At 36.2% G+C, this 57,671-nt stretch carries 61 protein-coding genes and 1 tRNA gene (2 of these 62 running past the window's edge); 43 read left to right on the top strand and 19 right to left on the bottom strand.

Translation table 11 applies throughout. From position 1 onward, the window contains the following. The 3 genes from M900_RS07640 to M900_RS17110 form a co-directional block, all read right to left on the bottom strand. On the bottom strand, window positions 1–970 hold the 5' portion of the coding sequence (locus tag M900_RS07640; protein WP_021274158.1) for an NAD(P)/FAD-dependent oxidoreductase. The gene continues 410 nt to the left of window position 1, outside the view; the window shows 970 of its 1,380 coding nt (coding positions 1–970); it begins with the start codon at window positions 968–970; the stop codon falls past the left edge of the window. 65 nt (window positions 971–1,035) lie between these two features. Beyond that, window positions 1,036–1,950 (bottom strand): aminotransferase class IV, encoded by a 915-nt coding sequence (locus tag M900_RS07635; protein ID WP_021274250.1) that lies wholly within the window; start codon window positions 1,948–1,950, stop codon window positions 1,036–1,038. Further along, window positions 1,908–2,420, bottom strand: a complete 513-nt coding sequence (locus tag M900_RS17110; RefSeq protein WP_021274178.1) for a rhodanese-like domain-containing protein — start codon at window positions 2,418–2,420, stop codon at window positions 1,908–1,910. Before M900_RS17110 ends, M900_RS07635 begins: the two co-directional genes overlap by 43 nt. Window positions 2,421–2,614: 194 nt before the next feature. Here M900_RS17110 and M900_RS07625 point away from each other — a divergent pair, with 194 nt between their 5' ends. From M900_RS07625 to M900_RS07615, 3 genes are read left to right on the top strand one after another with little or no spacing between them, the layout of a single operon-like run. After that, a complete protein-coding gene (locus M900_RS07625) occupies window positions 2,615–3,880 on the top strand; it encodes a CFI-box-CTERM domain-containing protein (protein WP_021274192.1) in 1,266 nt (421 codons plus the stop codon). Then, complete coding sequence (locus tag M900_RS07620) at window positions 3,870–4,238, top strand: response regulator (protein ID WP_198295972.1); 369 nt, start codon at window positions 3,870–3,872, stop codon at window positions 4,236–4,238. Before M900_RS07625 ends, M900_RS07620 begins: the two co-directional genes overlap by 11 nt. Window positions 4,239–4,243: 5 nt before the next feature. Continuing rightward, a complete protein-coding gene (locus M900_RS07615) occupies window positions 4,244–5,083 on the top strand; it encodes an alpha-ketoglutarate-dependent dioxygenase AlkB (RefSeq protein ID WP_052600792.1) in 840 nt (279 codons plus the stop codon). Here the strand turns inward: M900_RS07615 and grxD are convergent, their stop codons facing one another. From grxD to M900_RS07600, 3 genes are read right to left on the bottom strand one after another with little or no spacing between them, the layout of a single operon-like run. Beyond that, entirely contained in the window at window positions 5,084–5,470 is a 387-nt protein-coding gene (gene grxD, locus M900_RS07610; RefSeq protein ID WP_021274162.1) for a Grx4 family monothiol glutaredoxin, read from the bottom strand. Window positions 5,471–5,492: 22 nt separating this feature from the next. Beyond that, entirely contained in the window at window positions 5,493–5,756 is a 264-nt protein-coding gene (locus M900_RS07605) for a BolA/IbaG family iron-sulfur metabolism protein (protein ID WP_021274199.1), read from the bottom strand. A 13-nt stretch (window positions 5,757–5,769) separates the two neighbouring features. Then, the gene (locus tag M900_RS07600; protein WP_198295970.1) at window positions 5,770–6,063 is read right to left on the bottom strand and encodes a hypothetical protein; all 294 of its coding nucleotides are present in this window, start codon (window positions 6,061–6,063) and stop codon (window positions 5,770–5,772) included. 213 nt (window positions 6,064–6,276) lie between these two features. Between M900_RS07600 and M900_RS07595 the strand changes: the two genes are divergently transcribed. After that, window positions 6,277–9,177 (top strand): helicase C-terminal domain-containing protein, encoded by a 2,901-nt coding sequence (locus M900_RS07595; RefSeq protein ID WP_021274126.1) that lies wholly within the window; start codon window positions 6,277–6,279, stop codon window positions 9,175–9,177. Between the two features lie 3 nt (window positions 9,178–9,180). Here M900_RS07595 and M900_RS07590 read toward each other — a convergent pair whose 3' ends face one another. Then, window positions 9,181–9,954 carry a hypothetical protein gene (locus tag M900_RS07590; RefSeq protein ID WP_021274075.1) on the bottom strand — a complete coding sequence of 258 codons (774 nt, stop codon included), beginning with the start codon at window positions 9,952–9,954 and terminating at the stop codon, window positions 9,181–9,183. A gap of 46 nt (window positions 9,955–10,000) precedes the next feature. On the opposite strand from M900_RS07590, the gene M900_RS07585 reads away from it, so the two are divergent. The 10 genes from M900_RS07585 to M900_RS07540 all read left to right on the top strand — a co-directional run bounded on the left by M900_RS07585 (window position 10,001) and on the right by M900_RS07540 (window position 18,408). Then, window positions 10,001–10,450: a potassium channel family protein gene (locus tag M900_RS07585; RefSeq protein WP_021274302.1), complete on the top strand. Its 450-nt coding sequence runs from the start codon at window positions 10,001–10,003 to the stop codon at window positions 10,448–10,450. A gap of 23 nt (window positions 10,451–10,473) precedes the next feature. After that, window positions 10,474–10,827 (top strand): SirB2 family protein, encoded by a 354-nt coding sequence (locus tag M900_RS07580; protein WP_021274168.1) that lies wholly within the window; start codon window positions 10,474–10,476, stop codon window positions 10,825–10,827. A gap of 10 nt (window positions 10,828–10,837) precedes the next feature. After that, a complete protein-coding gene (locus M900_RS07575) occupies window positions 10,838–12,139 on the top strand; it encodes an MATE family efflux transporter (RefSeq protein WP_021274109.1) in 1,302 nt (433 codons plus the stop codon). Next, window positions 12,136–12,804, top strand: a complete 669-nt coding sequence (locus M900_RS07570; protein ID WP_021274128.1) for a class I SAM-dependent methyltransferase — start codon at window positions 12,136–12,138, stop codon at window positions 12,802–12,804. Before M900_RS07575 ends, M900_RS07570 begins: the two co-directional genes overlap by 4 nt. 29 nt (window positions 12,805–12,833) lie before the next feature. Next, the gene (locus M900_RS07565) at window positions 12,834–13,322 is read left to right on the top strand and encodes a YchJ family protein (RefSeq protein WP_369751652.1); all 489 of its coding nucleotides are present in this window, start codon (window positions 12,834–12,836) and stop codon (window positions 13,320–13,322) included. A gap of 257 nt (window positions 13,323–13,579) precedes the next feature. Continuing rightward, complete coding sequence (locus M900_RS07560) at window positions 13,580–14,032, top strand: hypothetical protein (protein WP_021274181.1); 453 nt, start codon at window positions 13,580–13,582, stop codon at window positions 14,030–14,032. Window positions 14,033–14,084: 52 nt separating this feature from the next. Further along, entirely contained in the window at window positions 14,085–14,372 is a 288-nt protein-coding gene (locus M900_RS17695; protein ID WP_021274119.1) for a hypothetical protein, read from the top strand. A 61-nt stretch (window positions 14,373–14,433) separates the two neighbouring features. Next, window positions 14,434–15,129, top strand: a complete 696-nt coding sequence (locus tag M900_RS07550; RefSeq protein ID WP_021274275.1) for a fimbria/pilus periplasmic chaperone — start codon at window positions 14,434–14,436, stop codon at window positions 15,127–15,129. After that, window positions 15,122–17,488, top strand: coding sequence for a fimbria/pilus outer membrane usher protein (locus M900_RS07545; RefSeq protein ID WP_021274257.1), 2,367 nt, complete (start codon window positions 15,122–15,124; stop codon window positions 17,486–17,488). The genes M900_RS07550 and M900_RS07545 overlap by 8 nt, the downstream gene beginning before the upstream one ends. 86 nt (window positions 17,489–17,574) lie before the next feature. After that, window positions 17,575–18,408 (top strand): spore coat protein U domain-containing protein, encoded by an 834-nt coding sequence (locus tag M900_RS07540; protein ID WP_198295966.1) that lies wholly within the window; start codon window positions 17,575–17,577, stop codon window positions 18,406–18,408. Here M900_RS07540 and M900_RS07535 read toward each other — a convergent pair. Further along, entirely contained in the window at window positions 18,405–19,016 is a 612-nt protein-coding gene (locus M900_RS07535) for a hypothetical protein (protein WP_021274145.1), read from the bottom strand. The two genes, M900_RS07540 and M900_RS07535, sit on opposite strands and share 4 nt — an antisense overlap. A 234-nt stretch (window positions 19,017–19,250) precedes the next feature. Between M900_RS07535 and M900_RS07530 the strand changes: the two genes are divergently transcribed. From M900_RS07530 to nqrF, 6 genes are read left to right on the top strand one after another with little or no spacing between them, the layout of a single operon-like run. Continuing rightward, a complete protein-coding gene (locus tag M900_RS07530) occupies window positions 19,251–20,594 on the top strand; it encodes a Na(+)-translocating NADH-quinone reductase subunit A (RefSeq protein WP_021274279.1) in 1,344 nt (447 codons plus the stop codon). 3 nt (window positions 20,595–20,597) lie between these two features. Continuing rightward, window positions 20,598–21,800, top strand: a complete 1,203-nt coding sequence (locus tag M900_RS07525; protein ID WP_021274182.1) for an NADH:ubiquinone reductase (Na(+)-transporting) subunit B — start codon at window positions 20,598–20,600, stop codon at window positions 21,798–21,800. Between the two features lie 10 nt (window positions 21,801–21,810). Continuing rightward, window positions 21,811–22,584, top strand: coding sequence for a Na(+)-translocating NADH-quinone reductase subunit C (locus M900_RS07520; RefSeq protein WP_021274249.1), 774 nt, complete (start codon window positions 21,811–21,813; stop codon window positions 22,582–22,584). After that, window positions 22,584–23,201 carry an NADH:ubiquinone reductase (Na(+)-transporting) subunit D gene (locus tag M900_RS07515; protein WP_021274166.1) on the top strand — a complete coding sequence of 206 codons (618 nt, stop codon included), beginning with the start codon at window positions 22,584–22,586 and terminating at the stop codon, window positions 23,199–23,201. The genes M900_RS07520 and M900_RS07515 overlap by 1 nt, the downstream gene beginning before the upstream one ends. Window positions 23,202–23,209: 8 nt before the next feature. Continuing rightward, window positions 23,210–23,821 carry an NADH:ubiquinone reductase (Na(+)-transporting) subunit E gene (gene nqrE, locus M900_RS07510; RefSeq protein ID WP_021274300.1) on the top strand — a complete coding sequence of 204 codons (612 nt, stop codon included), beginning with the start codon at window positions 23,210–23,212 and terminating at the stop codon, window positions 23,819–23,821. 31 nt (window positions 23,822–23,852) lie between these two features. Next, window positions 23,853–25,076 carry an NADH:ubiquinone reductase (Na(+)-transporting) subunit F gene (gene nqrF, locus M900_RS07505; RefSeq protein WP_021274059.1) on the top strand — a complete coding sequence of 408 codons (1,224 nt, stop codon included), beginning with the start codon at window positions 23,853–23,855 and terminating at the stop codon, window positions 25,074–25,076. A 451-nt stretch (window positions 25,077–25,527) separates the two neighbouring features. Here nqrF and M900_RS07495 read toward each other — a convergent pair whose 3' ends face one another. Then, the gene (locus M900_RS07495) at window positions 25,528–25,965 is read right to left on the bottom strand and encodes a hypothetical protein (RefSeq protein ID WP_021274259.1); all 438 of its coding nucleotides are present in this window, start codon (window positions 25,963–25,965) and stop codon (window positions 25,528–25,530) included. 167 nt (window positions 25,966–26,132) lie between these two features. On the opposite strand from M900_RS07495, the gene M900_RS07490 reads away from it, so the two are divergent. The 3 genes from M900_RS07490 to M900_RS07480 are packed head-to-tail and all read left to right on the top strand — an operon-like array spanning window position 26,133 to window position 29,095. Then, a complete protein-coding gene (locus M900_RS07490; protein WP_021274087.1) occupies window positions 26,133–27,218 on the top strand; it encodes an imelysin family protein in 1,086 nt (361 codons plus the stop codon). A gap of 9 nt (window positions 27,219–27,227) precedes the next feature. Beyond that, window positions 27,228–28,583, top strand: a complete 1,356-nt coding sequence (locus tag M900_RS07485) for a di-heme oxidoredictase family protein (RefSeq protein WP_021274107.1) — start codon at window positions 27,228–27,230, stop codon at window positions 28,581–28,583. An 8-nt stretch (window positions 28,584–28,591) separates the two neighbouring features. Beyond that, the gene (locus M900_RS07480) at window positions 28,592–29,095 is read left to right on the top strand and encodes a hypothetical protein (RefSeq protein WP_021274112.1); all 504 of its coding nucleotides are present in this window, start codon (window positions 28,592–28,594) and stop codon (window positions 29,093–29,095) included. Here M900_RS07480 and M900_RS07475 read toward each other — a convergent pair. Next, a complete protein-coding gene (locus M900_RS07475) occupies window positions 29,092–29,541 on the bottom strand; it encodes a fibronectin type III domain-containing protein (protein ID WP_021274015.1) in 450 nt (149 codons plus the stop codon). The genes M900_RS07480 and M900_RS07475 overlap by 4 nt on opposite strands. 59 nt (window positions 29,542–29,600) lie before the next feature. On the opposite strand from M900_RS07475, the gene M900_RS07470 reads away from it, so the two are divergent. Beyond that, entirely contained in the window at window positions 29,601–30,347 is a 747-nt protein-coding gene (locus M900_RS07470; RefSeq protein ID WP_034731831.1) for a hypothetical protein, read from the top strand. Between the two features lie 29 nt (window positions 30,348–30,376). Here M900_RS07470 and M900_RS17105 read toward each other — a convergent pair whose 3' ends face one another. Then, window positions 30,377–31,147: an endonuclease I family protein gene (locus tag M900_RS17105; protein ID WP_157680586.1), complete on the bottom strand. Its 771-nt coding sequence runs from the start codon at window positions 31,145–31,147 to the stop codon at window positions 30,377–30,379. 185 nt (window positions 31,148–31,332) lie between these two features. Here M900_RS17105 and M900_RS07460 point away from each other — a divergent pair, with 185 nt between their 5' ends. From M900_RS07460 to M900_RS07420, 9 genes are all read left to right on the top strand, one after another. Then, window positions 31,333–31,725 carry a nucleoside triphosphate pyrophosphohydrolase family protein gene (locus tag M900_RS07460; RefSeq protein WP_021274212.1) on the top strand — a complete coding sequence of 131 codons (393 nt, stop codon included), beginning with the start codon at window positions 31,333–31,335 and terminating at the stop codon, window positions 31,723–31,725. Then, window positions 31,682–32,743 carry an FAD:protein FMN transferase gene (locus M900_RS07455; RefSeq protein ID WP_034731828.1) on the top strand — a complete coding sequence of 354 codons (1,062 nt, stop codon included), beginning with the start codon at window positions 31,682–31,684 and terminating at the stop codon, window positions 32,741–32,743. Before M900_RS07460 ends, M900_RS07455 begins: the two co-directional genes overlap by 44 nt. A 10-nt stretch (window positions 32,744–32,753) precedes the next feature. Beyond that, the gene (locus tag M900_RS07450) at window positions 32,754–32,978 is read left to right on the top strand and encodes a (Na+)-NQR maturation NqrM (RefSeq protein ID WP_021274026.1); all 225 of its coding nucleotides are present in this window, start codon (window positions 32,754–32,756) and stop codon (window positions 32,976–32,978) included. A 165-nt stretch (window positions 32,979–33,143) separates the two neighbouring features. Then, the gene (locus tag M900_RS07445) at window positions 33,144–35,885 is read left to right on the top strand and encodes a 2-oxoglutarate dehydrogenase E1 component (RefSeq protein ID WP_021274096.1); all 2,742 of its coding nucleotides are present in this window, start codon (window positions 33,144–33,146) and stop codon (window positions 35,883–35,885) included. A 3-nt stretch (window positions 35,886–35,888) separates the two neighbouring features. Further along, window positions 35,889–37,115, top strand: coding sequence for a 2-oxoglutarate dehydrogenase complex dihydrolipoyllysine-residue succinyltransferase (gene odhB, locus M900_RS07440; protein ID WP_021274170.1), 1,227 nt, complete (start codon window positions 35,889–35,891; stop codon window positions 37,113–37,115). Between the two features lie 23 nt (window positions 37,116–37,138). After that, complete coding sequence (gene lpdA, locus M900_RS07435) at window positions 37,139–38,545, top strand: dihydrolipoyl dehydrogenase (RefSeq protein ID WP_021274256.1); 1,407 nt, start codon at window positions 37,139–37,141, stop codon at window positions 38,543–38,545. 109 nt (window positions 38,546–38,654) lie between these two features. Further along, window positions 38,655–39,443 carry a DUF1295 domain-containing protein gene (locus M900_RS07430; protein WP_021274125.1) on the top strand — a complete coding sequence of 263 codons (789 nt, stop codon included), beginning with the start codon at window positions 38,655–38,657 and terminating at the stop codon, window positions 39,441–39,443. Then, window positions 39,440–40,486, top strand: a complete 1,047-nt coding sequence (locus tag M900_RS07425) for a cyclopropane-fatty-acyl-phospholipid synthase family protein (protein WP_021274008.1) — start codon at window positions 39,440–39,442, stop codon at window positions 40,484–40,486. Before M900_RS07430 ends, M900_RS07425 begins: the two co-directional genes overlap by 4 nt. After that, entirely contained in the window at window positions 40,453–40,947 is a 495-nt protein-coding gene (locus M900_RS07420) for a chalcone isomerase family protein (protein WP_021274232.1), read from the top strand. The genes M900_RS07425 and M900_RS07420 overlap by 34 nt, the downstream gene beginning before the upstream one ends. Here M900_RS07420 and M900_RS07415 read toward each other — a convergent pair. Further along, the gene (locus M900_RS07415; protein ID WP_021274078.1) at window positions 40,924–41,964 is read right to left on the bottom strand and encodes a hypothetical protein; all 1,041 of its coding nucleotides are present in this window, start codon (window positions 41,962–41,964) and stop codon (window positions 40,924–40,926) included. The two genes, M900_RS07420 and M900_RS07415, sit on opposite strands and share 24 nt — an antisense overlap. Before the next feature lie 69 nt (window positions 41,965–42,033). Here M900_RS07415 and M900_RS07410 point away from each other — a divergent pair, with 69 nt between their 5' ends. After that, a complete protein-coding gene (locus M900_RS07410; RefSeq protein WP_034731823.1) occupies window positions 42,034–43,278 on the top strand; it encodes a PilZ domain-containing protein in 1,245 nt (414 codons plus the stop codon). A 24-nt stretch (window positions 43,279–43,302) separates the two neighbouring features. On the opposite strand, the gene M900_RS07405 is transcribed toward M900_RS07410, so the two are convergent. Next, on the bottom strand, window positions 43,303–43,764 hold the full coding sequence (locus M900_RS07405; RefSeq protein WP_021274268.1) for a hypothetical protein: 462 nt from the start codon (window positions 43,762–43,764) through the stop codon (window positions 43,303–43,305). 294 nt (window positions 43,765–44,058) lie between these two features. Beyond that, window positions 44,059–44,147, bottom strand: a tRNA-Leu gene (locus tag M900_RS07400). An 85-nt stretch (window positions 44,148–44,232) separates the two neighbouring features. Between M900_RS07400 and M900_RS07395 the strand changes: the two genes are divergently transcribed. The 4 genes from M900_RS07395 to M900_RS07380 are packed head-to-tail and all read left to right on the top strand — an operon-like array spanning window position 44,233 to window position 47,932. Beyond that, window positions 44,233–45,678 carry a hypothetical protein gene (locus M900_RS07395; RefSeq protein WP_021274206.1) on the top strand — a complete coding sequence of 482 codons (1,446 nt, stop codon included), beginning with the start codon at window positions 44,233–44,235 and terminating at the stop codon, window positions 45,676–45,678. 9 nt (window positions 45,679–45,687) lie between these two features. Then, window positions 45,688–46,101 carry an NADH ubiquinone oxidoreductase 20 Kd subunit gene (locus M900_RS07390; RefSeq protein ID WP_021274129.1) on the top strand — a complete coding sequence of 138 codons (414 nt, stop codon included), beginning with the start codon at window positions 45,688–45,690 and terminating at the stop codon, window positions 46,099–46,101. Beyond that, window positions 46,098–47,621, top strand: a complete 1,524-nt coding sequence (locus tag M900_RS07385) for an NADH-quinone oxidoreductase subunit C (RefSeq protein ID WP_021274088.1) — start codon at window positions 46,098–46,100, stop codon at window positions 47,619–47,621. The genes M900_RS07390 and M900_RS07385 overlap by 4 nt, the downstream gene beginning before the upstream one ends. Next, a complete protein-coding gene (locus M900_RS07380) occupies window positions 47,618–47,932 on the top strand; it encodes a hypothetical protein (protein WP_021274147.1) in 315 nt (104 codons plus the stop codon). The genes M900_RS07385 and M900_RS07380 overlap by 4 nt, the downstream gene beginning before the upstream one ends. Here the strand turns inward: M900_RS07380 and aat are convergent. Genes aat through M900_RS17100 form a run of 4 tightly spaced genes read right to left on the bottom strand, consistent with a single transcriptional unit; the run spans window position 47,922 to window position 52,470 of the window. Further along, window positions 47,922–48,626: a leucyl/phenylalanyl-tRNA--protein transferase gene (aat, locus tag M900_RS07375; protein WP_021274051.1), complete on the bottom strand. Its 705-nt coding sequence runs from the start codon at window positions 48,624–48,626 to the stop codon at window positions 47,922–47,924. The genes M900_RS07380 and aat overlap by 11 nt on opposite strands. Continuing rightward, window positions 48,613–49,707, bottom strand: a complete 1,095-nt coding sequence (locus tag M900_RS07370) for an arginase family protein (protein ID WP_021274198.1) — start codon at window positions 49,705–49,707, stop codon at window positions 48,613–48,615. The genes aat and M900_RS07370 overlap by 14 nt, the downstream gene beginning before the upstream one ends. Window positions 49,708–49,716: 9 nt before the next feature. Beyond that, window positions 49,717–50,715 (bottom strand): NAD(P)-dependent oxidoreductase, encoded by a 999-nt coding sequence (locus M900_RS07365; protein ID WP_021274252.1) that lies wholly within the window; start codon window positions 50,713–50,715, stop codon window positions 49,717–49,719. A 27-nt stretch (window positions 50,716–50,742) separates the two neighbouring features. Next, the gene (locus M900_RS17100) at window positions 50,743–52,470 is read right to left on the bottom strand and encodes a YiiX/YebB-like N1pC/P60 family cysteine hydrolase (RefSeq protein ID WP_021274297.1); all 1,728 of its coding nucleotides are present in this window, start codon (window positions 52,468–52,470) and stop codon (window positions 50,743–50,745) included. A gap of 174 nt (window positions 52,471–52,644) precedes the next feature. Between M900_RS17100 and map the strand changes: the two genes are divergently transcribed. Together map and M900_RS07350 are read left to right on the top strand one after the other, a co-directional pair. Further along, on the top strand, window positions 52,645–53,406 hold the full coding sequence (gene map / locus M900_RS07355; protein ID WP_021274245.1) for a type I methionyl aminopeptidase: 762 nt from the start codon (window positions 52,645–52,647) through the stop codon (window positions 53,404–53,406). Then, entirely contained in the window at window positions 53,406–54,140 is a 735-nt protein-coding gene (locus tag M900_RS07350) for a (2Fe-2S)-binding protein (protein WP_021274120.1), read from the top strand. The genes map and M900_RS07350 overlap by 1 nt, the downstream gene beginning before the upstream one ends. Here the strand turns inward: M900_RS07350 and M900_RS07345 are convergent. After that, window positions 54,137–54,691, bottom strand: a complete 555-nt coding sequence (locus M900_RS07345) for a hypothetical protein (RefSeq protein WP_034731816.1) — start codon at window positions 54,689–54,691, stop codon at window positions 54,137–54,139. The two genes, M900_RS07350 and M900_RS07345, sit on opposite strands and share 4 nt — an antisense overlap. A 103-nt stretch (window positions 54,692–54,794) precedes the next feature. Here M900_RS07345 and tatC point away from each other — a divergent pair, with 103 nt between their 5' ends. The 3 genes from tatC to M900_RS07330 form a co-directional block, all read left to right on the top strand. Beyond that, the gene (gene tatC, locus M900_RS07340; RefSeq protein WP_232422286.1) at window positions 54,795–55,517 is read left to right on the top strand and encodes a twin-arginine translocase subunit TatC; all 723 of its coding nucleotides are present in this window, start codon (window positions 54,795–54,797) and stop codon (window positions 55,515–55,517) included. 77 nt (window positions 55,518–55,594) lie between these two features. Further along, the gene (locus M900_RS07335; RefSeq protein WP_021274079.1) at window positions 55,595–56,401 is read left to right on the top strand and encodes an Hpt domain-containing protein; all 807 of its coding nucleotides are present in this window, start codon (window positions 55,595–55,597) and stop codon (window positions 56,399–56,401) included. Further along, on the top strand, window positions 56,401–57,671 hold the 5' portion of the coding sequence (locus M900_RS07330) for an HD domain-containing protein (protein WP_021274029.1). The gene runs 13 nt beyond the window's last position; only the first 1,271 of its 1,284 coding nucleotides appear in the window; it begins with the start codon at window positions 56,401–56,403; its stop codon lies off the right edge, out of view. The genes M900_RS07335 and M900_RS07330 overlap by 1 nt, the downstream gene beginning before the upstream one ends.

The following is a 57,671-nucleotide window of genomic DNA, read 5'->3' as shown; positions in this document are numbered from 1 at the left end:
TACTACTTTGATATTGGTCAAGGTGAATTTGATAGTGACTGTTAGTCAGTTTCTCTTGCGTGAAATAAAGATAAGAAGTGAGAGCTGTCCACTTTTGTTCTTTTTGAAGTTTTTTTGAAATTAAACCAGGCATAGTCGCAGAAATTAAAATATCTGTTTCAAAGTCATTCTTATCAGTTGTAATGCGATGACCCTGTTTTTTTTGCTGGGTCGAAATGACTTTGTGACGAAAATTGATGACCCCATTATTTTTAGCGATGAAGTTCTCTAATTCGAGGCAAAGAGTACGCATTCCTCCTTTTAAATGATATGTATCGCGAGGATAAAGGAAGCCCAGAATTCCAATGAAGGCCGGGCACTCTTTTGACTTTTGCTGAGTTGAGATCAGAAGTATTTGATCAATGAGTGCAATGAGACTTTGATTGTTTTTCCAATCGTTTGGAAGAATTTCAAAAAAACTCTTTGTGAATATTTTCGGTGTTAATATTAGCTTACAGTTTTTTGAAAATAAAAAATTAAAAATTTGAATTGGATTTATTTTTGGAAATGTATTGAAAATATTTAGGCACTCCCAAAGCATTTCCTCTTTTTTTATAAGTGATTTTAGAAAGGGAAGACTATGAATTTTAAAATTCTTGTCAAGCTCATTGGCAAGTTTATTTATATCAGCAAAGAAATTAAATTTAAATTCTGGATGTAGGATAACTATTGCATTATCTAGTTTTTCTACGTCGAGCTTTATTTTTAGCTCACGAAGAAGGATGTCCAGCGGGCGATTTTTCTTAAGTCCACTAAGTGTTGTTGCTCCTACATCGTAGTATCCTTCTTTTCTTTTAAAGTATCCTGCGCAACCACCACTGGCATAGTGTGATTCATAGATTTGAACTTGATGGCCGTGCTTGGCCCACAGGGCTCCACTAAATAGCCCTCCCATTCCAGCGCCAATAATAGTCACATCTTTTCTATCCATGTCTAACTATAGCATTTTCGATTGAATATGGCGTGGATGTCTAAGAAGTGTAGAGGATACTTTTTTTAGCGAGGTAGTTGAAACTTCGTTAAGTATTTGTTCAGGAGTTCAAGGCTTTTAATTCCTGGCCTTCCTGATCCGATAATATTTGTGTCTATTTTTACGACTGGAATAATTCTCTTTGTTGAGGAGGTGAGAAAAACTTCGTCAGCCTCGAGTAGTTGCTTGATACTGATATTTTCTTCTCTTACTTGAATATTATTTTCATGACATAGTTCAATTAGCTTTGCTCTTGTGATTCCACTGAGTAGTCCGGCCTTTAGCGCTGGTGTGTAGAATATCCCATTTTTGACAAGCCATACGTTACTAGTTGTTCCCTCTGTTACGTTACCATCATGATTGAGCATAATAGCATCGAATGCGCCCTTTGAAACCGCTTCATTGAAGGCCAGAATATTATTGAGGTAATTTCCCGATTTTATACTTGGGTCCATTGATTCAATCGCAGTTCTCTTCGTTTGGGCAACAACTACCTCCACACCATTTTGGTACCACCAGTTAGGGTTTTTTTGTAACGGACGACAGATAATAATTAAATTGTTTTTGCCTGCATTACTTGGGTCGAGTGTGATTTCACCTTCTCCACGAGTAATGATGATTCTGATATAAGATCTTGGCGCAGAAAGTTTTTTTAGGCACTTTGAAATCTCATGAACAATCTCTTCACGTGTGTAGTTGATTGGCATAAATAGTTTGGACGCTGAAATCCATAAGCGATCGAGGTGCTCATCAAGAAAGCACGGGTTCATCTCATAGGCATCGGTAACTTCGTAAATTGAGTCACCAAAAAGAAATCCTCTATCAAAGACAGAGACTTTAGCTTTTGAAGGATCAGTTATAATCTCTCCATTTATATTAATAACTTTGTTTCGTGTATTTATGGGAAAACCCCTTGATAGTCCTTTGGAAGGATATTCCATGCTTCATTTTCAATTCCAAGCTTGCGAGTTTGTTCTCCTTGGTTATCAAAGTAATAACCTGCCTGTGCCCAAGCTAGTGTTCCACCATTTAAGTTGAACGCCTTAAAGCCTTGGTTCATTAGTTTACTTGCATATTCGCTAGCATCTCCACCAATCGTTGAATATATATAAATATTTTTTCCAAGAAGACCTTTCTTTATTTTTTCAAATTGCTGACGAGTGATTGCCCCTGGAATCATGCTGATCTTCTGTTCTCTTATGTCTCTTGAATCGACAAGAATATTGAGGTCTGATTTTTCAGAGAGAATCGTCATTAGTTTTTCAGCTGTAACTGTGGTGACATTTGGAAATTTAATTCTAATTGACTTGGTCATTGCATCAATGATTTGAGGCTGATTCTCATAGCTTCTTGGGTTAATGCAACTTGTAAAAAATAATAAAATAAATACTACAGTTAAAAAGTTTTTCATGGCCCATTATTGGGCGATCTCAATCTCTTTGACAAGTAGAAACTGGTTCAGATGCTTGTCTGTTTAGAAAAAAAAATTGGGCGCTGTGCTATGTTTAGAATTAGATGGTAAGTATATGTAACTTTGGGGCCTGTTCATTTTAAGCTTAACTTAAAAGGTTTGACTAAAGGTGCTAGAAATCCGATAATTTTTCTATGTATAAAATCATTTTATTAGCACTTCTTACACTTATTCCGACTTTTAGCTACGGCTATAAAGTTGAAATGGGTGATGATGATGAGCCCATCGCTTATGGACGAAATACAGTCTCAAATAATTTTGAGCTTCTCGTAAAATCACAGGGTGATGGGGCAACTAAAGAGTCTGCTTATAAATTGTATATGCCATGGGCCCTGCCGGCTGGCGCATCCCATTACGCAACCAGTAGTTTGGGTGATTCTAGTAGTAGTACAGCTGGAATTATTTTTGATCTTGAGTTAACAGATGATAATCGAACAGATCTTGAGCTTTTTGTTGCCGTAAGAAATTCTTCTGACACCGAATATGTTATAAAAAAACAGCTTTCAACTTCATCACCATTTGTTTCTCTACAAGAGTTATGTACAGGAGATTCAACAGACTTAATTTGTACTGATTTAGATGCTAGTGGAAGTTACAATCTCAATAAAACAGTTGATTTTTATATGTACGTTTTCTACGCAGATGATGATAGTAATTTTGCTAGAAATTCTGAAATCAACCCATCTGATTCATCAGCAAGTAATGGTCTTTTTTTTAGAGCGTATTTTTCAAATGACGTTTCTGACTTGGCTAATGGGGGAGAGACGAGAGTTCAAACTCAAGAAATTGGTCGAGGAGATAAAAGTCTTCGAATTTCGTACACTGGTCTTATTGACGGTAATGATATTAACGTAGATCGTATTGCCGCATTTGGCTCTCTTGAGTCAGCTGGTCCAACAGCTACGTTCTACAAAATATTTGATGGAGCAAGTACATCTGATCGTGTGGAGATTAATAAACTTGAAAATGGTAATTCGTATTGTTTTCTATTAAAGTATATCAATCGTTGGGGACTTGTCTCAAGTAACGATGAGGTCCTTTCATCGAATTGTGGAACACCAACTGAGATCGAAAACCTAATCAAAGAAAAGTCTTGTTACTTTGTAACTGCTGGGTTTCAAGGAGATCATTACGTTCTCGAATACTTTAGACATTTTAGAGATACTGTTCTTGTAAATTATTTTTTAGGAAGAGCTTTTATTAATATCTATTATTCAACAGCTCCTCAATATGCACATTATATCTATGAGAGTCCATTTCTTTCGTTAGTTGTTAGAAGTATTTCTTATGTAATTTATTTTGTAATGAATTATATTGGATTTGTTTTATCTGGACTCACCAGCATCTTTGTTGGCTTGAATATTTGGAAAAGAACTAAAAATGACAGAAATGAAAAATAAAATTTTAATCATCGATGATGAGCCAGATATTTTAGAGTTGTTAGCTGAAGAACTTGAATATGAAGGCTTTGCAACAGCTTGTGCCGGTTCAGGTAATGATGCAGTAAGAATTCTTGAAAATGAGAACTTCGATCTGGTTATATCGGACTATAAAATGCCAAATGGTAATGGCAAAGTTGTTCTCGATTATGTTAAATCAATCCCTGAATCGCGAAGACCGGTATTCTTTTTCGTTTCCGGTCAAGCAGATATGTCATTTGAAGAAGCTCTGAATGAAGGGGTAAGAAAATTCTTTTATAAGCCATTCGATCTCGAAGAACTAATTGTGGCGATTAAAGAAGAAATCGTTAAGTCCTAGAAGGAATTATTATTAAAAATAATAAGAAGAAACGACAGCGTAGGGATATTACTCCAGGCCTTTATTATAATGCCGGTTTTCTAAATGGACCAAGTAAGACATCTTTGGTCCATGAAATAGAGTCTTTCTTTCCTATTTGGGAAGAGCGTTTTTCTAAATCAAATCCACCTCCTGAGGGAGACACATGGCGCTCACTTTTAAGACCTGTATATTGGCTTGGAAATTGGCAATTTGCTTGTCTTGATTATTTTCATCCTCCGCTAGGCCTCGAGTATCGTTGTGTTGACGCTGAACCTTTCCCTCCTTTTATGCAAAAGCTTGTTGATCAGATTGAAGCAATGACAAGGAAGATGGGTGGAAGTGAAGTTCCAAAGGATTGGAAGCTAAACACATGTCTAATTAACTATTACGGTTCAAAAATTGATAATGGAAGTGAAGTCGATATGGCCCGCGTTGGTGATCACAAAGATAGTGAGCCAGGACCTGTTGCATCTATTTCTCTTGGTGAGCGCGCCTTTTTTCAATTTGTAAAAGGACGTCCAACAGACCCTCGAAATGTTGTGATGGAGCAGTGGCTAGGAGATGGTTCTCTTTTAATTTTCTGGTCGAAGAAATTTAAGGAAGAACTATTTCATCGTGTTCAACGTGTTGAGAATAAGACTAAAGTTCTTTTTAATGATCATCTCGATGATTATAAAACTCGTCGAATTAATCTAACTTTTAGGTACGTACCTGATCAGTATATTTTTCCGTTATCAAAAATGCCTAATGAAAAAAGAGAAGATATTAATATCTATGTGGATAAGCTCGCCGAGAAATCAGAGTTCTGGCGAGCTCAGAAATAATTATTTTAAAATGTTTTGTAGATCACCTGAGTGAAACATCTCTGTGATGATGTCATTTCCACCAACTAATTCACCTTTAACATAAAGTTGAGGGAATGTTGGCCAGTTTGCATACTCTTTAACACCTTCTCTAATATCCATATCTTCAAGAATATTGAATGTCTTGTATGGAACGTTTAGTGAGTTTAAAATCGCAACTGTATTTGCAGAGAATCCACACATTGGCATATCAGATGTTCCTTTCATGAATAGGAAAACATCACTTGATTTGATTAGTGATTCAATTTGTTCAGTAAGTCCTAGTGACTTATCTACTGCGGATACTGCTTGTCCACCAGATTGTGGAACTTGATCATTGATAATGTTGAATGGATTATTATCTGACATATATTACTCCTGTGATAATAAATTATTGTACTTCAATTCCTTGCTCGCGAGCTTGGTCATGAGTTAGCGTTTTTAGTTGAACAGCGTGAAGGTCATCTTTAAATTTTTCTTTAAGAATATCCATTACCATTCTATGTTGTGCAAGAAGCATCTTTCCTTTGAATTCATCTGAGATAATAAGAAGGCCAAGGTGATCTCCTCCTCCTGTAAGGTCAGATACTGCTACTTTAGCGTCTGTTAGTTTTGTTGTAATTAATGCTTTAACTTCATCAAATAATGGAAACATTTTTAATCCTTAATTATTGTACTTTTTGAGCTACGGCCCAAAAGCTCGTAACAAATGTTAAAACTCTAAAGACCAGTGTCGTCCAACCAAGGGTCTTATGTTTTGAACGAATATCATCGTCGCCAGCAAGTAGGCGACGTCCTGTAATTATCATCAAGATATATAATATCACAGATCCAAGGGCAAAGAATAAGTGGATTTTTAACATCATTGTATTTGTTAAAACCTGAACGGCCTTGCCAATTGCACTTCTTGAAAGTTCAATTTGAAGAATAAGGATAATATCCCAAATTATTGCTGTGGCCATTACCTTTACGTGTAACTTGCGGTTAGTGCGTTGGTAAATACCAAAAATCATCAGAGACATAATCAAAAATGATTGAATCTGAAAAATGACTGCAGAGCTCATCTTTTTACCTTTTTCTATTTATTTGTAAGATCTAAAAGATAATTTAATTTATATATATTATCAATACGTATCACTATTGTTATGATGAATTGTCGAGGATAAGGGAGCGATATGTCAAAGAATAATGGAAATGGACTTGGACGCTGGGCGGTATTGGATATTGAAACCACTGGTGCAGATGCAGGAGTGGATGAAATAATCGATGTTGGTTTTCTTCAATATGAAGGAACAAAATTAATCAGTCGCTACGAATCTCTTGTGAGACCCTCTTTTGAAATTTCTCACTTCATTCAAAAGTTAACAGGTATAACCAACAAAATGTTAACAGGTGCACCTCTTTGGGATGATGTGATGGGGGATGTTCTCGAGCTGGACGGGCATTCTTTGCTAGCTCATAACGCTGACTTTGAAAGTTCATTTCTCGATCATCATTTTGATAATCTTATTGATCAAGAGGGACACCGTTGGGAAGATAGTATGTATTTTCTCTCAATTCTCTTTCCTCATTTAAGTTCTTTGAAGCTTGAGCACTTTATTCTTGGAATGGGATTAGCTGAAAAAGAGCTTCACCGTGGACTTCAAGACTCGATAGATCTTCTTAAAGTAATTCTTGTGACAACTTTAGTTGTGAAGGAAGATAAAGAGAAGCATGCTTTTATGAGTGTGCTTTTTAATAAGTATCAGCTTCAAGATTATTTCTATTACAAGTTTTTCAATCTCTATACTGACGAGATTCAAGAAATTTCTGATTCGATCAATTTTGATCCTTGGGCCCATATAGATACAGCACGTGAATGGCTCTATCCAAGCATCAAAGAGGAAGCAACTGAATATCACCAAAATTTTGATTTAAAATTTAGTGGAGAAAATGTTCGAAATATCTTTAGAGATGAACCAAAAGTTCAAGGTTTATTCCCTGGTTATCGCTTCAGAGAGTCACAAGAAGCATTGGCCTTGAAAGTAGGTCAGTCTTTTAAAAACCATGTTCATTCGATGGTTCAAGCTCCAACAGGAACTGGTAAGACGCTCGGTTACCTTGTTCCAAGTGCGCTCTTTGCACTTACTGAGCAGAAACAAGTTCTGGTGGCGACGGGAACAAAGACTCTTCAAAATCAGGCAATGCAAAAAGATGTTCCAGGCCTTCATAAACTCTTAGGTATTGGACCAAAAGATTTAAAGATCAGACAACTTGTTGGTTCAAGTAACCATCTTTGTGAACTACTTTTTAGACAGATTCAAAGTGAGAATTCACTTTTTAAAGGTGTAGGCGAAATTCGTGAGGCCTTTATAGATATGTATTTTGAAAGTCTTTTTTTTCATAACTCGCGAAGTGGTCTTACATCGATGATAAATCGTGATGATATTCCATTTGTTTTTAAGATGAAGATGCCCGAATTCAAAGATCGAGAAAAAGAACTCGCGGTAGACTTTAGAGCTTGTTCAGGCAGTCAGTGTCCTTTTAAAAATGAATGTACTTATATCAGAGGTCTACGTGAAGCTAAGGAAGCAGATGTTATTATCGGTAACCATGCACTGATGTTTTCGTGGCCTAAATCTTTTCCACGCCCAGCTTACGTCGTGGTAGACGAAGCACATAAAATTGAAAGTGAGTCGACGAGGGCCTTTACTCATGAGGTGAGTAATGGAGACCTTGAAAGTATGCAGAAGCAATTGATGAACCTTCAAGGTTTAGGTTCTCTTTTCTATCTACTATCGAATAAAGATAGCGAAGAAGGCGCCGAGGAAATTATCAATGATCTTCGTGTTCTCTCTGTCGATTGTGCCAAGATGGTCGCCGAACATATTTATGCTCTTCCAGATAAGATGGAGATGGTATTTAAGAAGATGCCTCGTTATACAGATAAGTATTGGAATGAACTTCCAATGATTTTAAATTCTGAAACAGAGCCTCTTCGTTTAAGTATTTTTCATCATCTCGAAAGTATTTATTTTATTTTGAAATCTGCATATGATGCCGTTTACCCATATACAGTGAAATGGCAGGCGCAAGATATGAATGGAGAAAGTGAAGTCACCGCATGGACTCGCTTTGAGGCATTCACTGGGCATCTCGAAGATCTTCTTCATGCTCTTAGTTATTTATTAAAAATTGAGAAGGCGACTTTTCCATTTTCTTTATCGATGAAGTTCCATCAAGACCAGGGATACCTCTTCACGGCTTCTCCTATTAATACGGGAAAAATTCTTCACGATCAGCTTCTACAAATTTCTTCAAGCGTTGTTTATACTTCTGCAACTCTCGCCAATGCCCATGGGGACATTGGTACAAAGGGAATGGAGTGGGCCACAGGATATCTTTATAGTGAGCCAGAAAGAAGATTTAAAACAGGGATGTATCTTCCGTCTGTTTATGATTACGAAAATAAAACACGTGTTTTTCTTTGTGACGATACACCTTCAATTTATGATGAAAGCTTCGTGCCAGATCTCTTTAATAAGCTTATTCCATTCATGGAAAGTATCAATGGCCGTAGTTTATTATTATTTTCGGCACGAGCTCGTTTTGAAAAGGCTGTGGAAATTTTATTAGAAAAGGTTGAAGGTAAACTTCCGGTCTTCATTCAGGGGATGGGCTCAAATATTATTGAAGAATTTAAGGCAGCTGGAAATGGTGTTCTTGTTGGGATGGAGAGTTTTGGAGAGGGGATTGACGTTCCAGGAGATGCGCTTCGTTTTGTTTTTATCGACAAAATCCCAGATCTTTCAATGGAGCAAGTAATTCGTTTTCGTCGTGAATTCTATGACTCAAATATAGGTAATGAATTTGATGATTACTATCTTGCACATCGAACACGAAGCCTGCATCAAAAGCTTGGAAGGCTTCTTAGAACCGAATCCGATTCAGGAAGTGTAGTGATTGTAGATAATCGCGTACGCAAATGGAAGAACTCGACAATGTCGAAGCTTGTTAAGCAGATGGAACCATATAGACTCTTTAGGACCAACTTTGATCAGGCCTTAAAAGAGTCTGGTGATTTCATTTTAAAATAGATTTTACTGATCTTGGGATAAATTATTGAGGTATTTTACCTGAATTTTTGTCCCATCATTTGCCTTAATAAGATAAGGAATAGTCATATGCTGGCTTGTCCAAACTCGAACCTCATCAGATGGAGTTGGTTTAAGCTGACCTTTTGCAAGTTCTGGGGGCTTCTTATCGTCACTATTTTCAGCCGTTTGTTCTTGTAGCTTATATTGAATTGATTGTAGGTTATTACCATCAACTTTTAAATTTTCAGAAGTAGCCGAGACTCTTTGAACCATAATATTTTTAACACTAGGTTCTTCTTTGTATTCCCACATATTCTTACTTGTATAAATGGAATAGTAATTTTTACTCGTTGGATCGAATTTTTTGGAACGTAGATAGAGCATACTGCAGCATGTTGCAGGTGTTGTAATATAGAACTTTGGTGTCGTTGGAAATTCAATTTCTGTCTTATTTTCCCCATCAAAGAATTTGTAATCAATTCTTGTTGTTCTTTGATTGAAAATATAGGACTCCATCACATTCATGGCGCCAAGACTTCTTTTAATATCGACTTCGAGAGGGATGTAGTCCTTATTAATCTTGTAATTAATGTTAATAGTGAGTAACTCACCAGTTGAGACGCGTGATATCATTTCTGTTTCAAAGATGTAGGTCATCTCTTTTTTGTCTCTAAATACTTCAAATGTCTCTTCAGAGTAGACGTTACTATTTCTAGCGTAAGTATACGCTCCGCGAAATATCTTTTCTCCCTGCTTTCCGTTTCCAAAATAGCTCATAGAGTTTATTATATAACTGTAAGATTTTTTAGAGAAGAGGAACAAGATGTACCTATCAAGTGGAAGAATTTTGTTTGAAAGACTCTGGTCATTCATAACATCAGCGCCCTTTTGGTTGATGACGGCCCTTTGTAATAGTGTTGTGATGTTGTCGGCCTTTGTTTTTTACCGCGTTGAATATGAAATCAATGGAAGTGTCGTCGAATTTATTGATGCGGTTTGGTGGTCTTTTTCGACTGTGACAACTGTTGGATACGGAGATATCACACCGGTTACTTTCACTGGGAAGATCATTGGAATTGCTCTAATGATTGTTGGTACTGCATTTTTTGCGGCGTTCACAGCTCTATTTGCAAATGCAATTTTGGGAAGGGATTATAAAGCAATTAGCACAAAACTTTCTTCATTAGAGAGAGAAGATGTGGAATTAGAAGTACAAGTTTTAGAATTAACAAAATCACTATCGCGAATTGAAGAAAAAATCAATAAGTTATAGTCACTACAGAATGGAGATGAGAAATGCTTAGTTATGAATTTTATAAAGTGTTACATGTTTTTTGTATCGTTTTATTTGTTGGATCGATGGGAGCACAATTTTTCAGTGACTCATCAAAGAAGTCGTTAAAAATTATTTCAGGAGTAACAAGCTTCCTAATTTTTGTTGGAGGTATGGGATTACTTGCAAGACTTGGTATCAAGCATGGTGCTGGTTGGCCAATGTGGGTTTGGGTAAAAGTTGTAATGTGGATTTTAGTTTCTGCTCTTGGACCAATCCTTGCAAAAAGACTTAAAGGAAATAGAGCTCTTGGTTACTATGGAATATTAGTTCTAATCTTCGTTGCAATTTACTCAGCTGTTACAAAACTTGCTTAAGTAAAATTTCATGGAAAAAAATTGGAATACTTATAAGGGCCTATGGGCCCTTTCTTTTCCTTCTATTCTAGCGAGTATGCTTGAGCCATTAAGCTCTGTTGTCGATACGGCTTTAGTTGGAAGGTTTGATACAAACTTCCTTGCAGCCTTGGCCATTGGAGTGAGTGTTATAAGCTCGCTGACATGGATGTTTAACTTTCTAGTTCATGCTCCAATTCAAAGAATCTCACAATTACTAGGTAAGGGAGACCTTGACTCTCTCAGGTCAACTGCAAAGTTTTCAATGTTACTCGCTTTCGCTTTGGGGATTTTACTAATAATTATCTTTTATCCACTTCGTGGATATATTTACGCTTTCATGAGTGTCGATCCAACGATTGTTGCTCAAACCGATGTCTATTTTTCATATCGATTATTTGGACAAGTCTTTATTTTATTATTTACGGTGAACCTCGCCATCCTTCGTGGACTTGCAAAAGTTAATTCCGCCTTCTTATATATTTTTATTGCTACCACTATTAATATTATTTTTTCATACCTCTCTCTTTATCATCTTGATCTTGGACTTAAAGGTGTGGCAATTGGAACTGTTCTCGGTAACTTCGTTGGTTTTATCTGCTCTTTTATTGAGATTCTGAGAGACAAAAATATTGGTATTGGATTTCTTTCGGCGCACGTTGATAAGGAAAGTAAGCTGTCAGTAGTAAGAGCTAGTGCAAATATCTTTGGACGCTCCTTCTTTTTAACAACTTGCTTTTTTCTTTCAACAAAAGTTGCTTCGCATATTGGTGTTGTTGAACTTGCTGCTCATCAGATCCTTTTGCAAATTTGGTTGTTCGCTTCTTTTTTTACTGATGGTGTTGCTACTACAGGGAATATTGTTTGTGCAAGACTTAGTGGAGAAAAAAGAAAAGGTGAGTTAAGAAATATTCTAAAAAAGATAAACTTACTTGGAATGATTATTGGATTTATTTTTGCTCTCACATATGCAGTATTTCCTTACTTTGTTTTAGGGCGTTTTACCGAAGATGTATCTGTGCTCTCTAAAATTAATGAGGTTTGGATTTATATCGTTATCTCGCAAATGCCTCTTGCTGTAGCATATGTACTGGATGGTCATATGTTTGGAATGAATAAATTTGGTGACCTGAAGAATTATATGATGATGGCATTTTTCTTATTGTTCTTACCAATAATTTATTTTGCCTATACATTAAAAAGTTTACAGTATGTATGGATTGCAATTATTGCTGTCGGATTATTTCGTTTAATAACAAATCAATTAACAATTTATCGAGAGTTAAATAAGTGAAGAAATTTAAAGAGAGTGGTGCAGAGGGGTTTGCAAAAGAATATTGGGATGTAAACTATTCTTCGCCAGATGAAATGGATGGAATTGGTAATGCAGTAACTCATATTGCTTATTTAAAAAATCTTTTTGCTATTGAATATATTGATATCAATTCGATCATCGATTTTGGCTTTGGTTTAGGCCATTTATTTGAAGGTTTATTGAAAGAATATATTCCTTATAAGGCCTATGGTATTGAGCCAAGTGATTATGCTTTTAATGAAGTGGTGAAGAGAAATATTTCACCCGCTGAAAGTACAAAATTTAAACTTGAAAAAACAGATATTGTTTCTTGGTGTCAGGCAAATAAGAAAATGAAAAACTTTGACTTGGGTATTTGTACATCTGTCTTTCAATACCTAAGCGATGAAGAAATTAAGATTTGCTTACCAATTATGGCCGAGCGTTGTAAGTATCTTTATTTTTCTGTTCCTACTGATATCGAACTAAAGAGACAAGTCGAAGAATTAGAGTTTGAAGATCAGTACGCAATTAAAAGAAGTGCAAAAAAGTATTATAATTTACTTTCTCCGCATTTCACTTTTGTGTCTAGCCGAGTTTTAGAAAGCAAGGTACACTTCAATGAAGAAAATACCTTCTTTACTGATTTATTATTTAGATTTTAAATATAGTATATTTTTTTGATATGGAGAAAATTATGAGTTTATGTGCATGTGGAACAAAGAATCAATTTGCAGAATGTTGTTCACCAATCATCAAAGGTGATGAAAAAGCAGCAACAGCTGGTGCTCTAATGAGAGCGAGATATACAGCTTACACAACAGGCGATATCGATTTTATCGTTAACACTACTCACCCTGATCATAGGGGAGATATGGATGTTGAAGAGATTACAAATTGGTCGAAGAAATCTGTATGGAAAGGCCTTGAGTTAATTGAAGAAGTTGATGGTGATCCTGAAGATGAGACAGGTGTGGTTGAGTTTAAGGCTCACTTCGAGCTTGGTGGACAAAGTCTTACTCACCATGAGCGATCTGAATTCGAAAAAATAGATGATCAGTGGTATTTCGTAGATGGAACTCCAGTGACAGCTCCTGTAACAAGACAAGGTCCAAAGATTGGTAGAAATGATCCTTGTTCTTGTGGATCTGGAAAGAAATTTAAAAAATGCTGTGGTAAATAAATTTTACTAAGGGGTTTCGGCCCCTTTTTTATAGGTATAAAGTTGACACTAGTCCTTGAAAAATTTGTCTAAAAAATAATCATTGTCTACAAATTTGACACCACTAAATTTCGAGTAAAAATTTAGATTCTCTTAAGATCTAAGGCTTATAGCAGTTAAAAAATGGTTACTGGAAATAAATTCTGTCTAACGAATTTGGCCTAAGTGTTGCATAATTATCCTATGAGAACATTAATCAACCTAAAGAGGAGAATATTATGAAAAAACTTTTAACACTAGCACTACTTAGCTCAATGACTTTTGCAGCAACTGATTCTGCAACATTAAACCTTCAAGGGACGGTTGGAGCAGTCGTTGATATTTCAGTTGCGGCCCTTTCAGACGCTACAAACTTAGATCTAACACAAAGCCAATCTAATAAGAAGGTTGCAACTGTAACAGAACAATCTAATACAACTACTCATTTTACAGTATCTGTTTCATCTGCGAACGGTGGAAAACTTAAGAATGGTACAAATGATTTTAGTTACAGTCTTTCGTATGGTGGACAAGGTGTAGATTTAGCAGCGGGAACAACATTTACAAGAAACCCAGATCCTCTAAATGCTAATAATTATGATGTAAATATATCTTATACAGGTCAATCTGCTGCTTCTATGGTTGCTGGTGATTATACAGATATTGTAACTTTTGAAATTGCAGCTAACTAATACATGATTTAATTACTCAAGTTTTCTGAGCAACCTGACGATAATCTAGGTTATGAAGGTTGCTCAATATTCACTTTATTTTTCATTTTTTATTTTTCTTGTCACAATGGTCTTTAGTGAGGTTTATGCCAAAGAAGCTGCAACTTTGAATCTTCGTGGTTTCGTTGATCCATCATTTAACATCGAAATTGAGAAACATCAAAATAGTTACAGTGTCAGCTCGCGTAGTAATTTCGAGTTTTTCGGATATATTTATAGTGACGACGTGAAAGTAAGGCTTGGCGAACTTGTTGAATATAAGGGCAGGAAAACTAAAAAGATCACAGTCTCAATCAACTAGTTTTACTTTTGATTTTTTCTTGCTAGAATTTTTTAGGATCTATAAAGCAAGGAAGCTGAAGTTGAAATTTCTTATACTATCTCTTTTATCATTAAATCTTTTTGCCTTCAATTTAACTCCTTTGAGTCAGTCAATAACTCTAGGTAAGAATTCAAATACAGTCATCTACCAAGTTCTGAATAAAAACAAAGAGCCTATCGCTATTGAGGCCAGTCTTAAGATAAGAAAAATGGGCAGGGATGGTAAGGAAGAGCTTCCTGACGTGGAAGAGGGGTTGTTTTTAATCTATCCGACTCAGATTATTTTAAAGCCTGGTGAAAAGCGAGGAATAAAAATTCAATATCTGGGAAACAATAATTTAAAGAATGAATTATCCTACAGACTATTGGTTGAACAACTTCCTGTTGATTTTAAAAAGAAGACAAAAACAGGAGTAAAATTACTTCTTCGCTATCTTGGTGCTCTTTACGTTACTAAAGATGAATTTAAACCTGTTTTACAGGTAAAATCAATGAAGATGGTGGGAACTGATCTCGTTATCGAGATTGCAAATACTGGTTCTCTCCATCAAGTTCTAAAAAATCTTGAACTGACTTTCTTTGACACCTCAGTAAAAAAAATAGTTCTAACAAAAGATCGCTTACCAAGTTTTAATGGAGAAAATATTCTTGCTCAAAGTACACGTGTTTTCACAATCAGTAACCTAACTGAATTTAAGATTAATCAAAAAAGTAAAGTTGAATTAAGTTATGATTAAATTTTGGTTATCATTCTTCATTGCGATTAGTGTTTTTTCTCAAGAGTTGAGCGAGGAGCAGATGTTTCAACAGGCCTTTGGAAAAAAGGTACTTGAAAAGCGCATTAAGATTCCTCTGTTGTTAGATAATGCAAGCCTGGGGGAAGTCTCCTTTTATCTAAAAGGAAGAGAAATCATTGCTGTAGACACGAAAGAACTGAAAGAAGCTCTTGGGACAAAAATTCTACCTCACTATCTATCTAACTTTGGTGATAAAGAAAAAATTGGTATCAATGAAATACCTAAAGATATTGACTTTAAGCTTCACTTGGATTCTCTCTATGTCGCTCTTAATCTCGCGCCTTACTACTATGAGAATAATCGTTTAATCAGAGACAACTATCCTAATTTATCAGGAAAGAAAATTTTTACTCAAGCTCCTTTTTCACATATTTTTAATTACTGGTATGGTTTTCAAAAAAGAGAAAATAGAACAGAAGACCACTCTCTTGATATGTCTTCGGCATTGAATTATGAAGGGTTTGTTTTAGAGAATAATGTTGAGTGGTTTAAGAGAGATGGTGAATCGACATTCAGACGAAAAAAGTCTGTTATTGTTAAAGATTTAATCGAATATGAGTCGAGACTTCAATTGGGAGACGTGAGTTATGAGACTACGAGTCTTCAAACTCAGTTAAACTTACTTGGGTTTAGCTATGCTAAAAACTTCTCCTTAAACCCATATAAGAAAATTCAGCCAATTAATGAGTTTGAATTTATTCTCGAAAGACAGTCTTATGTCACTATTTACGTTAATGATCGACCTGTACGAACTGAAGTTTTAGATAAGGGAAGGCATTCTATAGAAGATCTTGTTTTAGACTATGGACGTAATAATATTAAAATTGCTGTTCGCGAATTTAATGGAATAGAAAAAGAATTTCTTTATAGTTGGGGATCTTCGACAGAACTTCTAAGAGAAGGGCTTTCTTCATTTAGTCATTCTATCGGTGTAAAATCAAATTATCGTGATACTACTTTAAGTTATGAAGATACTGATTCAATTATGTATAGTGGCTTCTACAAAAGAGGGATAAACCGAACATTTACATTTGGTGGTCTCACTCAATTTGATAAAGATCAACAACTACTAGGGTTTAGTGCTCTCAATTCTTTGTCGTTTGGTAATGTTGATTTCGAATTTGCTGGAATAAAAGATAAGACATCTGACCACATAGGGGTTAAGTCAATTTTAGATCTAGAAAATAGTTTCTCAACTAAACATGGTGATATGAGATTACTTTTTGGCCATGAGTATTCTTCACCATTTTACGCTTCATTTGGGTCAATTGTTTTAGAGAATAAATTTTTACATAAGTTTCGTTTTGACTTTTCTTGGTACTTGAATTCTTATATTAATTTTTCGCTTGGTCGAAATACAGATATCTCTAGAGTTAATAAATTGTCTGATAGAGTTACACATTCTCTGGGGCTTGGTTTACAACCAGTAAGAAATGGTAAAATTACATTCTCCTATCAAAATCGAAGAAATGAGTACAAGAACACAGAACATATTTTCAATGTTTACATGAATTATTCTTTAGATGAAAAAAAGCTATACTTGAACTCATTTCATGACACACAAAATGATTCACACCTTGTACAGGTTAGTCACTTACCAAACCAAAAACAAGACAGTTTCTATCAAAGGGCCCGTGTTGAAAAAAGCCCATCTCAAAAATCGGGTAAAATTACAGGTGGTTTCCGCTCTCGGTATTTTGAAGCAGAGTCAAGTATAACCGGTGAAGAGGGTCATGATGCGACAATTGACCTAAGCCTTAGAGGTGCAATTGTTTCGACTGTTAATTCTACAACTTTCTCTTCTCCTGTCTATGATTCATTTGCTCTCGTTCAAGGCAAGAATTCATTAGAAGGAAAAAAAATCGGTTTGCTCAATGATATAGGCGGAATTGGGAAGAAGGAGTTTCGAAGAAAACTTTTTATACCTCAGTTAACTTCATATCACTATTTCCCAATTTATATGGATCCAACTTATCTCGAACTTGGAAGTTCATATGATTATGAAAACTTTTTTATCTACCCTAAATATAGAAGTGTTGTTGAGGTTGGTTTGGGGAAAATTAGAAGCTACACTGTTTTTGGCCGACTAGAGAATAAAGACTCTGTTCTAAAAGTTGGAGAGTTTGTAGGGGCTGACGGTTATTCCGTTCCGTTCTTTACTAATAGAAGAGGACAATTCTCCGTTGAATCAATGCTTCCTGGCGTTTATGAAATTTTTATTGAAAATAAAAAAATTGCTACACGTTTTGAAATAAAGGACCAGCCAAATACTGTAATTAACCTTGGTGTGTTAAAATGAAATTAGTTCTATGCTTGCTTTTTACTTTTAAGTTAACCTTTGCTCGTAGCAGTTGTGGGATGGATTTCACCGTGTCAAGTTATTCTATGGATCTAAACAGTTATCAAGAAACGACACCACTTAATCTTTCAATGCAGAGGACTCGTGTTTCTTATGATTTCTTGTGTAATTTTTATTTCTACGATTTTGGAAAAGGAAATGCGAATAGTTACCAACGTTATCTAGAAAACAAAAACGGAGATAAGATTTCATATAATCTATATAAAATAAATGGGTATAAAAATATATTAACTGAATTATCTGATATGAAGCAAAACAGTGATGCTATCTGGGGATGGTCTTTAGCTACGAACCAAAATTATCAGGATTCTTTTAATGTAATACTTTCTTATGATAGATCATTAATATATCCTGCAGGTAATTACACAGACTCTGTTCCTGTTAGAATATACAGTGGTTTGCCTTTTAATGATCCTAGGCGAGAAAGTAGCTCCAACCTTTTCTTGACCTTTTCTATTCCATCTTCGATTGCTCTTTCCCTTGTCGACGCTGGATCACCTTTCTCGGAAGGTGATACCACTCAAACAATGGATTTTGGAGAAATTGAAACCGGAGATACATTGGAAGCTGACTTAAAAGTCCGCTCTAACGCGGGCTACCGAATTTATATGAGAAGTGATAATCGTGGAAGTTTAAAACATCAGCTTTTAAATGATAAGATTACTTACGTTTTAACGGTTAACAATAGGTCAGTTAATTTAAAGCGTGGGGGTAAAGGCGATAAGGTTGCTGACTTTTCCGGTGTGACCCCACATGATGGAGATAATTTAAGACTTAAAGTTGTGATGGGAAATCCGCAGTCTGTCCAGGCCGGTACTTATACCGACTATGTGACAATAACTGCGGAAACAAAAGATTAAAGCCTTCTTCTATCTTGTCTTGAAGGGCCGCTAACACAATAGTTAAGTGCTCTTCTTACTTCATCTGTATTGTCACAGCTTGAACGTGATTGAGTTGGACATGCTCTTTGGAAACATTCTCTATCATAAGTCCCTGTACAGTGTGATGTGATAGCAGTTACTTCATGAAGATCGTCTTTATCAAATCTTGATAGTCTAGAAGTTGCATCTTTTACACATCTTGGATCAGCCAGCCAAGTCGAATTGTTTAATGCTACAACTTCATGTCTATCATCAAGATCAAACTTACTTAAAAATGTTGCTGCAAAACTTGGCGCAAGTGAGTAAACATATTGGCAGCTTTTGATAATTTCTGTTAATTCATTCGCATCGTCAAATTCGAATCGAGATAATTTATTGAGTGAGTTATCAATACAATTTAGATCAATTTGTCTTGTACAAGCATCTTCAATTCTTCTTAATTCATAGTCTGAACGACATCCAAATGAACCTAATATTTGACATGCTGACTTAATGCATTGTCCTTGATTTTGAGGTGGTACTTGTGGTGCTTTGAACTGTGCAAAGCTAGTCGACATCGTAAATAATGCCATCATTAAAAATTTCATACTCTCTCCAGATAAATATTGTTTTGCGTGTTGTTGTTAATATAACGCCTCGCCTGAATTGTAAAATCTAAAAATGGTTTTTATTGAAAAGTATGCATGGTGCGCACCGTGTTGAAATTTGTTTTTTGGTGTTAATATTAAATAGTTACATATTGAAACTATTTTGTTAAAAATAAATCAAATTCTAAAATTTTTCTTTTGATTACTAACCAACTAAAACGGGATTAAGTGAGTATGATTCACATTAAAAAAGGATTGGATCTCCCGATAAACGGGAAACCAACGCAGAAAATCGAAGTTGGGCCGACAGTTTCTAAGGTTGCTATAACTGGTCCGGACTATGTAGGAATGAAGCCTTCAATGCAAGTGCAGGTAGGTGATGTGGTAAAAGCAGGACAAGCTCTTTTTGAGTGTAAAAAAGTTCCTGGTGTTATTTACACGTCTCCTGTAAGTGGAAAGGTTGTCGAAATTAATCGTGGTGATAAAAGGGTATTTCAAAACATCGTTATTGAAGTAGCTGGTAATGATCATGTTTCTTTCGAGAACTATTCTGGAAAGGCAGTAAAAGATCTTGAAAGAGACGAAGTTGTTAAACTTCTTGTTGAATCGGGATCGTGGACGTCTTTAAGACAAAGACCATTTTCAAAAGCTCCGGCTATTGATAGTGAGCCAAGATCAATTTTTATCACAGCAATGGACACAAACCCATTAGCGGCTGATCCAAAAATTGTTATCGATGCAAGCGCAGAGGACTTTGTTTCTGGTGTTGAAATCATTTCAAAATTAACAGATGGAAAAACTTTTATTTGTAAAGGTGCTGGAGTTTCAATTCCTGCTCCAACTACAACTAAAGTTGAAGTGAAAGAGTTTACTGGTGTTCACCCTGCGGGTAACGTTGGAACTCATATTCACTATATTGATCCAGTAAGTGCAAACAAAACGGTATGGCACATTGGTTACCAAGATGTAATTGCAATTGGTAAACTTTTTAAAACTGGAAAACTATCTAACGAAAGAGTTGTTGCTATTGGTGGTCCAAAGGCCGTTAATCCAACACTTGTTAAAACAATCGTTGGTGCTCACCTAGGTGAAGTTACTAGCGGAAAGATCGGTTCTGGCGAAGTTAGAGTTGTATCTGGTTCTGTTTTAAATGGTCGTAAGATGGAAGGTGTATTTAACTATCTTGGAAAATTTCACAATCAAATCTCTCTACTTGAAGAGGGAAGAGATAGAGAGTTCCTAGGATGGCATGCTCCGGGTCTTAGAAAATTTTCTGTAAAGAGAACTTTCCTTCATTGGTTAATTCCAGGGCAAACATTTGACCTAACAACTAAAGTTCACGGTTCACCAAGAGCAATGGTTCCTGTTGGTTCATTTGAAAAAGTAATGCCACTTGATATTTTACCAACGCAACTTCTTAGATCACTTGTAACTAACGATACTGATCATGCAGTAGAGCTTGGTTGTCTTGAATTAGATGAAGAAGATATTGCACTATGTACTTTTGCATCTCCAGGTAAAGAAGATTTTGGACCTGCATTACGTTCTGTATTAACAACAATTGAGAAAGAAGGATAGACGATGAAAATTCTTAGAGATTTTTTAGATAGTCAGCATCATCACTTCGCTCACGGTGGAAAGCTTGAAAAGTTTTACCCATTATATGAAATGGTTGATACTTTTGTTTATACGCCAAGTGATGTTGCAAAAGGTAGCGTTCACGTAAGAGACGCGATTGATCTTAAGAGAACAATGATCACTGTTGCAGTTGCACTTGTTCCTTGTATCTTAATGGCCCTTTATAATACTGGTTTTCAAGCAAATAAAGTTATCGCAGCATCTGGTATGACTCCAGAAGGTTGGAGAGCAGCTTTAATGATGAATCTTGGTGTTGCATTCGATCCAGCAAGCTGTTTAGCCAATATGGTTCACGGCTTATTGTACTTTCTTCCTGTGTTTCTAGTAACGCAAGTTGCTGGTGGTTTCTGGGAAGTAGTTTTTGCGACAATCAGAAAGCACGAAATCAACGAAGGTTTCCTAGTAACAGGGATGCTTTTCCCATTAACACTTCCTCCAACAATCCCATTATGGCAAGTAGCTGTAGGGATCAGTTTTGGTGTTGTTATTGGTAAGGAAGTTTTCGGTGGTACTGGTAAAAACTTCTTAAACCCTGCACTTACTGCAAGAGCTTTTCTTTTCTTCGCTTACCCAGCACAAATCTCTGGGGATGCTGTTTGGACGGCTGTTGATGGTTACACAGGAGCAACAGCTCTTGGACAAGCAGCTCTTGGTGGAGCTGGTGCAATCACTGCAACTTGGTGGGATTCATTTGTTGGTTTAATTCCTGGTTCAATGGGGGAAACTTCAGCTCTAGCATGTTTAATTGGTGCAGCTGTTTTAATTATCTCAGGTATTGGATCTTGGAGAATTATGCTTTCAATGACTCTTTCATTAGTAGTAATTACAAAGCTATTTAATATTATTGGATCGACTACAAACCCTATGTTTGCTCTTGGACCTGAGTGGCACCTTGTTATTGGTGGTTTTGCTTTTGGTGCAGTATTCATGGCAACTGATCCAGTATCTGCTTCAATGACTCAGTTAGGACATTGGTTCTATGGGGCCCTTATCGGTCTTATGGTTGCGCTTGTTCGTGTTGTTAACCCAGCTTTCCCTGAAGGAACAATGCTTGCTATTTTATTTGGTAACGTATTTGCTCCACTTATCGACTATTACGTCGTTCAAGGAAATATCAAGCGTAGACTTGAGAGAAATAAGGCTTAAGGAGTAGCAGATGAGTAATGATAGTACAGCGAAAACGCTAATTGTTGCGACTCTATTATGTGTCGTATGTTCTGTTATGGTTTCATGGGCAGCTGTGTCTCTTAAGCCATTACAAGACAAGAATAAAGTTTTAGATGTTAAGAAGAATCTTCTTGTTACTGCAAAATTAATTTCTGCAACTGAGAAATCAGAAAAGGTAATTAATGAAGCATTTTCAAAAATTGAAACAAAGGTTGTAGATCTCGCAACTGGTGAATTTGTTGATGTGGATCCAGCTTCTTTTGATTCTGTAAAAGCAGCAAAAGATCCAAAGGCAAATTATGTAATTCCTGCGACTGAGGATATTGCAAAAATTAAGACTCGTGCGAAGTATGAAAAAGTTTACTTGGTAAAAGAAAATGGTGAGACGACTATGCTGGTTCTTCCTGTTAACGGAAAGGGACTTTGGTCAACTCTTTATGGTTTTCTAGTTCTTGAGCCAGATACAACTACTGTTAAAGGTCTTGGTTTTTACCAGCATGGTGAAACTGCGGGTCTTGGTGGTGAAGTTGATAATCCAGCTTGGAAGGCCCTATGGGTAGGTAAGAAAGTTTTCAATGATATGTGGAAACCAGTTCTAAAAGTAGTAAAAGGAAATGCTGCATCTGGTGCTGAGCACGATGTGGATGGGCTTTCTGGAGCAACATTAACTTCAAATGGTGTTACAGGTCTAATTCAATATTGGACTGGTGGTAATGCTTTTGGTCCATTTCTTGCGAAATGGCGTGCAGGAGGGGCAAACTAATGAGTATTAAAAAGACCCTATTTGAACCAGTTTTTAATAATAACCCAATCGCTTTACAGATCCTTGGGATTTGTTCGGCACTTGCTGTTACGACTAAGCTTGAGTCAGCACTTGTTATGGCATTTGCCGTGACTGTTGTTACTGCTTTTTCTAACTTCTTTGTTTCTATTATTAGAAACCACATTCCATCTGCGATTAGAATTATCGTTCAGATGACAGTTATTGCTTCACTCGTAATTGTTACTGATCAGATTCTTAAAGCATTTGTTTATGATGTTGCAAAATCAATGTCGGTTTACATTGGTCTTATCATCACAAACTGTATTGTTATGGGACGTGCAGAAGCTTACGCAATGAAGAACACTCCTTTGATGTCATTCATGGATGGTATTGGTAACGGACTTGGATACTCTTTCATTCTAATCGTAGTTGCTTTCTTTAGAGAGTTACTTGGTTCAGGAACAGTTCTTGGTTATGTAATCATGCCAACAGTAAACAATGGTGGATGGTATGTACCAAATGGTATGGCACTTCTTGCACCATCTGCGTTTTTCTTAATTGGTATGATCATTTGGGTTCTACGTACATTTAATAAAGATCAAGTAGAGCACAATTAGGAGTTGATATGTTAGAGCATTATTTAAGCTTATTTATAAAAGCAGTATTCATTGAAAACTTAGCACTTTCTTTTTTCTTAGGTATGTGTACCTTCTTGGCCGTATCAAAAAAAGTAAAGACGTCTGTTGGTTTAGGGGTTGCAGTTGTTGTTGTTCAAACATTAACTGTTCCTCTAAACAATTTATTGTATAACTACCTTTTAAAAGAAAACGCACTTAAGTGGGCAGGAGTTCTTGGAGTAGATTTATCTTTCCTTGGTCTTATTTCTTATATCGCGGTAATTGCAGCTGTCGTTCAAATCCTAGAGATGACTCTAGATAAGTTCTTCCCAGCTCTTTACAACGCACTAGGAATTTTCTTACCTCTAATTACTGTAAACTGTGCCATCATGGGGGGGTCACTTTTCATGGTAGAGAGAGATTATAATTTCGCAGAAAGTGTTGTTTACGGAATTGGATCTGGTTTTGGTTGGGCGCTAGCTATTGCGGCTCTTGCAGGTATCAGAGAAAAGATGAAGTACAGTGATGTTCCTGAAGGTCTAAGAGGTCTAGGGATTACTTTTATTACTGTTGGACTAATGGCCCTTGGATTCCTTTCATTTTCAGGAATTCAACTTTAAGAAGTTTAAAGATATTTAAAGGATATTAGATATGAATGTTATTGTACTTGGTGTTTTAATGTTTACAGTGGTTATCCTGGCACTGGTACTCGTTATTCTATTTGCTAAGAGTAAGCTTGTCTCTACTGGGGATATTAAGCTTGTAATTAATGGTGAAAAGACTGTGACGATTCCAGCTGGTGGAAAGCTACTTAATGTACTTGCTGATCAAAAGCTATTTGTTTCTTCTGCCTGTGGTGGTGGGGGTACTTGTGGTCAGTGTAAAGTTGTTGTTAATGAAGGTGGGGGAGAAATCCTTGAAACTGAATTATCACATATCTCTAAAAAAGAAGCTCGTGAAGGTGTTCGTCTATCGTGTCAGGTTGCTGTAAAGAACGACATGAAGATTCATGTACACGAAGAAGTTTTTGGAGTTAAGAAATGGAAGTGTAAAGTTATCTCTAATAATAACGTTGCGACTTTCATTAAAGAGTTCAAGCTTGCGCTTCCAGAAGGTGAGAGCGTTCCTTTTAGAGCTGGGGGGTTCATTCAAATTGAAAGACCTGCTGGTTTAAAAATTGATTATAAAGACTTTGATGTAGAAGAAGAATATCGTTCAGATTGGGATAAATTTAAAATCTGGGATAACGTTTCTTACGTAGAAGATGAGACAATTAGAGCATACTCAATGGCAAACTACCCGGAAGAGTACGGTATCATCATGCTTAACGTACGTATTGCTTCTCCTCCGCCGAATAATCCAACTGTTCCTCCGGGGAAAATGTCTTCATACATCTTCAGCTTAAAACCTGGTGATGAAGTAACAATTTCTGGTCCATTTGGAGAGTTCTTCGCTCGTGAAACTGACAAAGAAATGGTTTTTGTTGGTGGGGGAGCTGGTATGGCGCCAATGAGATCGCACATCTTTGATCAGTTAAAGAGACTTCACTCTAAGAGAAAGATGACTTTCTGGTATGGTGCGAGATCTAAGAGAGAGATGTTCTATGTTGAAGACTTTGATGGTCTACAAGCTGAGAATGATAATTTTACATGGCATTGTGCTCTTTCTGATGCACTTCCCGAAGATAACTGGACTGGTTACACAGGGTTTATTCACAACGTACTTTTTGAAGAGTACTTAAAGAATCACCCAGCACCAGAAGATTGTGAGTACTATCTATGTGGACCTCCGATCATGAATAAGTGTGTTATTGATATGCTTCTTTCACTTGGTGTTGAAAGAGAAGATATCATGCTTGATGACTTTGGTGGTTAAACATCGCGGCAATGAGTGCCCAAAGGCACTCTTTGGGACGCGATGTTAGCTCCCCCTGTTTTGAAAAGAGATTTTCAAAAAAGACACAGGAGCTAAACTCTAAAATTCGAATTGAAGTAGGCGAGCGAAAGCTCGCTTTTTTTATTTGTGACTTGTTCGCGGCAATGAGTGCCCAAAGGCACTCTTTGGGACGCGATGTTAGCTCCCCCTGTTTTGAAAAGAGATTTTCAAAAAAGACACAGGAGCTAAACTCTAAAATTCGAATTGAAGTAGGCGAGCGAAAGCTCGCTTTTTTTATTTGTGACTTGTTTGCGGCAATGAGTGCCCGATGGCACTCTTTGGGACGCGATGTTAGCTCCCCTTTTTTGTGAAGAAATTTTCAAATCAGGCACAGGAGCTAAACTCTAAAATTCGAATTGAAGTAGGCGAGCGTAAGCTCGCTTTTTTTATTCTAGATTATGTTGGAAATTGTCTCTAAAGCTTTTTGAATATTGTCACTTGTTGGTTTGTTACATTTGTAGCTTCTTGAATTCAAGTATTGACCACTATTTCTATCTTGAATGAAAATGAAGCAACGAAATGCTTTCCCTTCTAATGAGAATTCATGAATTTTTGGTGTTTCAAAATTTCCATTATCTGAAACCTCAAGTTCTAAGCTAAGGCTATCATCTTCGCAGTTTGTAAGTATCATTCCGTTGTCATAACCAGAAATCGATGGTGTTTTATGTCCCTCGCAGCCTAGTGAAAAAGTTACGATTAGGTCATTAGGCTTTGTGTTCTGTGAAAGATTCACACTCCCTTCAATTGAGGGAAAATTTGCTCGAGCAAAGAGCGCATGTGAGTTAAATGCCAGTAGGGTAACTAGTGCTGTAAGTATTAGCTTTTTCAAAACTATCTCCTGATATATTTTTTTTTATTTTACATAATTTTTAGAGTGAATATTTCGACATTGTATTAATTACATTCGTGTCTAAAAATATGACTTGTTTTACGAGGTTGTTTGATGTATCAAACTTATGAATGTTTAAGATACTTATGTATGAAAGGAGATACGAGATGAAAGGTTTATTTTCTAAGTTTTTGATATTATTGATGTTTTGTGTAGCTGCTTCGGCCGGCTCAATCACTTCAAATTATGCAAACCACGTTTATTCAACTTATAAGAGCTCTCTAGAAGAGGCAATGAAACTTGATCGTGCACTTAGAACTTTTGTTCAAAACCCAAGTGTTTTCACTCAAGAGGTAGCGAAGAATGCTTGGAAAAGTGCACGTGCTCCTTATGGTCAAAGTGAAGTTTTCAGATTTTACAATGGTCCAATCGATATGGATGGTGGGCCGGAAGGTTTGTTAAATGCATGGCCGCTAGATGAGGCCTATATTGATTATGTCGTTGGTTCAACTAATGCTGGAATTATCAACGATACAGATAATTACCCAGAAATTACAAAAGAGCTTCTTGAGTCTCTTAACGAACTTGATGGAGAGAAGAATATTTCTACAGGTTATCATGCGATTGAATTCCTTTTATGGGGACAAGATCTTTACGTTGATGGTGCAGGTCAAAGATCATTTACTGATTATGTTCCTGGGATTGGTTTAAACGCGCAAAGAAGAGGAGAATACCTTCTTGTTGCTTCAGAACTACTTCTAGACCATCTTACAATGCTAGTTGATGCATGGGCCCCAAATACTGATAATTACCGCGCAGAATTCTTAAAGCTTGATGACAAAGTAGCTCTTAAAAATATTCTTTCAGGAATTATTTATATGTCAGGCGACGAACTTTCAGGTGAGAGAATGTATGTCGCTTATGAAACAATGGGACAAGAAGATGAGCACTCATGTTTTTCTGATATGACTCATATGGATATCCAGTGGAACTTCTGGGGAGTTGAAAATATTTTAAAAGCAACAGGGCTTTTGAATGGTGTTCGTACTACAAATGCAGCGCTGGCACAAAATGTTTCAGATAGAGTTTCTAAAATTAAAGAAATGTTAGCAGCCATTCCTCAGCCATTTGATCAAGCAATTCTAAGCGAAACTGGTAGAGCACAAATTCTAGCGTCAGTTGAAGAAATGGAAGCGCTAGCAGTGGAACTAGTTGAAGTATCTGAAGTACTTGGTGCAAAAGTAGATTTTTAGGAAAGTAAAATGATTAAGACAATGTCACTTATATTCTTATTATTAACTGTGAATGCTAATGAGTTGTATCCTGCGGGATCAGGAACAACTTCTGATTTATCGGTACAAGCATTTAGTCATCCGATGAAGAGTGTTCGGGGGCAAGATAGAAGAGACTTTGTCGTAGGAAATAGTTTTTTCCAAACAGTATGGGTAACATCTCCATCTTCGACACCTCTTCGAGATGGACTGGGACCCATTTACAATGCAACTTCATGTGCGGCTTGTCACTTTAAAGATGGTCGAGGAAGAGGTCTTCCAGAAGTCGATGGGAGAACGGATATCTCTCTTCTTTTTAGAATTAGAGTGAAAGATGCTCAAGGTAATATTACTCCCCATCCCGAATATGGTGGTCAGTTTCAACCATTCGGACTTAGTGGAGTAGAGGGGGAGGGTGAGTCTCGTGTGAGCTTTTCTAAAGTTACCGGGAAATTTGCAGATGGGACTTCGTATGAATTACAAAAACCAAATTATGTTTTTTCGAAGTTAACACAAGGCCAATTTAGCAACAACACAATTCTTTCCCCTCGAGTTGGACCACAGATGATCGGGCTTGGGCTCCTAGAGAATATTAGAGAAGCAGATATTTTAAAAAATGTAGATCCTAATGATAAGGATGGAAATGGAATTTCGGGTCGTGCAAATTTTGTATACTCAGAAATCTTAAAAACTAAAGTAATAGGCCGTTTTGGTTGGAAGGCCGGAAAGCCTAGTCTTATTGAACAAAATGCAGCTGCCTTTAATGGAGATATTGGAATTACAACTAATATATTTCCGGAAGAAGAATGTTCATATGTTCAATCTGATTGCATATCCAAAATGACTGCGATCGACCTTGAAGACGACTTGTTAAATAAAGTCACGAAGTATACACAGCTACTCGCTGTACCTGTGAGAAGAATTGATAATCCGGAGGCAAGTAAAAGAGGGCAGAATAACTTTCACCAAATCGGTTGTCAGTCCTGTCATACTCCAAGTTATACGACAGGTAATAGTTCTGAATATGCTGTTTTAAATAATCAAAAAATTTATCCTTACACAGATATGCTTCTCCATGACATGGGAAAAGAACTCGCGGACCATGATGAAGTTCTTGCAAATGAAGGAGAGGCGACAACATACGAGTGGCGTACTCCTCCACTTTGGGGACTTGGTATGATTGAAACAGTCAATGGTCATACTCGCTACTTACATGATGGGCGTGCAAGAAACCTAGAAGAAGCAATTCTTTGGCATGGTGGGGAGGCCAAGCTAGTTAAAGAGAAATATTTAAAACTTTCAAAGCTTGAAAGAGAAGATTTAGTTAAATTTTTAAAAAGTTTATAGGAGATTATATGAAGTGTTTTATTTTGTTACTAGTTGCGGTGAGTGCACTCGCAAGTGATAACTTTAAAGTTCCTACTGGTACAACATACCGAGTGAAGGGAATTGGTTACGATTGCGGAGAGTTTTTTAAAGATATTAAAGAAGCTCCTCTTCAATACAGTGAGAGGGCCATTGCATTTGATAAATTATATGCAGATAAAGATCTTAATATCTTTGTTATTGAAACAAGCTTTCCTGGGATAAGTGGAAATCTTTGCACATACGGTCTTTTCTATCAAAGAGAGAGAGCTACTAAAACTTTTGAATTAAGTTATGGTGAGTTACTGGAAACAAATACTGAGGAAGATTGTTTAGAACAGATTGAATTCTTAAATATTAAAATCAAATCGATGAAATACTATCCTTCAAAGAGAGGAATTAGATATCTTGCTGTAGATGTTTTAAATGAAGAAAATAATATCTGTGAAGGCAATCAGGTCAGAGCTGTTTTTGATAGAAGAGCAGCATTTTAGTTAACTTCTTTGATAAGAGGGTCTGTAAATCTGCTATACAGACCATCGATGTCAAAGCAAGCAATGGCAAAGAAATATGTACCGGGTGTTAACTCAGGTATTGTATGTTCTTCCAACATATAGCTTTGATCATCGTAAAGAACGATACTATTCCATTGGGTTTCACCTTCTTTTTGCCAAACTATTTCATAGCCTCCAATTTCATAGGCATAGAGTCTATCTCCATTTTCTCTTTCTACTGGAGCATCCCAACTTAATTTAATACTCTTTGTTATCGGCTGTTCTGATGGTGGCAGAACTTCTGGATTTGTTACTGGTCTATTCTCTCCAGTGGTTAGAGTTGGTGCAGGTGCGGGCTTATCCTTTTTCTTTGATGGATGACAGCCTGTAAGTGTTAACAAGATTAGTGGGAGAATTAATATAATTTTGTAATATTTGTTCATCATATATTATTTATCGTAATATTTTTTATTTTATAAACGATAAGTTTTAAAAAGTAGGATCTATGAATAAAATATATCAATTGTTAATTATTTTTATTTTTTTGCTCTCCGAGTTTTCGGCGATTGCAGAGAACTCAATAGGGGCATTATCTAAATTATGTAATTTTAGTTCATTGTCTAAAGAAGAGAAGACACAACTTATAAAATATGCTTATGACAATTTTCTTCCAGAAGATAAAAAGAAAGCTTTAGAATTAGGGATAAGTAATTTTAGGGTAGTGACATCAAATAATTCTAAGAAATATCAGGAACGATGCTTAGGGAATGATAAGGATAAAAATTTTTGTTCTAGTCTAATTAGTCAAACGCAGACTTTCTATAAATATGATATGGGTATTGCCCTAAGCGAAATTTTATCATTCATAAGTTCTCAAAAAGGAATAATTAAAAATATTGAAAATGTTTGTCCTCGATTTGATGAAGAACTTGAGTTCGCAGTTAAAGAATTCGATCCCTCAAAATCTATCGAAAAATTTATTTTACAGAATAATCTAAGGGCTGTTGATTCAAGTGTTTTCGATTTGGGAAAGAAACTAGATGTAAAGTTCAATAATAAGCGTAAGCATAATCCTATAGCTAAGCAGAATCCATTTTCTCAGAAGGCTATTTATACAGGATATAAAGGAGATTGCTATAATGCTGAAGAAGTAAGTTTAGATGCTTTTGATAAGGCCCAGTTACTTGGTATTAAATTTCTTAATAAAGTGGTCAATTATTTCTCACCTAAAATGCCTGTTAATAAGAAATAAAAAAGGCCTCGTTTGAGGCCTCTATTATTTTAAAAGTCAGAAACTCTTTTTACTAATTGTGGGTAGTCAATAAATGGATTTCTATTTCCTTGAGCTTCTTGAACTTTATCGTTTCGAGAAATCTCATCAGCATCGACAGGATCTTCAGTGTGCCATTTTCTAAGATAGTATTCTTCTAGCTCTGAAAGTCTATATTTGTACTTTGCAGAAACGTAGAACATTGCTCTTGCAACATTTCCTCTGTGCTCTATTGGTGGTTCAAAACCATAAGTTCCAGTTGATCCTTTTCCTGTTGTTGAATCAATATTTCCACGTTGTGAAATTTCACAATTATCACGAGCATCTTTACCATTAGAAATTTCACCAAAAGGATGGTTTCCTCTTGCTGAATTTGCTCTTGAATCTGTTGGGAATAAGTGGTGAAGATCTCCTCTTCCAGGTTCTGCTTTTGCACCCTTTGATTGAGGCCATGTGTGCTCAACATTCATTACTTCATTTGCTGGAACTTTTAAAGGACCAACTCCTGCTCTAATTTCATAGTTACAGTAAACATCTTTAACATAATAACCTCGGTCATCTTGCTTAAGATCTACATAACCAAATAATTGCTTCTTTGCATTCTTTTTATAGCCAAGAGGCTTGAAGTTTTTTGAAGCTACTTTACCTACATAATTGAGTAGGGAATCATCAGAGAGATTTCCACTTGTAAGCTCTACTACAGCTGAAGAATCATAATAGCTACTTAGTGCGAAGCATAATGAATTCAAAGTCAGAGAGAGTAAAAGTAATGTTGTTTTCAAGTGCATCTCCTTTCCTTAGAGTTATCTATTAATAGTCTAATAAAAATTATGATAAGGCGACAAATTATTTAATATTAGGATTGTGTTAGGACAAATATTTATTGTGGCCTTAAATATTTCTGGCGTTATCTCGCGTATTTAGATAAAAAAAGGCTACTACACAAACACAAATGTAAGGAGATAGTATGAACTCAAAAAATTATATTGGTGATGCGATTAAGACAGAGTCAACAAACTTTCAAGCAATGAATGAAAGACTTAATGATGATGGACTTAAAAGACTCCTACATGCAGGTATCGGGCTCTCGACTGAAGCTGGAGAATTTCTTGACGCTCTTAAAAAACATATTTTTTATGGAAAAGAATTAGATAAGGTTAATCTTGCTGAAGAGATGGGAGACTTATTTTGGTATATGGCCATCGTAGCCGATGAGCTTGGATTTGAGTTTGAAGAAGTAATGGAGAGAAACATTACGAAACTTAAAGCAAGATACGGTGAGAAATTCTCTGAAGAAAAAGCAGAGAGAAGAGATCTTGAAACAGAGAGAAAAATTCTTGAAGAGCAATCATTTAACTAAATTATTTTTATTCCTTTTTTTATTTCTAGTTTCTTGTTCTAAAGATGGTGATCTTAAGATCTACCATCTTTCTGGACCAACAATGGGAACTACATATAATGTTAAGTTCATTGCACCCTATGGCTATGACGAAAAAACAATCGCTGAAGATATCGCAACAAGACTTAAAGAAGTAAATCAGGCCATGAGTACTTATATTAAGGACTCAGAAATCTCGCTTCTCAATAAAGCTGAGGCAAGTAAGGAAGTTGTCATTTCCAAAGACTTCTTCCATGTTCTTTCGCACTCTCTGGGTGTTAGTGAGAAAACGGAAGGAATCTTTGATCCTACTATCGGGCCTCTCGTTAATCTTTGGGGCTTTGGTCCAGACGGGCAAAGAAAAGTGCCAAGTCCAGAGAAGCTTGCTCATGCGCTAACCTTGGTTGGATATGATAAGATAAAACTTAATTCAAAAAATCTTAGTGTAACAAAGTCGCTATCTGAAATTTATGTGGATTTATCAGCTTCCGCTAAGGGGTTTGGCGTTGATGCCCTGATTGATCTCGTTAAAGCACGTGGGATTGATAACGTGATGGTAGAAGTTGGTGGGGAAGTTCGAACACTTGGAAAGAGCTTAACGAGACCCTGGAAAATTGGGATCGAGGCTCCACACCCAACAAATCCAAGCGATATTTATACAAAAGTTATTCAGGTCCAAAATTTTGCTCTTGCAACTTCAGGGGATTATAGGAATTTCTTTGAGCAGGATGGGAAGAAGTATCAGCATACAATAAACTTTAAGACAGGGCACCCGGTTGAAGGTGTTCTGGCTTCAGTTAGCGTTATTTCGGATACTTGCATGGATGCTGATGCCTGGGCGACAGCATTGATGGCCATGGGAAGCGAGAAGGGATATCAATTCGCAGTCGAACATGGTATGAAAGCATTTTTTATCTATCGAAGTGAAAAAACTGATCAAAATGGTGCTAGAATATACCTGCACAGATCAACGAAACAATTCGATACTATAGTAAAATAGAGGCGTATTTATGGAAATTTTCTTTGTGACTCTTGGTGTGCTAATGGTGTGTATCTTCGGGATGGCCATTGGTGTTATTCTATCGAATCGTGAATTAAAAGGATCTTGCGGAGGACTGGGAAAGGTTATCGGTGAAGATTGTATGTTCTGCGAAAAGAAAGAAGATTGTAAAGAGAATCCAGAACAAGCAAAAGACTGTCTCGACCTTGAGAAAGAAGGCTGTCAAACTCACTAAGTAAATGGACCTTACTAATTGTTAAGATTTTAACAGGTAAGGTCAAAGCTTCCCCCTAAAAACTTACTTCACTAACTGTTATCATTTGTAATATATTTATATTAATCGGTCATTTGGCCAATTACATTTTATTAATCGCGTATTTACGCCATTAAAGGACAGTTCATGAAAACGCTAGATTTTTCTCATCTTGCAGGTTCAGACATTTCTTACATTGATTCCCTTTACGAACAGTACAAAGCAAACCCACAAGAGGCCGAAGAAAGTTGGAGAAACTTTTTTCTTGGTTTTGAGTTTGGTGCGGGTAAAGGTGGAGCAGGTGGAGAGGTATCTGAAGATGCATTAAAAAAAGAGTTTAATGTATTTAGACTTATCCAATCATTCAGAGCAAGAGGTCACCTTCTTTCTGACACTAACCCAATTAGACCGAGAAGAGATCGTCACGCACGTATCACTCTTCCTGATTACAATCTGAGTGAGTCTGACTTAGATACAACATTCTATTGTGGTTCTTTTGCAGGTCTTGGTGGACCAGCGACTTTAAGACAAATCTTCGAGCACATGAGTAAAATCTACTGCGGAAAAATCGGTATCGAGTACATGCACTCTAATGATACTGATATGAGAAGATGGATTCGTGAAGAGTTCGAAAAAGGCTACTTAACGAAAAACTTTTCAAAAGAAAAAAAGAAGAGAATTCTTCAAAAACTAAACGAAGCAAACGTTTTTGAAAACTTCCTTCAAACAAAATATACGGGACAAAAGAGATTCTCACTCGAAGGTGGAGAGTCGACAATCCCAGCTCTTGATTCAATTATTAACGAAGGTGCTGAGCACGGAGCAAAAGAATTTATCATCGGTATGGCCCACAGAGGTCGTCTAAATATTCTTGCAAACACTCTTGGAAAAACTTATGAGTATATTTTCTCTGAATTTGAAGGTAATTCTCTAGAGCAACAAGAAGCAATGGGGGATGGTGACGTTAAGTACCACATGGGTTACACGTCGGCGCAGAAAACATTTAGTGAGAAAGAATCACAAGAAGTTTACTTAAAGCTTCTTCCAAACCCTTCACACTTGGAGACAGTTGCTCCTGTTGTTGTAGGTTACTGTCGTGCACAAATTGATATTGCTTACGAAGGTGATGAATCAAAAATTATCCCAATCATTATTCATGGTGATGCTGCTGTTGCAGGTCAAGGGATTGTTTATGAAACTCTTCAAATGTCTGAACTTCCAGGTTATAGAGCCGGTGGTGCGGTTCACTTTGTAATTAATAATCAAATTGGTTTTACAACAGATTTTACAGATGCCAGAAGTTCTAACTACTGTACTTCTGTAGCAAAGATGCTTGATATTCCAATTATCCACGTAAATGGTGATGAGCCAGAGGATGTTGTTTTTGCTTGTGAACTTGCTGTTAAGTTTAGACAAAAATTTAAGAAAGACGTTTTCGTTGATATGGTTTGTTATAGAAAGCATGGTCACAATGAAGGTGACGAGCCAAAGTATACACAGCCACACTTATACGGACTAATTGCAAAACAAAAAAATCCACGTGAGCTCTATCTTGAAAAACTACTTGCTAAAGGTGAGGTTGAGCAAGCTCTTGCTCATGAGATGCAAGAACACTTTAAGCAACTTCTTTCAGATCGCTTTAACAATGTTAAGCAGAAAGAACTCCCTGCAAGAGTAAAAGGTCCACACAAAGAATGGTTAGATCTTCGTTGGTCAAAGCCTGAGGATTTTTTATCTTCACCGGAAACAAAAGTTACTAAAGAAATGCTTGATAAGATTTTGAAGTCGGTGACTACGGTTCCGGCTGGCTTTAAAACACTTCGTAAGGCACAAAAAATCCTTAACGATAGAGTTAAAGCTTATGAAAGTGACACACTTGACTGGGCAATGGCCGAAACATTTGCTTATGGTTCTCTCCTAACTGAAAATCATAATATTCGCTTCACTGGTCAGGACGTAATTAGAGGGACTTTCTCTCATCGTCACATGAAGGTATTTGATGAAAATACCAACGAAGCATACTGTGGACTTGATCATATTCAAAAAGATCAAGGTCGTGTTTATGTTTATAACTCTCTTCTTTCTGAGTATGCAGTTCTTGCGTTTGAGTATGGTTATACTCAAGCAACTCCAAGATCTCTAAATATTTGGGAAGCGCAGTTTGGAGATTTCTCAAACGGTGCACAAATTATGATCGATCAGTTCATCTCGGCAGCTGAAAGTAAGTGGAGAAGAATGAGTGACCTTGTAATGCTTCTACCACATGGTTATGAAGGAGCAGGACCTGAGCACTCTTCATGTCGTCCAGAAAGATATCTTCAGTTATGTGCTGAGTACAATATGGTTGTTTGTGATGTAACGACACCAGCAAACATGTTCCACTTATTAAGACGTCAGTTAAAGTGGGAGTTTAGAAAGCCATTAATCGTATTCACTCCAAAGTCTCTTTTAAGACATCCTCAGTGTGTTTCAAAGGTTTCTGAATTTACTGATGGTAAATTCCAAGAACTAATTGATGACTCTTGGGTAAATGCAAAAGATGTTAAGACTGTTGTTTTCTGTACAGGAAAGATTTACTACGATCTATTAAACCACCAGCAAGAAAATAATCGCAAAGATACAGCTATTGTTCGTATTGAACAATTATATCCTCTTCCAATTGAACAAATTGAAGCAATTAAGAAGAAATATAAGAATGCAAATCTAAGGTGGGTACAAGAAGAACCACATAATATGGGTGCTTGGACATACCTTCTAAGATGGAGAGATACTTTCAAGGATATTGATTGTGTTGCAAGGAAAGCCTCGGCTTCTCCAGCTTCTGGATATGCATCAGTACACTTAAGAGAACAAGCAGAAATCGTAACTAAAGCATTTAAAAAGGACTAGTATATGGCCAAGATACAAATAACAATTCCACCAATTGGTGAATCTATTTCAGAAGTAACTTTAGGAGCATGGTTAGTAAGTGATGGTGACTATGTTAATGAGGGTGATGAACTTGTAGAAGTTGAATCAGATAAAGCAACTCTTCCTCTTCCTGCTGAGCAGAGTGGGGTGATTAAAATTCTTGTTGAAGAAGGAACGGATCTTAAAATCGGTGACGCTGTTGCTGAACTAGATACTGATGCTGTCGGCGCAGCTCCTTCAGCTCCTGCTCCAGCGGCTTCGGCTCCTGTTGCTACTCCTACAGCTGCTCCAGTTGCTGCGACTGGTGGAGATAAGAATTATCCATCTCCAGCTGCTGGAAAAATCCTTGCGGAAAAAGGTGTTGATCCTTCTTCTGTTTCTGGGTCTGGGAAAGATGGTCGTATTACAAAAGCAGACGCGATGAACGCTCAAGCTTCAGCTCCTGCTGCGAAAACAGCTTCGGCTCCAGCTGCTGAGCTTTCAGCTCAGCTTCCAAGTGGCGGAGCTTCAAGAGAGAAGTCTGTTGAGAAAATGTCACGTCTAAGAAAGACAATTGCTTCACGTCTAACTGAGGCTAAGAATTCTACAGCGATGCTTACAACTTTTAACGAAGTTGATATGCACAATGTAATGGCACTAAGATCTAAATATAAAGATGCTTTCAAAGATAAGCACGATATCGGTCTTGGATTTATGAGTTTCTTCACAAAAGCTTGTACTAAAGCTCTGATGGAAATTAAAGGTGTTAACGCTCAAATCGATGGTGATAATATTATTTACCACGATTATGCTGACGTTGGTATCGCAGTCTCGACTCCAAAGGGTCTTGTTGTTCCAGTTGTAAGAAACGCTGAGTCTCTAAGTCTTGCTCAAATTGAAAAAGAAATTAAGAGACTTGCTCTTAAGGGAAGAGATGGGAAACTTTCTGTTGATGATATGACAGGTGGTACTTTTACAATCACAAACGGTGGTGTTTTTGGTTCTATGTTATCAACTCCAATCATTAATATTCCTCAATCAGCAATCCTTGGTATGCACAATATTGTAGAGAGACCAGTTGCTGTTAATGGACAAGTTGTTATTCACCCAGTGATGTACTTAGCACTTTCTTACGATCACAGAATCGTAGATGGGAAAGAGTCTGTAACATTCCTAAAAATGGTTAAGGAGATGATTGAAGATCCGGCCAGAATGCTACTTGATGTTTAATCAAAAAGTTTGGAGAAATTATCATGAGTAATAATGAATATGATGTAGTAATTATTGGTTCTGGTCCTGGTGGATATGTGTGCGCGGTAAGATGCGCACAACTAGGAATGAAAACTGCAATCGTTGAGAAGTACTCAACACTTGGTGGAACATGTCTAAACGTGGGATGTATCCCATCTAAAGCATGGCTAGACTCAAGTGAGAGATATCACGAGGCTCTTCATTCATTCGAAGATCATGGGATCTCAACTGGTAAAGTAAAAGCAGATATTGCAAAAATGGCAGCACGTGTAGCAAAAGTTGTTTCGGATACTAGTGGTGGTGTTGAATATCTTATGCAAAAAAATAAAGTAGATGTTTACAAGGGACTGGGTTCTTTTGTTGACTCTCACACACTTAAAGTTACTGGTGAGAAAGAAGCGATTTTAAAAGCAAAGAATTTTATTATCGCTACAGGTTCGAAGCCATCTTCAATTCCTGGAATTGAAATTGATAAGAAAAGAATCATTACTTCAACTGAAGCTTTAAAGCTTGAAGAGTGTCCAAAGCACATGATCGTAATTGGTGGTGGTGTTATTGGTCTTGAACTTGGTTCAGTCTTTTTAAGACTTGGAGCAAAGGTTTCTGTTGTTGAATACGCTGATTCAATTGTCGCGACAATGGATAAAGACCTTGGAAAAGAGCTGCAAAAAGTTCTTAAAAAACAAGGAATGGAGTTCTATCTTGGTCATGGTGTAACTAATGTTTCTTCTAAGGGGAAGAATGTAACAGTTACAGCAAAAGCTAAGAAAGGTGATAAGGAAATTACCCTCGAAGGTGATTACTGTCTTGTTGCTGTTGGAAGAAGACCATTTGTCGATGGGCTTGAAATTCAAAATGCAGGTGTTGCTCTTGATGAAAGAGGACGTGTTCACACGAATGATCACTTACAGACTAACGTAGCTCATATCTATGCAATTGGAGATGTGACAAAAGGTGCGATGCTTGCTCACAAAGCTGAAGAAGAGGGGGTTTACATCGCTGAACTACTCGCAGGACAAAAACCACACATTAACTATAACTTAGTTCCTGGTGTTGTTTACACATGGCCTGAAGTTAGTTCTGTTGGAAAGACTGAAGCTGAGCTTAAGGAAGCTGGAATTGCAATTAAAGTTGGTAAGTTTCCATTTAAAGCGAGTGGGAGAGCGAGAGCTTCTAATGAGTCTGAAGGATTTGTTAAGGTTATTGCTGATAAGAATACAGATGAAATTCTAGGTGTTCATATGATTGGACCTCGTGCTGCTGACCTGATTGCAGAAGCAGTGACAGCGATGGAATTTAGAGCATCTGCAGAAGATATTGGAAGAATTTGTCATCCACACCCGACTTATTCTGAAGCCTTTAAAGAAGCAGCTCTTATTGCAACTGATAATCGCCCATTAAACCTCTAATAATCTAAAAATATTGGCCCAAGACTCTCGTTTTGGGCCTTTACAAAACCTAGACGGCCATTGAGCTTTTTCTCTAATTCTGTGTACAATAAAATGTATAGGAGTAGGAATGAGTTTAATCTTAGAACATTATTTATACGGATTTGGTGTAGGGATCGCCTTTTTTATCATTGCTTGGGTTGTTTCACTTGTGCTTGGAAAATCTAGTCACATTGATTCGGTCTGGGGACTTTCTTTCTCTTTGCTGACAGCTTTTTATTACTACTTGTCTGGGAAAGTTATCGGGCAGCTAGATATTATTTTTATTACAGTTGTTTTTCTTTGGTCTTTTCGACTTGGATTATTTCTTGCTTATCGTTTCTCTGTAGAAGGAGAGGATCGTCGTTATGTTGAAATTAAAACCAATTGGAATAAGACAAATGTTGGTTTTATCGGAATGTTTATTTTACAAGGCTTTCTGGCCTCTCTCCTTAGTATCCCACTTCTTTTATTTTCACATGGAGTAGTTGTTAACGAAGCTCTTTTCTTTGTTGGAATTTCTTTTGTCTTCATATTTACTGTATTTGAGACCGTTGCTGATTGGCAGTTGTTTCAATTTAAGGCAAGGAATAAAAATCGTACATGTAATGTGGGTCTTTGGAAGTATTCTCGTCACCCGAATTATTTTAGTGAATGGATGATTTGGGTTGGATTATTTCTAACGACACTATCACAAGGAGCTTTAGGTTGGTTTTCATTTATTAGTGTTGCAATAATCTTTTACCTACTTAACTTTGTTTCAGGTATTCCTATTATTGAAAGAGACGCTCGTAATGGAGTTTTTAAACGAGAGGGAGAGAAAGAATATTTTGAAAGTACATCAGTTTTCTTTCCATTGTTACCTAGGAGAAAGTCATGATTGCTACAATATCTAAAGCATTGCCTTCATTTGTTACTTTAGACTCGCTGGTTGAAAAAGGAGTTCTTCCTGACTTTGTTCTTCGCTATGGTATACGCTCTTTATTAAAAGAGAGATTATCTGAACTAGAAGCTTCTGGCATGGATGGGAAGATGGGCTTTATCAATGAACTCAAAAAGTCTCATGTTGCTATAATGGAGGAGCTTGCTAATGTGCAACACTATGAAGTTCCAACAGATTTTTTTAAACTGTGTCTTGGCAAAAGACTCAAATATAGTTGTGCTTATTACGAAACTGGTGATGATCTCAATAATGCTGAAGATAGAATGTTTGAAAAAGTTATTGAAAGAGCTGGACTGCAAGATGGACAAAAAGTTTTAGAGCTTGGTTGTGGTTGGGGATCATTTTGTCTCTATCTCGCAAGAAAATTTCCAAATTCTACATTTGTAGCTATTTCAAATTCTAAAACTCAAAAGATCTATATCGATTCAATTTGTGAAAGAGAGGGAATTAAAAACCTTGAGATCCGTACTGCGAATGTTGCCAACTTAGAATTAGAAGAGACTTTTGATCGAATTGTTTCTGTTGAAATGTTCGAGCATATGAGAAATTATAAAGAACTTTTAAATCGCATTCACGGCTGGCTAAATTCAGATGGTAAGCTATTTATTCATATTTTTTGTCACCGCGAATTTTGTTATCCGTACGAAGTAAAAGATGATACCGATTGGATGGCAAAGTACTTCTTTAGTGGAGGTATCATGCCTTCCTACGATATATTTGAGCAAGTTGGATCAAATATGAAACTTGCTTCAAAGTGGAAGGTCAACGGTTATCATTATCATCGTACATGTGAAGATTGGTTAAAAAATATGGACGCAAATAAAGAGCAGGTTTTTTCACTCTTTGAAAAGGCTTACCCGCCAGGAGAAGCTAAAAAGTGGTTTAACTACTGGAGAGTTTTCTATCTCGCATGCTCTGAATTATTTAAATATGATGGGGGAGATCAATGGTTTGTAGGACACTTCCTTTTAGAAAAATAATCTTATTATTTTTATTTTCACATTCGATCCTTGCCCTTTCCCTCGTCGGAAAGGGTCTATTAACTTTTACCTTCTTTAGATTTGAAGTCTATGAGCTTGAGCTATTTGCTAAAAATCAGGTCCGCTCTCTAGAGGAGCTACAAAAAGAAGAGTCATATGAGTTAGTCTTTACTTTCCGTCGAGATGTGGAGGCCAAGCATTTAAAACAGGCCTGGAGTGATGCAAGTAAAGAAATTAATCAAGCAAGTCTTAAACCTTTTTTTTCTGAAGTCGAGGAAATTCAACCGGCGATGAGGGAAGGTGAGAAAATTAGAGTAACTAAAAATAAAGATACTGTTACTTTTAGTTTTCCAAAATCGAAGGTTGAGTTGAAAAATGCTGAGTTTGCAAAGACTCTACCGTGGATTTGGTTAGGAGATAATGAAGTAGGAGAAAAATTAGCCTATCAGATTTTTCCCTAGATCATCGAAGCAGAGAAGCATTCCATTCGCCAGCTCAACTTTTTTGAGGTCAGGATATACTTTTCTTATTTTTGAGTTTTTATCCTTCATGAGTTTTAAAATTCCTTTTGTTTCTGAAGAGATATCTTCTTCACGAAGAAATTGAAAGTTTTCATCAAAGGAAATTGAACGTGGAGGATATTTAAGAGTGATTAGGTTATTTTTACTTTCCTTGAAATAAATCTCAATACCTTCAGTTAGCCCTATCCAAGAGCCACTTGAATCATCTATTTTAAGAGCAATATACTCAGAGCTATATATTCTATTAAGAATTAAATCACTGCTGCTATCTTCTTCTTTTGTGTTAACTTCATAAATATAAGCATAAGGATGATGTCTTGGAGATACCATTTTTATAAATATTTTCTTGTTATTTAATTTACCGACTTGATCTAGTCTAGTGAGGAGATCTCCATGAGATTCAATCGCAATGATACCTCTACTTGAGTCAGTCATGATAGACTTTAAAATATTTTCTAAGGACTTACCTGTAGGAAAGTAGAGTAAGGCATAGTCATAATATAGTTTCTTATATCTCTCATCGAAAATAGTTTCATAAAACTCATGGTGAGAGGAGAGATTTTCGTTTAAAGATATTGCTGCCTTCATTCTCGAGGCAATTGGTTCAACGGAGATAACTTTGATTTTTGGAAAAAAAAGGTTTGCAGTAATCGATAGAAGAGAAGCTGCACTTCCAATATCACAGATCGTAGATTCACCCTCTAAATTCTTTAATATTTTATAGAAGTCAAAAATTGAATTATTCAAAGCGTGATGATGAATATCACCCAGGTAGAATTCACTGCTGTCTTCAAGTTGGAGTTCCTCATTTGTAATATTCTCAACTGTATCAACATTAAAGAGCGATAGAACTTCGGTCTGAGCGTTAATAATTTGCTTTTCAGATAAAGCTTCTTGTACAAGTATATCTTCAATAATTTCAATAGCTTTAGCTATCACTTCGTTACTTAATTTCATATTTATCAATATATTTTCATATAATTAAAGGTTTTTAGTTAGTTATCCGATTAGTTTAGTAGGTTTATTATGATAGATACAAAATTGAAAGAAAAACACTTTTTTATTTGTAAACGCAAGGGGACTTTTGCGTTTATAAATCTTAATGATCTCCACGTTGAAGTGGTGGAAAGAGAAGTGTTCATCAACAGTTTTGTCTATGCTCCTGAAGATAGGGCCTGGGTTCCACTCCTTTCTCATCCTGAGATTCCTCATGAGATTAAAGTTGCAGCTACTTTTTGTGAGGCAGAGATTCCTGTTCCACTATTTCATCCTGTGCCTTTTAATGAAGTTACTTTACAACGAGATATAGAGGAAGAGAAAGTCATTGAAGTTGATAATTCTCACCTTGAACAATTTGAAGATATTAAAAAAGAGATCAGCGATTTATCATCTCGTGTTATTAGTAAGGAAGATGAGGTTATTGCTAGAGTAAATACCCTTAGGGATATGATCACAACGCTTAGTAGAGATGACAAGCAGCGTATCGAACTCGAAGAACGCTTAGAAAAATCAAACTTAAGAATTCAAAATATTACTATTGAAAATGATCTCCTTAAAAATAACCTTAAGAAGGCAATGACTAAAATTGAGATTCTACAAAATAGGATCAATGAAAATAATCAGACAAATTCATCTGTTGCTAAGATATATAGCGATAAAGACTTAGGTCTAGAAGATTTAAGAAATGGAAAAACATTTGAATTCTTAAATAGTAAGGTGTGGTTCATCAAAAGTGAGTCTGGAAATAAAGGGCCATTACGATTTGACGAACTACTTCATATGAAAGAGTCCGGTGAACTAAAAGATTCTAAGATTAAGCGTAGTGGTGATTTGCAGTGGAAGGATATGCAAGATATCTTGGAGCTTTCCGCAGAAGTCTCTCTTCACTATGAAGACAAAGCAAATTCAGAAAAATCAATCTATTTGGTGCAAAGAGGTGAGTATCGTGCAGATATTCGTGAAGCCATTACATTTATGATTCGAGATAATGAGTATAAAGGCTATCTTACTAATATTAGTTTGAGTGGTGGCTTTATTGAACTTGTTAAACTTGATGGTGTAGATCATACTAAAGATAGATCCGGGACATTATTTTTTAATGAAGGACTTGTTAGCGAATCTATTTCATGTGACTTCAAGATCAAGCGTGTGGCCGATGGTCGACCAAAAGGTATTGGATTCGCATTTATAAATGTATCCCAAAAAAATACAGAAATTCTAGGGAAATTGATTTCAAAAATAATCAATGCAAATAATAAAATTGCAGCCTAAGATTCCTCAAGCCGCTTGTTTCATTTATTTACAGTAAAAAAATGTGTGTGCCGGTTCAGAGAAAAAGCCTGTACCAGAGAAGTTTCTACTTTCAACTCCTACTTTGAATGCTTGTAGGTCAGATGAGATAGCACGGCTCGTGTCGTGTCTATCCCACATATTTTCGTAATATAAGTCAATTGTATATTCAGATGATTTTGAGTCTTGGGACAGTTTAAGCTTGATAATTCTATCGGTTGCTTTTGTCGTTTTTGCCACAAATTCATTATTTGCATCAAACTCATCAGCTTCGAGTTTGATCTTTAATAAGACTTCACCACTATTGTCATTGATTGATTCAAGAAAACAGTCCTGGTTCGCTGTTAAATTTCTTACAAGCTCATTTTGAACTTCATGTTTATCTATGACCCAGTTCTTCCCTTTTGTTACTGCTCCAAAAGAGTTAATTGATAGAACTAAAGCTGCGAATGTGACTAATTTCTTCATCTTTCCCTCATTTATTTAAATATATCTCAGTATGACATGAGAGAGTTTAGCTTAGGGGGAGTTTGAAATTATGTTAGGGGGGTGATCAAAGTTTGGACATCATCTAATATTTACTTATGCTTATAGGTAAGTAGTCATGCAAATTTCTTGGAAAAACATGGTGCTCAGGGCCACATCCTGCGATAAAAGCCGAAGGGTTTTAGCGCTGAGATGCTTAATTATAAATTCAAAAAAATAAGCGTTAGCGCCTTTTTTTTGAGACCAGTCTATTTAATCAAATTTCTTGGAAAAACATGGTGCTCAGAGCGAGACTTGAACTCGCACGGGCCGTGAAGCCCACAGGATTTTAAATCCTGGGTGTCTACCGATTCCACCATCTGAGCATTTAGATTAAATTCTTTCTACCATTTTCGTAATATAAATATTAAAATTATTAATAATTACAACTATTTTGGTATCAAAAATCTTGTGGATACAGAAAAGAATTTTGAACTTTTACAGAGGATTTGTCAAATTAAAAAGTTAAGAGGACTCAATTTATTTTTAATGCTTATTGTCGCATATTCTTGCTCAAGAAATGTTGTTTTGACTGACACTAAGGACACTGAGGCCGAGTGGTTCAATACTGATCGTAACTTTAGCTCTGTAGACTATGAGGGGAGAACCACAATTCATCAATTTTTTGACCCTCCAGTAGATTTCGATATTAATAAAAACCTTGTTGACGTCGTAGTAACTACTCCCGCCAATTCGCCTTATCATTACGAGTTGGATATGGTTTCTGGTCAAAAAGTTTTTAATCATGCTTACTGTAAAGAGAGTAATGTTTGGACGAAAGAGAAAAATGCAATTGAGTATCCTCCGTATCATGACGCATTTATTCCGAAACTTTTAAATCAATCAAAGTTGCCTCAAAGAGTAATTTTCTTTGGTGCTGACAAGGCAATCGCTGAACAAAACCCAAAGCACTTTTCTAACATTGTTAAAGTTAGAATTATCTCTGGGGTTGTAGAGCAGTACTGTAAGACTTATCCGTGTGATACTTTTTCGAAATGGGATTCAAATATTCTTTTGATTGGGGTTTCCCAGGCAGATCCAAAGTATGCAGAGGTGAGATCATTCAAGGATCTTGTGCAAGTTATTGACTGGCCAAAGTCAAAGGCTTTTCTAGAAAATGGTAGGGGCCGTATTCTAGGAGAGGATAATAGTTTTCCTGCTTATAAAATTTACGGACAAGTTCTTCCAACTAATGCTTTAAAGTTTGCTGTTGAAAAAGGTCATCTTTTTTCGACGAAAGAATTGAGAACTTTAAGACGCAGCTGTGAATCAATTTATTCGGAGTTAGAAGAAAGTCGCAAGAAGATGCTAAATTTAGAGGTGGATTTCCCAACATATTTTTTAGAGTTTTACCGCACGAAGAAAGACTTATTCTACGCTTGCCAGGAATTTGTGAAAGGTTATGAGATTACAGCAGATTTAAATGCGCATTGGTACTATGAATATCTAAGAGCATTCTTTTTCTTAAATAAAGATAATCTCGTCTATGATTGTGCAAAGAGAGAGTGGATGCGAAACTACCGTGGTCCAGAAGGAAAGCTTGTTTATAACCAGGAAAAAGAACTAGCATATTGTTCCTCAGCACAACTAAATGTTGCCTTTGAAAAGGCCGTTACTTACTTGTCAACTTATCGTTCGAAGGGAAGCGAGTTTTATGAGTATATTGAATACGATAGTGGGAGCTATGGGACAGCTGAAAAAATATATAATTGGGTAAAAAGAACTGGAAAGGTTCAAACTTGTAATAAGGTTGTAATTGATCGACCAATTTTCCCTGAAGATATTCGTTGGAATTATATCACAGGGGTAAAGGAAGAAAGTGCTGAGAAAGTACAAGTTTTTAAAAGAAAGAAATGATGGTGAAAAGTGAATAATTATCAAACGTACTGTGATGCGTATTCAAAAAGAACTGGAAAAAAGTTTCATTGGTTCCTTGGGAGCTGCTGCCTAGAGATATCAAAATTTAATGAGAAAGTTTCTTTTAGTAACTTCTCTTCTTCTACAAATATTGATGATGCAGATATCATCGTTATTGGGAAGAAGTTAAGTGCACGAGACATTGAGTTTTTAAATAGTATTGAAGGAATTAGTACAAAGAGAATTATTTCTTTTGGTATTTGCAGTACTTCAGGTGGTATTTTCGAATCACAGGGAATGCTAAAGACAGTAAATGAGATTACTAATTTTAAGGGAGAGATTTCTTTCGTACCAGGTTGTCCTCCTCGTTTTGAAAATTTCACTTCCGTTCTTGAAGCTGAAGTCAGTGGAGAAGTGAAATGATTGTAAAGAAGATAACTGATTCTTTAAAGATCCATCGTAAGGATGAACTCGCCGATTTATTTGCGGAAATTGGTGCAAAAAGTTCAATTTCATGCGTAGGTGTCACTTGCTTGGATCTTTTAAATAGTTCTCACTTAAAAAATAAGTACGGAATTACTGAAAGCCGCTACTTATTAATTTATATATTCCATGATCTTGAAAAAGAGCAGATTCGTTATATTGGTTGCCCTCTTTTATTTGGTCAAACAATGCAGTCATACTCTCAAATTTGGAGTTCTCTTTTCTATCAAGAAAAAGAAGTATACAAAAATTTTGGTATCACTTTCTATGTCGATGAGCGTATTCAACATGAGATTCTTGAGAAGGATAATTCACACTTTCTCGAAAAAGATTTTGTTAAGGGAGATGTCCTTCGTGATTCTTCAATAGAAAATGATCTCTATGATTATCTTAATGTGAATCTTCATGAGTATGGTGTAGAGTCAAGCGATGTGAGTTTTGAGTTCTTAACAAACGGTAAGAACATTCAAAAGATGAAGGTCTCTCAAGATTCTCCATTTATAGGCCTAGAGAAACGATTTGAAAAAATTAATATAAGCGACTATCCAAAGTATATTAGTCATTTCAATATTTATACCCCATTTTCGTATCAGCTTCTTTGGTTTGAAGTCCAATCATATCTTAAAGGAACCACTTATACTCAATACCTTGAAGCCAAGAAAATGCTTTTTCTTGAAATTTCGCGTCTCTATGAGCATATTCAATCTTTGAAAGAAAGTTTTTTACTAATCGATGAAAAGTCTGCGAATGAACTCTGTGAAAGTATTCAAAATGATTTCTATATGTTGTTTTGTCAGATCGATTCAGGTCGACCATATCCTATAATTACTAATGATTTTGAATCGAGACTTCCAGAAGGCTGGCTCAGAAAGTGTATCGAATTACTTCAAAAGTATGGTCCATTGCTTGAAAAATTAAAGTCTTCAATTGTTTCTCTAGATAGAATTGTAAAGAAGACGATGATTTCTAATAAGACAATTCATCCATTAAAAGCTGGTCTAAGTGGACTGGGCCTAAGAAGCTTTGGTGTTAGTTATGATATTAGAAAAAATCAACCATTCTATCTCTACGATCAGCTTGAATTGAAAGTTCCGCTTGGGATTTCAGGGTCTTCATATGATCGTCTATTGATTAGACTTGAAGAGGTTCTTGAAGTTAGTTCAAATATTGTAAGACTAGTCGAAGGCTTTCCGGTATTCTCGGCAGATAGTGCTCATTTCTCTGTTCCACATTTTGAAGAAGAAGAAATCTTATTTGCGACGACAGAAAATGCTCACGGTGATATCAGTTTTATTATGCATTCACTGCCTTCTCAGCATATGATGAGTCGTTTCCACGTAATTAATCCATCTCTTAGATTTCTCTATTCTTTTGAGAACTTCTATTCGCATACTAATGTAGACTTGATCGCGATGGATTGGGTGACTCTCGGTTTAAATATTTCAGAGGTTGTTAAATGATTTTTAATAAAAAAATTTACTCGTCATCAGGTACAATTAATTCTTTTTTTAAGCGTCTAAATTTACTTTCATTAAATGGAGTAAGTCGATCTGAGGTTACTGTTAACTCGTTACTCTTTCCTGTGGCAAAATCAAAGATTTCAGAAAGTGACATTTCTGAATTAAATGAAGTATGTCACACGAATGCTTTTCTCTTTGAAAAGGAAGCTAAACTTAATCTAGCCCTATGTAATTCTTGTGGAGACTGTTCGTTTCACCAAAAAGTGGAAATGAGACCAGTTAAGATTTCTGGGCAGATTGTTAGTTTGTAAGGCTTTGCGCAATCTCATGGATGTTGAGATTAAAATTCTTAACATCAATTTTTTTCATCCCTAAAGACATCTGAAGTAGATGCTTGAATTTATCACGAGAGATCTCGGTCGCACCGAAGTTCTTTGTGGTGTTGGTGATCATCTGTGTATCAAGGTATGGAATACCAAGCTTTCTGAGATTATATAAGAGGACGAAGAGGGCAACCTTTGATGCATTCTTTTCTTTATGAAACATGGACTCACCACTTATAAATCCGCCCAGGATAACACCGTATAGACCACCAATAAGTTCTCCTTTGGGGTTTCTGACTTCGATACTATAGGCGTGTTCATGATGGTGAAATTCCGTATAGCCGTCAATAATCTCTTTTGTGATCCATGTTCCTTCTCGCGATTGGTTGTGAACCTTGGCACAAGTACTTATCACTTCTTTGAAGTCTGTGTTAAAGGTCACAGAAAAATCACATTTTTTAATAAATTTTAAAAGGCTTCGAGAAACATGAAGGTCTTCGGTAAAAATTACTCCGCGTTTACTTGGAGAGAACCAGGCCATAGGAAAGTCTCTACCAATTGGCCATGGATAAATGCCTCGGCCGTAGGCGAGTAGCAGTGAGTCTGGATGAAGATCGCCTCCTAAAGCAAGAAGTCCATTTTCATCTGCTGTATCGATATTTGGAAAATCAATTATTGGCATTTGCCAGTGCCTCAATCAAAAAGCTTGAAATAACAGCTCCAACTTCAAGTGTTTTCTTGGCGGCCATTGGATCATTCCCAACATTTGGAGCAATCTCTACCATGTCCGCACCAGTGATTTTTATTTTTTCATTTATTGTTTTTAAAATTATTAAACATTCATGGGGCATAAGACCATCGATCTCGGGAGTTCCTGTTGCACTTGCGACACTTGCATCTAGAGCATCGATATCAAAACTTACATATAATTCTTCAACTCCAGACTTTAGAAGTTCTTCACGTACTTTTAAAGCTAGTTCATATGGACCGATGTCTTTTACTTCTTTTGTCCAGTACTGATTAAGTCCAAATTCTTTTTCCCAGTACTCTTTTGACTTTCCGCTTGAGCGAATCCCAAATTGGTAACAGTCTTTACTTGAGTCAAGTCCGTCGAGAACATGTGTTAGCCAACTACCAAAACAAAGATCAATTCCTAGTCTTGTATGTAATAGATCTGTATGCGCATCAAAGTGAAGTATACCGGCTTTTATTCCACGGTCTTTCCTACTTTTTAAGTAAGATTTTACAAGTGGGTAACTTACTGAATGATCACCACCAATTGCAAATAGCTTTTTGTCTGCATTGATTGAGTAGAAGTCATCGCAGAACTTCTCTGTAATGCTCAAAGGTGATATTGGTAGGGGCGATTTATTATTTTGATAAAGCGCATCTCGACAACTTTCGATAGTCTCATTGTTAAGATACTTATCATGGAGGAGATGAGGTATTACTCTAATGTCTCCTAGGTCATCATACTTTAGTTCTGCATGTGATTCGATAAGAGTATTTCTTAGATATAATGGACCCCAATTCGCTCCTCTTTGAATCCCTCCGCCGCAGTCAGAGCATACTCCAATTAGAAAAACTCCATCTTTTTCTACCTTCTCTGAAAGTTGGGCTTCCCAAATTGCTGGAACGTTTTCAGTCGTATTATACAATTTATGCCAGAGCATGTCTTTTTTCTCTTTAGCGGTATTAACTGTGAAAACACCAGAACCAGGAGGGCATAAATATGATTTAAAATTTTCTAATATATTTGTCATAAAGTTACCTTAGATAAGTATTCCATCAATGATATTATTTTTGAGGAATGCTTTCTTATATTTTAATTCAAACTCGGCTTTTTTTAAAGTGAGTCCATCTTTGATTGCGGTTTTCTCAAATTCAATAATTTGTTCATCAATATTTTCATATACACCCGCAATGTGTGAGGTTAGCTTAATATTTGCTAATCCTTTAAACTGAGAAAGATCATTTGGTTCATTCTCATAAACATCAAGATAGGCCTTAGCTTCTTGATTTCTTGCAAGGAAGTTGATGAGGTCTCTCTCGGCAATGAGTCCTCCTCGTGCGGCATTGATAATGACTAGGCTATCTTTTGCTGACTTTAATTTGTTCGTATTTATAATATGGGCCGAGGTTTTATTAAGCCCACAAGATAAAATAACCGAGTCGTACTTTGAAAGTTCTATTTCATGTACTTGATTCTCTGGCGTTATGGCTAAGTAGGGATCATAGATATCATAGCTTATTCCACTAAGATTAAAGAATGAAGCAAGCTTTGATCCTATATGTCCTAAGCCAACTATCAGTGAGTGGTGCCTGTAGATGTAGCTCCTTTTAAAGGTTCTACTCTTATCCCAATTTGGAGAGAATGGAATAGCTCCTTGCGAATCAAGGAAACATGCAATGATATATTGAAAAACGGCATCAGCACGAATCACGTTTCCATTTATTATTGGAAACTTTGCATCTTCAATAAACTCTTTAGAAAGATTGTCATAACCAGAGTTAGGGTGAATCCAAAGAGTAATGTGATTTTTGATTTCTTGGTAGAGATCAATTTTCGTATAACTTGTCGAGATGAAAATAATTTGAAGATTAGGATTTGATTTGATTTCAGTTTGTACAATATTGTAATCAGAAATATATTTGGAATTCTTTAATTCTGGCAAACTAAGCAGAATTTTTTCTTCCTGTTCTCTAAAATGATGATCTTGGTAAGATGAGACTTCTGGTCTAAATATGATAAATTGTCCACTAGTATTCATAGTAGACAATTTATCGCTTTTTACTATTTATTGTCCATAGACAAGTTGTGTATAACTCTTATTACAGACTTTTACGTATTGTTTTCGCCCGAAATTTCTGTGATCATCATTACCAACATTTCTTTGTCTCATATAACACTTCTTAGTTACTTTATCGAAGGCTGGTTTTCCCAGGGACTTAGATCTTTTCTTATTATACTTAAAAGATAGATTCTCTGCCATGTCTTTAATATCAATACGTTTTACTTCATTTTCTTTATTACCGATTATCGATATATCTAGCCCTACAGGTGACTTGTCCCATAAGCTTAATGACACTACATCATCAGGAGAGATTGTGAATCTTCCAAAGATATAGGCCGTCGGCCACTTGATATCGCCATAAGCATGGTATACAACTTCTGAACACACAACTTTATCAAGTGTATGAACATCAAAGTTAAAATCATAATCTTTTCCAAGCTGTTCAAAAGCAACTTTGTAAATTTGTTTTGCACGATCAAGGTTCTCTAATACCTTTGGCTGTCTTACTAGAGTGATCTCATCGATCTGCATAAAGTCTTCAATCGTTGTTAAACGTGAGCCTGGTCTGATTGACTCAAGTATGACTTTACCATTTCTAATTTGTTCCTGATATGGAGCTATAATTGGATCATTCCAAAGACCTACTTCTCTAAGTTGTGCTTCTGTTCCAAGATAAAGAGCGATATGTCCAAAGTGACCAGGGATAAATAAATCCGTCGCAGCAAATGGTGTCTTCTCAGAGATAATATCGAGAGGCTTTAGCTTTCCTGCAATGAACTTCTCTCCCCATTCATGCTTAAATAAGTAACCATTTCTCCATCTAATTTTTCCAACAAGATTCCCAAAAAGTCCGCTTACGAAGTTTGTGAATTTTCCAAAAATAGCTGTAATAGTATCGGAGCCTCTTATATACTTAAATTTATCAAACTCTTCTGAAACAATTCTCTTTGTCATCGCCTGCTGCTCATTAACCACTACCAGTCTTGTAATTAGAGGATTTAGTTTATGAAGAAGATCGATTCGAGAATTTGCAAACTCTACAGCATATTGTTTTGTCATTTCTCTATACTTGTCTGTGTTCACAGTTTTCATATAGTCGTGAACTCTTGTTATATTTGGATATTGCTTAGATTGGGTTTTATAGATATCAATAACAATTCTTCTTAAACGACTATTTGTAAAGAACTGCTTATAAGCTGTATCAAAGAGATTGAATAGGTTAGTGATAGCACCCATCTTGATAAGGTGTTTCTCAATAGCTTCTTCATTTGAACTTTTAAAGATACCAGAGATATTCGAATCAGTATGGTAGTAGTTAATCATTTCCATATTAAGATCAGCGATAATAAGTAGTGTTCTAATAAGATTATCGATAGTAGATAGATCATCACCACGAAGAACATTATCTGAGCTTAATTGATCTACAACTCGAGTCGAAAACTCCTGGCTTATAGCTAAAAATTTATCAGTTTTTTGAATTAGCGACTTTAAGTTTTCAGTATTGTTGATGATTTCTTGCTTTATGATATCGTTGTGAGCTGAACTAGTATCCAAATCCATAAGCAGCATTTCTTTGCGTACTTCTAAATTATTTAAATGTGCTGCCTTACTAGTTGCGGAACCCTTTACTTGGTCTGTAATATCCATCAGGCGATAATTTATCGATTGTGTGCTTCCCGCAGATGCTAGACTATTGGCCGCAATTACAAGTGGAATTAAATACTTAACCATTCTCAAAACAGACTCCTTATTCTTTGATATGCCCTTCTAGCGCAATGCGTTAGCTATTTGTACAATTTTGTAATATTTTCAATCTAATTATATGCGTAAGTGCCCTAAATTTGGAAACTCTTTGACTAAAAGGCCAAAAAATCATAAAAGAGATTAAACATTTATGGAGTTTTTATGATTTCAATCAAGTCGAGTAGGGAAATAGAGTTAATGCGTGCAACTTCAAAGTTAGCTGCTGCAACTCTCGAATATATTGAGCCATTTGTTAAGCCAGGTGTAAGCACTGAAGAGCTTAACCAATTATGCCACGATTATATTATCAAGCATGGGGCTTATCCTTCTCCTCTAAACTACCATGGCTTTCCAAAGTCAGTTTGTACTTCATTAAATGAAGTTATCTGTCATGGAATCCCAAGTAAAAAAGATGTTCTAAAAGATGGTGATATTTTAAATATCGATGTCACAACTTACCTTAATAAGTTTCATGGTGACACAAACAAAACTTTTCTTGTTGGAAATGTTTCTGATGAAGTAAAGAAGTTAGTCGATGTAACTTATCGTTGTATGATGGCCGGAATTGAACAAGTAAAACCAGGTGGTTTTATCGGTGATATCGGTGCTGTCATAGAAGAACTCGCTCATCGTGAGGGGTACTCAGTGGTTGAAGATTACTGTGGGCATGGAATTGGTCGTGAATTCCATGAAGATCCACAGGTTGTTCATGTTGGAAAGCGTGGAACTGGTCCACAAATGAAGCCAGGAATGACATTCACAATTGAGCCAATGATTAACCTTGGGACTAAGCACTGCAAAGTGCTTAAGGATGGTTGGACAGTTCTGACAAAAGATGGAAAGTTCTCGGCACAGTTTGAGCACACAATTCTAGTTACAGATACAGGATATGAAATCCTAACTATTAGAGAAGAAGAGAAATAGTGTCGATACTAACTGGACCTACTTTAGAGTTTGAAATTATCTCAACTTTTGGTCCAGTTGCTTTCGAGTTTATTATTGATGCTAGAGACCGAATCGTCGAAAGTGCAATTTCTTTTCCAGAAAGACTAGATCTCCAAAATAAATTTCAAACAACATTGAATAATTTCTCTAAGAAGCAGCGTCGTGAGCTGCCAGCATCACTGAATGGCTTACCTCTTGAGGAAGGAATTCTTTGGATGGCAATGATTGAACGTCTTAACTTTGAATTTATTGTAAGTTATAGCTCTCTTAGACCAACGGATGAACTTCTATGTCGTTGTTTCGGCGTGATGAAAAATGATGTTTTAAAGGTGATTAACGAAGGTGCTCAAGACCTATTAACAATTACAAATCTAACGAAGGCCTCTGGTGGCTGTGGAAGTTGTAAGAGTGATATTGTTGAACTGATGACATTAAGAGGGCTACGTTCCCCGGAAGTACACCTCGAAGGACTTGGTATTGATGCAGAAGCATTTAGTGCGACCAAGAAGGCAAAATACCCTCGAGAGAAAATCATGGAACTAACTCCGCTTGAGTTCCTTGCTACTCATATCTTCCCAATGGGGAAGGAAGAAAATTTTGAAGTATTAGGCTTAGTTGAAAATAATCTCTATATTAAAGCAGACTCAATGGTTCTTAGACTTGAAGAGTTTATAAAAGAGAATAATCTTAAGTTAACGACTTTCTACTCTTAATAATTATTACACTTTTTCAAAATTTCATCGATACTTTCAAGCTTATCAAAGATAATTTCAAGATCAGCTTTTTCACCGATAATTTTTTTTGAACTAAGCTCCTCTTCTAGATAGAGGTAGCGCTGAAATAGTGGTTTAACACCCGGAATATTTTTTTCAATACACTTTGGATCTTTCGCGAGAGATTGTACTGAGCTTAGAAATTTCACGAGCATAATACCAGCTCTGTCTCGAACAGCATTGAGGTGGACATATTGAAAGTCTGAACCTTCTTCTTTCTTAAATATTTTCCTGTCTCTAATAATTAGTTCTTTTAAGAGTAGGAGTGATGGACTTCGTTTTGATGAAGAGCAGATGCGCTTATAGGCCTCAGGAGTCACCTCAAGATTAGATATAGATGTCATCTCTTCGATCATATCCTGGTTTAGTCGGTAGACTGGACCAGTATACTTTTTCTTAGCATAGTAATTTTCTTCGCTGCCTAGGCAATGGAGCAGTGAAGACGCATATGTGTTCGATATTATAAGTAATGGGATAAGCAGTTTTTTCATTTTCTTTTACTTCAAGTGATTTTTAATTTATACAAGTATTATAGTAATATAAATCGGTTTAATGGTCTAAGTACTTTAATACTGGAGTAATTTAGTGAAACAAATGACATTAGTTGAGCATCTTGAAGAGCTAAGATCAACTATGATTAGAGTTGTACTAACTCTTTTTGTTTCCTTTATTATTTGCTATTCATTTGGTGATAAAGTTCAAGAGATTTTACTGATGCCTCTTCGTGAAGCACTTGGTGCGGAAGGGAAAGTTGTCTTTCTAGGTTTACTGGATAAAGTTCTTTCGATGTTCCAAGTTTCCTTTTACGCTAGTGTTATTCTTGCTAGTCCAATATGGTTCTACTTTGTATGGAAATTTATCAAGCCAGGTCTTTATGACTACGAAGTTAAGGCCGTGAAGCCGTTTCTTCTCATTGGCTTTGTACTTTTTTGTTTAGGAATCGGTTTTGGATACTTTATTGTTTTTCCTTTAGCCTTCGAAACACTAATGAGCTTTGGTGTCTCTGGTATTGAGGCCACTATTGGACTAAAAGACTACCTTATCCTTTCAACAAAGGTTCTTGTATTTCTTGGGTTCGTTTTTCAACTTCCAAATATTATGCTCATTCTTGGTTTTATGGGTGTTGTGACGAAGCAGTCTTTGAGAAGTATGAGAAGTTATATCTATGTGGGCTTTGCAGTCTTATCGGCCCTTATTACGCCTCCTGATGTTGTGACAATGCTTGGACTCTGGTTTCCACTTATTGCCCTTTTTGAAGTTGGCATCCTTGCAGTAGCCCTAATTGTTCATCCATATCTCGCGAAGCAACACACTTAAGACTTTAAGAGTAATAACCTGAATTGTGTGATTTTAATCACATTCAAGCACTTGAATTTTAATGCCGAGATGTTGGCATGAACAATATTTTGGACGAATTTATTATTGAAGCAAATGAACTGTTAGATGAAGTTGAAGACGAGTTATTAAATTTTGAAAGTGATTCTAAGAGTAGTGCAGAGAAGTATACTTTAATTTTCCGTAACTTTCATAGCTTAAAAGGTTCCTCTGGAATGATGGGAATGAACTCTCTTCAGGAGCATGTCCATCTCCTCGAGGATAGACTTAGTCAATTTTCGAAGAATCCTTCTGAGTTATTGAAGCTTGTAGATTTTTTTCTTCTCGGAGTAGATGGGGCAAGGGATATCTTAAAAGGTGGAACTTCAAATTTAACAGATGCTTTTAAGACAAATGAAGAAAAAATACCTGTTTCAACTGGTTTTGAAACTGAGTTTTTTTTTAGTTCTGAGAGTGAGATTACTTTCTATGGAATAGGTATTGCCGCTGATTCAAAAAGCTTAGATTTAAATAATTTTTACAATTATCAAGATTCTACAATACTCTTGGATAATGCCAGAAAGATTTTTCATAGTATAATCCTCTGTGATGAACTTAGTTATGATGAAGTCAAAAAGAATATTGATACGACAAAAAATGTTATTCACCGCTTTGAGTCTGGCTTTAACATGACAATCAGAGATTATCTGATTGAAAATCTTGAACTCAAAACACATCTCAATAAATCAATTGTACTTCTCTTATATCAAATGAGTGACCTCGAAACCTTTTTGACAACAAAAGGGAAGGTCGAAATTTTAAATACCATAAAAAAGCAGCTTGGTGATATTTTAAGCTTTCGCAGCAAACAGAGAGTGGGGAAATAATGAATATTGCTGTTATAACTAAAGATCCAATTATTGCTGAAAAGTTACAAAGTGTCGTTGTGTCTTTTAAAAATGTTTCTAACTTTAAAACGATTGCTGCTAGTAAGATCAGTTCTAATCTTTTTGATGATGATATTATATACTTTTTTGATACACAAAGTTATCCAGAAACTGATATTGCTGCTGAGGTATTTACCAGACTCGGTAATAGAATTATATTCATCCAAAACTCATCTGCTATTTCAATTCCAAGCGATTTTCTAGTCATTGGGAGAAGCTTAAAAATCTTGGAAATTTGTAATTCATTAGCAAAATTAATCGAAGGAGATATCGCTTCTTATGTTCCTTTTGATATTTCCGTATTATTTCGTAACGAAAAACTACTCTGCGATATCTATTTAAAGATAAATGAGAGTAAATATATAAAAATTGCTCATTCTGGAGAGTTAGTGAGTGTGGAATTCATTAACAAATATAAAGAGCGAAATGTTAAACACATCTACATTTTATATTCTGACTTTGAACGGTTTGGAGATGATCTTTTCTCTAGAGAATTGATTGATCAAAAACTGCAACTCAGTCCTGTTCAACGAAAGGGAATTGAAAATGCGCACTTACATGAATGTTTGAGAAATTTTGGAGTAAGCGAATACACTGTTAATCTTGTTGAGAAATCTGTTGAGGATTTTTCAAACTCAACGAAGAATCTAAAAACAAAGTCTCTTTTTAAAATGTTTGAAAGATCAAAAGGTACATTTATCTATGATCATAGTTTTCTTACGATTGCGTTCAGTAATATTCTTTGTAAGCATATGAACTGGGAGAGTGAGGCCATCAGGAAGAAAATATCAATGGCCGCTATGTTTCATGATCTTGCTATAAAGGATCCAAAACTAGCGATGAATGAATCTTTAGGGAAGTCAGAGTTAGCAAAGCTGGACAGGGATATCTCTTCAACTATTTTGAACCATTCAAGTGAGATAGTAAAAATTCTAGAGGGTGAAGATTCGATCCCAAGTGAAGTTATATCACTTTGTCTAAATCACCATGAGGGTCATGGGGAAGGGTACCCAAAGTCAAAATCCCCTGTCGCATTAACACAATTAGACGGTGTCTTTATCATTTCCCATGAGTTAGCGATTGGAATGTATCGCGTAGCGTTTAATTTTCAAAAATTTAATAAAGTGATTGAAAATATTATTGAGAAATATGATTCAGGAAACTTTAAGGCCGTTGTGAATGCGGTAAAAATCGCTCGTGAACATGAGTT

The sequence above is a fragment of the Bacteriovorax sp. Seq25_V genome, assembly GCF_000447795.1.
In the GTDB taxonomy this organism is placed as follows: Bacteria; Bdellovibrionota; Bacteriovoracia; order Bacteriovoracales; family Bacteriovoracaceae; genus Halobacteriovorax_A.
Note: the sequence above shows the minus strand (reverse complement) of the source record. Positions and strands in the feature narration are given on the sequence as shown.

Coding starts and splice junctions, on each gene's coding strand:
- M900_RS07425 (WP_021274008.1), top strand. CDS start 39,440: ATGATTGCTACAATATCTAAAGCATTGCCTTCATTTGTTACTTTAGAC.
- M900_RS07485 (WP_021274107.1), top strand. CDS start 27,228: ATGATTAAGACAATGTCACTTATATTCTTATTATTAACTGTGAATGCT.
- M900_RS07585 (WP_021274302.1), top strand. CDS start 10,001: ATGTACCTATCAAGTGGAAGAATTTTGTTTGAAAGACTCTGGTCATTC.
- M900_RS07530 (WP_021274279.1), top strand. CDS start 19,251: ATGATTCACATTAAAAAAGGATTGGATCTCCCGATAAACGGGAAACCA.
- lpdA (WP_021274256.1), top strand. CDS start 37,139: ATGAGTAATAATGAATATGATGTAGTAATTATTGGTTCTGGTCCTGGT.
- M900_RS07560 (WP_021274181.1), top strand. CDS start 13,580: ATGAAAAAACTTTTAACACTAGCACTACTTAGCTCAATGACTTTTGCA.
- M900_RS07415 (WP_021274078.1), bottom strand. CDS start 41,964: ATGAAATTAAGTAACGAAGTGATAGCTAAAGCTATTGAAATTATTGAA.
- M900_RS07590 (WP_021274075.1), bottom strand. CDS start 9,954: ATGAGCTATTTTGGAAACGGAAAGCAGGGAGAAAAGATATTTCGCGGA.
- M900_RS07515 (WP_021274166.1), top strand. CDS start 22,584: ATGAGTATTAAAAAGACCCTATTTGAACCAGTTTTTAATAATAACCCA.
- M900_RS07385 (WP_021274088.1), top strand. CDS start 46,098: ATGATTGTAAAGAAGATAACTGATTCTTTAAAGATCCATCGTAAGGAT.
- nqrE (WP_021274300.1), top strand. CDS start 23,210: ATGTTAGAGCATTATTTAAGCTTATTTATAAAAGCAGTATTCATTGAA.
- M900_RS07445 (WP_021274096.1), top strand. CDS start 33,144: ATGAAAACGCTAGATTTTTCTCATCTTGCAGGTTCAGACATTTCTTAC.
- M900_RS07580 (WP_021274168.1), top strand. CDS start 10,474: ATGCTTAGTTATGAATTTTATAAAGTGTTACATGTTTTTTGTATCGTT.
- M900_RS07450 (WP_021274026.1), top strand. CDS start 32,754: ATGGAAATTTTCTTTGTGACTCTTGGTGTGCTAATGGTGTGTATCTTC.
- map (WP_021274245.1), top strand. CDS start 52,645: ATGATTTCAATCAAGTCGAGTAGGGAAATAGAGTTAATGCGTGCAACT.
- M900_RS07620 (WP_198295972.1), top strand. CDS start 3,870: ATGAAAAATAAAATTTTAATCATCGATGATGAGCCAGATATTTTAGAG.
- aat (WP_021274051.1), bottom strand. CDS start 48,626: ATGCCAATAATTGATTTTCCAAATATCGATACAGCAGATGAAAATGGA.
- M900_RS07365 (WP_021274252.1), bottom strand. CDS start 50,715: ATGAATACTAGTGGACAATTTATCATATTTAGACCAGAAGTCTCATCT.
- grxD (WP_021274162.1), bottom strand. CDS start 5,470: ATGTCAGATAATAATCCATTCAACATTATCAATGATCAAGTTCCACAA.
- M900_RS07370 (WP_021274198.1), bottom strand. CDS start 49,707: ATGACAAATATATTAGAAAATTTTAAATCATATTTATGCCCTCCTGGT.
- M900_RS07595 (WP_021274126.1), top strand. CDS start 6,277: ATGTCAAAGAATAATGGAAATGGACTTGGACGCTGGGCGGTATTGGAT.
- nqrF (WP_021274059.1), top strand. CDS start 23,853: ATGAATGTTATTGTACTTGGTGTTTTAATGTTTACAGTGGTTATCCTG.
- M900_RS07605 (WP_021274199.1), bottom strand. CDS start 5,756: ATGTTTCCATTATTTGATGAAGTTAAAGCATTAATTACAACAAAACTA.
- M900_RS17110 (WP_021274178.1), bottom strand. CDS start 2,420: ATGAAAAACTTTTTAACTGTAGTATTTATTTTATTATTTTTTACAAGT.
- M900_RS07490 (WP_021274087.1), top strand. CDS start 26,133: ATGAAAGGTTTATTTTCTAAGTTTTTGATATTATTGATGTTTTGTGTA.
- tatC (WP_232422286.1), top strand. CDS start 54,795: ATGACATTAGTTGAGCATCTTGAAGAGCTAAGATCAACTATGATTAGA.
- M900_RS07345 (WP_034731816.1), bottom strand. CDS start 54,691: ATGAAAAAACTGCTTATCCCATTACTTATAATATCGAACACATATGCG.
- M900_RS07535 (WP_021274145.1), bottom strand. CDS start 19,016: ATGAAATTTTTAATGATGGCATTATTTACGATGTCGACTAGCTTTGCA.
- M900_RS07600 (WP_198295970.1), bottom strand. CDS start 6,063: ATGGCCACAGCAATAATTTGGGATATTATCCTTATTCTTCAAATTGAA.
- M900_RS07430 (WP_021274125.1), top strand. CDS start 38,655: ATGAGTTTAATCTTAGAACATTATTTATACGGATTTGGTGTAGGGATC.
- M900_RS17100 (WP_021274297.1), bottom strand. CDS start 52,470: ATGGTTAAGTATTTAATTCCACTTGTAATTGCGGCCAATAGTCTAGCA.
- M900_RS07460 (WP_021274212.1), top strand. CDS start 31,333: ATGAACTCAAAAAATTATATTGGTGATGCGATTAAGACAGAGTCAACA.
- M900_RS07525 (WP_021274182.1), top strand. CDS start 20,598: ATGAAAATTCTTAGAGATTTTTTAGATAGTCAGCATCATCACTTCGCT.
- M900_RS07405 (WP_021274268.1), bottom strand. CDS start 43,764: ATGAAGAAATTAGTCACATTCGCAGCTTTAGTTCTATCAATTAACTCT.
- M900_RS07420 (WP_021274232.1), top strand. CDS start 40,453: ATGGTTTGTAGGACACTTCCTTTTAGAAAAATAATCTTATTATTTTTA.
- M900_RS07335 (WP_021274079.1), top strand. CDS start 55,595: ATGAACAATATTTTGGACGAATTTATTATTGAAGCAAATGAACTGTTA.
- M900_RS07575 (WP_021274109.1), top strand. CDS start 10,838: ATGGAAAAAAATTGGAATACTTATAAGGGCCTATGGGCCCTTTCTTTT.
- M900_RS07625 (WP_021274192.1), top strand. CDS start 2,615: ATGTATAAAATCATTTTATTAGCACTTCTTACACTTATTCCGACTTTT.
- M900_RS07410 (WP_034731823.1), top strand. CDS start 42,034: ATGATAGATACAAAATTGAAAGAAAAACACTTTTTTATTTGTAAACGC.
- M900_RS07540 (WP_198295966.1), top strand. CDS start 17,575: ATGGATCTAAACAGTTATCAAGAAACGACACCACTTAATCTTTCAATG.
- M900_RS07545 (WP_021274257.1), top strand. CDS start 15,122: ATGATTAAATTTTGGTTATCATTCTTCATTGCGATTAGTGTTTTTTCT.
- M900_RS07475 (WP_021274015.1), bottom strand. CDS start 29,541: ATGATGAACAAATATTACAAAATTATATTAATTCTCCCACTAATCTTG.
- M900_RS07380 (WP_021274147.1), top strand. CDS start 47,618: ATGATTTTTAATAAAAAAATTTACTCGTCATCAGGTACAATTAATTCT.
- M900_RS07470 (WP_034731831.1), top strand. CDS start 29,601: ATGAATAAAATATATCAATTGTTAATTATTTTTATTTTTTTGCTCTCC.
- M900_RS07635 (WP_021274250.1), bottom strand. CDS start 1,950: ATGGAATATCCTTCCAAAGGACTATCAAGGGGTTTTCCCATAAATACA.
- M900_RS07480 (WP_021274112.1), top strand. CDS start 28,592: ATGAAGTGTTTTATTTTGTTACTAGTTGCGGTGAGTGCACTCGCAAGT.
- M900_RS17695 (WP_021274119.1), top strand. CDS start 14,085: ATGAAGGTTGCTCAATATTCACTTTATTTTTCATTTTTTATTTTTCTT.
- odhB (WP_021274170.1), top strand. CDS start 35,889: ATGGCCAAGATACAAATAACAATTCCACCAATTGGTGAATCTATTTCA.
- M900_RS07520 (WP_021274249.1), top strand. CDS start 21,811: ATGAGTAATGATAGTACAGCGAAAACGCTAATTGTTGCGACTCTATTA.